The sequence below is a fragment of the Pseudohaemophilus paraphrohaemolyticus genome (assembly GCF_003253115.1).
Lineage (GTDB): Bacteria > Pseudomonadota > Gammaproteobacteria > Enterobacterales > Pasteurellaceae > Haemophilus_A > Haemophilus_A paraphrohaemolyticus_A.
The window spans coordinates 1-57671 of sequence record NZ_QEQF01000006.1; the positions used below are offsets into that span (position 1 = coordinate 1).

51 protein-coding genes, 5 tRNA genes and 3 pseudogenes (1 of these 59 running past the window's edge) are annotated in these 57671 nt (G+C 40.4%); 17 read left to right on the forward strand and 42 right to left on the reverse strand.

The window, feature by feature from the left end; genetic code table 11:
• Nucleotides 1-133: 133 nt before the first annotated feature.
• The 3 genes from DPV92_RS06500 to DPV92_RS06510 form a co-directional block, all read right to left on the reverse strand.
• A tRNA-Pro gene (locus DPV92_RS06500) sits at nucleotides 134-210 on the reverse strand.
• 25 nt (nucleotides 211-235) lie between these two features.
• Nucleotides 236-311: transfer RNA gene (locus DPV92_RS06505), tRNA-His, on the reverse strand.
• 29 nt (nucleotides 312-340) lie between these two features.
• Nucleotides 341-417, reverse strand: a tRNA-Arg gene (locus DPV92_RS06510).
• Nucleotides 418-690: 273 nt separating this feature from the next.
• Between DPV92_RS06510 and glnA the strand changes: the two genes are divergently transcribed.
• Nucleotides 691-2118 (forward strand): type I glutamate--ammonia ligase, encoded by a 1428-nt coding sequence (gene glnA, locus DPV92_RS06515; RefSeq protein ID WP_111354182.1) that lies wholly within the window; start codon nucleotides 691-693, stop codon nucleotides 2116-2118.
• 99 nt (nucleotides 2119-2217) lie between these two features.
• Here glnA and DPV92_RS06520 read toward each other — a convergent pair whose 3' ends face one another.
• Both DPV92_RS06520 and DPV92_RS06525 read right to left on the reverse strand, forming a co-directional pair.
• Nucleotides 2218-2613: a YbaN family protein gene (locus DPV92_RS06520; protein ID WP_111354270.1), complete on the reverse strand. Its 396-nt coding sequence runs from the start codon at nucleotides 2611-2613 to the stop codon at nucleotides 2218-2220.
• 115 nt (nucleotides 2614-2728) lie between these two features.
• Nucleotides 2729-3322, reverse strand: a pseudogene (locus DPV92_RS06525) (NAD(P)-dependent oxidoreductase); the annotation flags it as partial.
• A gap of 233 nt (nucleotides 3323-3555) precedes the next feature.
• Between DPV92_RS06525 and DPV92_RS06530 the strand changes: the two are divergent.
• On the forward strand, nucleotides 3556-4143 hold the full coding sequence (locus DPV92_RS06530; protein WP_111354183.1) for an FMN-dependent NADH-azoreductase: 588 nt from the start codon (nucleotides 3556-3558) through the stop codon (nucleotides 4141-4143).
• Nucleotides 4144-4253: 110 nt separating this feature from the next.
• Here the strand turns inward: DPV92_RS06530 and DPV92_RS06535 are convergent, their stop codons facing one another.
• The 11 genes from DPV92_RS06535 to mutY all read right to left on the reverse strand — a co-directional run bounded on the left by DPV92_RS06535 (nucleotide 4254) and on the right by mutY (nucleotide 26799).
• Entirely contained in the window at nucleotides 4254-16232 is an 11979-nt protein-coding gene (locus DPV92_RS06535) for a YadA-like family protein (protein ID WP_111354184.1), read from the reverse strand.
• A 683-nt stretch (nucleotides 16233-16915) separates the two neighbouring features.
• On the reverse strand, nucleotides 16916-18310 hold the full coding sequence (gene fumC / locus DPV92_RS06540; protein ID WP_111354185.1) for a class II fumarate hydratase: 1395 nt from the start codon (nucleotides 18308-18310) through the stop codon (nucleotides 16916-16918).
• 332 nt (nucleotides 18311-18642) lie between these two features.
• Nucleotides 18643-20643, reverse strand: coding sequence for an OPT family oligopeptide transporter (locus tag DPV92_RS06545; RefSeq protein ID WP_111354186.1), 2001 nt, complete (start codon nucleotides 20641-20643; stop codon nucleotides 18643-18645).
• Nucleotides 20644-20882: 239 nt separating this feature from the next.
• Nucleotides 20883-22130 carry a diaminopimelate decarboxylase gene (gene lysA / locus DPV92_RS06555; protein ID WP_111354188.1) on the reverse strand — a complete coding sequence of 416 codons (1248 nt, stop codon included), beginning with the start codon at nucleotides 22128-22130 and terminating at the stop codon, nucleotides 20883-20885.
• Nucleotides 22131-22177: 47 nt separating this feature from the next.
• Nucleotides 22178-22291, reverse strand: a complete 114-nt coding sequence (gene lptM / locus DPV92_RS06560; protein WP_111354189.1) for an LPS translocon maturation chaperone LptM — start codon at nucleotides 22289-22291, stop codon at nucleotides 22178-22180.
• Between the two features lie 16 nt (nucleotides 22292-22307).
• The gene (gene ffh, locus DPV92_RS06565; RefSeq protein WP_111354190.1) at nucleotides 22308-23696 is read right to left on the reverse strand and encodes a signal recognition particle protein; all 1389 of its coding nucleotides are present in this window, start codon (nucleotides 23694-23696) and stop codon (nucleotides 22308-22310) included.
• A 304-nt stretch (nucleotides 23697-24000) separates the two neighbouring features.
• Nucleotides 24001-24076: transfer RNA gene (locus DPV92_RS06570), tRNA-Asn, on the reverse strand.
• Nucleotides 24077-24081: 5 nt separating this feature from the next.
• A tRNA-Phe gene (locus DPV92_RS06575) sits at nucleotides 24082-24157 on the reverse strand.
• 125 nt (nucleotides 24158-24282) lie between these two features.
• Nucleotides 24283-25380 carry a membrane-bound lytic murein transglycosylase MltC gene (mltC, locus tag DPV92_RS06580; RefSeq protein ID WP_111354191.1) on the reverse strand — a complete coding sequence of 366 codons (1098 nt, stop codon included), beginning with the start codon at nucleotides 25378-25380 and terminating at the stop codon, nucleotides 24283-24285.
• A gap of 10 nt (nucleotides 25381-25390) precedes the next feature.
• Nucleotides 25391-25660: an oxidative damage protection protein gene (locus DPV92_RS06585; RefSeq protein ID WP_005706474.1), complete on the reverse strand. Its 270-nt coding sequence runs from the start codon at nucleotides 25658-25660 to the stop codon at nucleotides 25391-25393.
• A 2-nt stretch (nucleotides 25661-25662) separates the two neighbouring features.
• Nucleotides 25663-26799 carry an A/G-specific adenine glycosylase gene (gene mutY / locus DPV92_RS06590; RefSeq protein ID WP_111354192.1) on the reverse strand — a complete coding sequence of 379 codons (1137 nt, stop codon included), beginning with the start codon at nucleotides 26797-26799 and terminating at the stop codon, nucleotides 25663-25665.
• Between the two features lie 73 nt (nucleotides 26800-26872).
• Here mutY and gloA2 point away from each other — a divergent pair, with 73 nt between their 5' ends.
• The 4 genes and pseudogenes from gloA2 to DPV92_RS09930 all read left to right on the forward strand — a co-directional run.
• Nucleotides 26873-27277, forward strand: a complete 405-nt coding sequence (gene gloA2 / locus DPV92_RS06595; RefSeq protein WP_111354193.1) for an SMU1112c/YaeR family gloxylase I-like metalloprotein — start codon at nucleotides 26873-26875, stop codon at nucleotides 27275-27277.
• A gap of 110 nt (nucleotides 27278-27387) precedes the next feature.
• Complete coding sequence (hslV, locus tag DPV92_RS06600) at nucleotides 27388-27909, forward strand: ATP-dependent protease subunit HslV (RefSeq protein ID WP_005708936.1); 522 nt, start codon at nucleotides 27388-27390, stop codon at nucleotides 27907-27909.
• Between the two features lie 142 nt (nucleotides 27910-28051).
• The gene (gene hslU / locus DPV92_RS06605; RefSeq protein WP_192574187.1) at nucleotides 28052-29377 is read left to right on the forward strand and encodes an HslU--HslV peptidase ATPase subunit; all 1326 of its coding nucleotides are present in this window, start codon (nucleotides 28052-28054) and stop codon (nucleotides 29375-29377) included.
• Nucleotides 29378-29468: 91 nt separating this feature from the next.
• Nucleotides 29469-29552 (forward strand): annotated as a pseudogene (locus DPV92_RS09930) (transposase); the annotation flags it as partial.
• A gap of 24 nt (nucleotides 29553-29576) precedes the next feature.
• Here the strand turns inward: DPV92_RS09930 and DPV92_RS09935 are convergent.
• The 5 genes from DPV92_RS09935 to DPV92_RS06635 form a co-directional block, all read right to left on the reverse strand.
• Nucleotides 29577-29813, reverse strand: coding sequence for a hypothetical protein (locus tag DPV92_RS09935; RefSeq protein ID WP_225791971.1), 237 nt, complete (start codon nucleotides 29811-29813; stop codon nucleotides 29577-29579).
• A 325-nt stretch (nucleotides 29814-30138) separates the two neighbouring features.
• Nucleotides 30139-30660 carry a DUF1643 domain-containing protein gene (locus DPV92_RS06620; RefSeq protein ID WP_111354196.1) on the reverse strand — a complete coding sequence of 174 codons (522 nt, stop codon included), beginning with the start codon at nucleotides 30658-30660 and terminating at the stop codon, nucleotides 30139-30141.
• Between the two features lie 36 nt (nucleotides 30661-30696).
• Nucleotides 30697-31449 (reverse strand): PP2C family protein-serine/threonine phosphatase, encoded by a 753-nt coding sequence (locus DPV92_RS06625; protein ID WP_111354197.1) that lies wholly within the window; start codon nucleotides 31447-31449, stop codon nucleotides 30697-30699.
• Nucleotides 31449-32294: an SIR2 family NAD-dependent protein deacylase gene (locus DPV92_RS06630; protein ID WP_111354198.1), complete on the reverse strand. Its 846-nt coding sequence runs from the start codon at nucleotides 32292-32294 to the stop codon at nucleotides 31449-31451. The genes DPV92_RS06625 and DPV92_RS06630 overlap by 1 nt, the downstream gene beginning before the upstream one ends.
• Nucleotides 32291-32491, reverse strand: coding sequence for a DNA translocase FtsK (locus DPV92_RS06635; protein ID WP_005637831.1), 201 nt, complete (start codon nucleotides 32489-32491; stop codon nucleotides 32291-32293). Before DPV92_RS06635 ends, DPV92_RS06630 begins: the two co-directional genes overlap by 4 nt.
• A 212-nt stretch (nucleotides 32492-32703) precedes the next feature.
• On the opposite strand from DPV92_RS06635, the gene rhuM reads away from it, so the two are divergent.
• Nucleotides 32704-33696, forward strand: coding sequence for a RhuM family protein (gene rhuM, locus DPV92_RS06640; RefSeq protein ID WP_111354199.1), 993 nt, complete (start codon nucleotides 32704-32706; stop codon nucleotides 33694-33696).
• Between the two features lie 60 nt (nucleotides 33697-33756).
• On the opposite strand, the gene DPV92_RS06645 is transcribed toward rhuM, so the two are convergent.
• From DPV92_RS06645 to DPV92_RS06655, 3 genes are all read right to left on the reverse strand, one after another.
• The gene (locus DPV92_RS06645; protein ID WP_111354200.1) at nucleotides 33757-34467 is read right to left on the reverse strand and encodes an SIR2 family NAD-dependent protein deacylase; all 711 of its coding nucleotides are present in this window, start codon (nucleotides 34465-34467) and stop codon (nucleotides 33757-33759) included.
• A gap of 3 nt (nucleotides 34468-34470) precedes the next feature.
• The gene (locus tag DPV92_RS06650) at nucleotides 34471-35361 is read right to left on the reverse strand and encodes a 5' nucleotidase, NT5C type (RefSeq protein WP_111354201.1); all 891 of its coding nucleotides are present in this window, start codon (nucleotides 35359-35361) and stop codon (nucleotides 34471-34473) included.
• 161 nt (nucleotides 35362-35522) lie between these two features.
• Entirely contained in the window at nucleotides 35523-36821 is a 1299-nt protein-coding gene (locus DPV92_RS06655) for an L-cysteine desulfidase family protein (RefSeq protein ID WP_111354202.1), read from the reverse strand.
• Nucleotides 36822-36946: 125 nt separating this feature from the next.
• Here DPV92_RS06655 and DPV92_RS06660 point away from each other — a divergent pair, with 125 nt between their 5' ends.
• Nucleotides 36947-37489 (forward strand): ComEA family DNA-binding protein, encoded by a 543-nt coding sequence (locus tag DPV92_RS06660; RefSeq protein WP_111354203.1) that lies wholly within the window; start codon nucleotides 36947-36949, stop codon nucleotides 37487-37489.
• Between the two features lie 87 nt (nucleotides 37490-37576).
• On the opposite strand, the gene DPV92_RS06665 is transcribed toward DPV92_RS06660, so the two are convergent.
• Together DPV92_RS06665 and DPV92_RS06670 are read right to left on the reverse strand one after the other, a co-directional pair.
• Nucleotides 37577-41026 (reverse strand): acyl-[ACP]--phospholipid O-acyltransferase, encoded by a 3450-nt coding sequence (locus DPV92_RS06665; RefSeq protein WP_111354204.1) that lies wholly within the window; start codon nucleotides 41024-41026, stop codon nucleotides 37577-37579.
• Nucleotides 41023-41664, reverse strand: coding sequence for a MerR family transcriptional regulator (locus DPV92_RS06670; protein WP_111354205.1), 642 nt, complete (start codon nucleotides 41662-41664; stop codon nucleotides 41023-41025). The genes DPV92_RS06665 and DPV92_RS06670 overlap by 4 nt, the downstream gene beginning before the upstream one ends.
• Nucleotides 41665-41870: 206 nt before the next feature.
• Between DPV92_RS06670 and DPV92_RS06675 the strand changes: the two genes are divergently transcribed.
• Together DPV92_RS06675 and DPV92_RS06680 are read left to right on the forward strand one after the other, a co-directional pair.
• Nucleotides 41871-42500 carry an FKBP-type peptidyl-prolyl cis-trans isomerase gene (locus tag DPV92_RS06675; protein ID WP_111354206.1) on the forward strand — a complete coding sequence of 210 codons (630 nt, stop codon included), beginning with the start codon at nucleotides 41871-41873 and terminating at the stop codon, nucleotides 42498-42500.
• A 228-nt stretch (nucleotides 42501-42728) separates the two neighbouring features.
• A pseudogene (locus DPV92_RS06680) lies at nucleotides 42729-42962 on the forward strand (glutamine--fructose-6-phosphate transaminase (isomerizing)); the annotation flags it as partial.
• A gap of 133 nt (nucleotides 42963-43095) precedes the next feature.
• Here DPV92_RS06680 and DPV92_RS06685 read toward each other — a convergent pair.
• The 15 genes from DPV92_RS06685 to rpsJ form a co-directional block, all read right to left on the reverse strand.
• The gene (locus tag DPV92_RS06685; protein WP_111354207.1) at nucleotides 43096-44274 is read right to left on the reverse strand and encodes a hypothetical protein; all 1179 of its coding nucleotides are present in this window, start codon (nucleotides 44272-44274) and stop codon (nucleotides 43096-43098) included.
• Between the two features lie 63 nt (nucleotides 44275-44337).
• Entirely contained in the window at nucleotides 44338-45009 is a 672-nt protein-coding gene (locus DPV92_RS06690) for an NERD domain-containing protein (RefSeq protein ID WP_111354208.1), read from the reverse strand.
• A 118-nt stretch (nucleotides 45010-45127) separates the two neighbouring features.
• Nucleotides 45128-45292, reverse strand: coding sequence for a hypothetical protein (locus DPV92_RS09860; protein WP_192574186.1), 165 nt, complete (start codon nucleotides 45290-45292; stop codon nucleotides 45128-45130).
• Nucleotides 45293-45302: 10 nt separating this feature from the next.
• Nucleotides 45303-45587 (reverse strand): hypothetical protein, encoded by a 285-nt coding sequence (locus DPV92_RS06695; protein WP_111354209.1) that lies wholly within the window; start codon nucleotides 45585-45587, stop codon nucleotides 45303-45305.
• Between the two features lie 182 nt (nucleotides 45588-45769).
• The gene (gene rpsQ, locus DPV92_RS06700) at nucleotides 45770-46024 is read right to left on the reverse strand and encodes a 30S ribosomal protein S17 (RefSeq protein ID WP_005706413.1); all 255 of its coding nucleotides are present in this window, start codon (nucleotides 46022-46024) and stop codon (nucleotides 45770-45772) included.
• On the reverse strand, nucleotides 46024-46215 hold the full coding sequence (rpmC, locus tag DPV92_RS06705; protein ID WP_005706394.1) for a 50S ribosomal protein L29: 192 nt from the start codon (nucleotides 46213-46215) through the stop codon (nucleotides 46024-46026). Before rpmC ends, rpsQ begins: the two co-directional genes overlap by 1 nt.
• On the reverse strand, nucleotides 46215-46625 hold the full coding sequence (gene rplP / locus DPV92_RS06710; RefSeq protein WP_005706445.1) for a 50S ribosomal protein L16: 411 nt from the start codon (nucleotides 46623-46625) through the stop codon (nucleotides 46215-46217). The genes rpmC and rplP overlap by 1 nt, the downstream gene beginning before the upstream one ends.
• Before the next feature lie 13 nt (nucleotides 46626-46638).
• Complete coding sequence (rpsC, locus tag DPV92_RS06715) at nucleotides 46639-47346, reverse strand: 30S ribosomal protein S3 (RefSeq protein ID WP_005706400.1); 708 nt, start codon at nucleotides 47344-47346, stop codon at nucleotides 46639-46641.
• A gap of 17 nt (nucleotides 47347-47363) precedes the next feature.
• Complete coding sequence (gene rplV, locus DPV92_RS06720) at nucleotides 47364-47696, reverse strand: 50S ribosomal protein L22 (RefSeq protein WP_005706427.1); 333 nt, start codon at nucleotides 47694-47696, stop codon at nucleotides 47364-47366.
• Between the two features lie 10 nt (nucleotides 47697-47706).
• The gene (gene rpsS / locus DPV92_RS06725) at nucleotides 47707-47982 is read right to left on the reverse strand and encodes a 30S ribosomal protein S19 (protein ID WP_005539416.1); all 276 of its coding nucleotides are present in this window, start codon (nucleotides 47980-47982) and stop codon (nucleotides 47707-47709) included.
• A gap of 27 nt (nucleotides 47983-48009) precedes the next feature.
• Nucleotides 48010-48831 carry a 50S ribosomal protein L2 gene (rplB, locus tag DPV92_RS06730; protein WP_005706404.1) on the reverse strand — a complete coding sequence of 274 codons (822 nt, stop codon included), beginning with the start codon at nucleotides 48829-48831 and terminating at the stop codon, nucleotides 48010-48012.
• 19 nt (nucleotides 48832-48850) lie between these two features.
• A complete protein-coding gene (gene rplW, locus DPV92_RS06735; protein ID WP_111354210.1) occupies nucleotides 48851-49156 on the reverse strand; it encodes a 50S ribosomal protein L23 in 306 nt (101 codons plus the stop codon).
• Nucleotides 49153-49755: a 50S ribosomal protein L4 gene (gene rplD, locus DPV92_RS06740; RefSeq protein WP_005706452.1), complete on the reverse strand. Its 603-nt coding sequence runs from the start codon at nucleotides 49753-49755 to the stop codon at nucleotides 49153-49155. Before rplD ends, rplW begins: the two co-directional genes overlap by 4 nt.
• A 15-nt stretch (nucleotides 49756-49770) precedes the next feature.
• Nucleotides 49771-50397, reverse strand: coding sequence for a 50S ribosomal protein L3 (gene rplC, locus DPV92_RS06745; protein ID WP_005706393.1), 627 nt, complete (start codon nucleotides 50395-50397; stop codon nucleotides 49771-49773).
• 25 nt (nucleotides 50398-50422) lie between these two features.
• Nucleotides 50423-50734, reverse strand: a complete 312-nt coding sequence (gene rpsJ / locus DPV92_RS06750) for a 30S ribosomal protein S10 (RefSeq protein ID WP_001181005.1) — start codon at nucleotides 50732-50734, stop codon at nucleotides 50423-50425.
• Nucleotides 50735-51218: 484 nt separating this feature from the next.
• Here rpsJ and DPV92_RS06755 point away from each other — a divergent pair, with 484 nt between their 5' ends.
• From DPV92_RS06755 to frdD, 6 genes are all read left to right on the forward strand, one after another.
• Entirely contained in the window at nucleotides 51219-51869 is a 651-nt protein-coding gene (locus tag DPV92_RS06755; RefSeq protein WP_111354211.1) for a TfoX/Sxy family DNA transformation protein, read from the forward strand.
• 35 nt (nucleotides 51870-51904) lie between these two features.
• Nucleotides 51905-52147, forward strand: a complete 243-nt coding sequence (locus DPV92_RS06760; RefSeq protein ID WP_111354212.1) for a hypothetical protein — start codon at nucleotides 51905-51907, stop codon at nucleotides 52145-52147.
• 673 nt (nucleotides 52148-52820) lie between these two features.
• Entirely contained in the window at nucleotides 52821-54614 is a 1794-nt protein-coding gene (gene frdA / locus DPV92_RS06765) for a fumarate reductase (quinol) flavoprotein subunit (RefSeq protein WP_111354213.1), read from the forward strand.
• A gap of 9 nt (nucleotides 54615-54623) precedes the next feature.
• Entirely contained in the window at nucleotides 54624-55349 is a 726-nt protein-coding gene (locus tag DPV92_RS06770; RefSeq protein ID WP_111354214.1) for a succinate dehydrogenase/fumarate reductase iron-sulfur subunit, read from the forward strand.
• Nucleotides 55350-55357: 8 nt separating this feature from the next.
• Nucleotides 55358-55750, forward strand: a complete 393-nt coding sequence (gene frdC, locus DPV92_RS06775; RefSeq protein ID WP_111354215.1) for a fumarate reductase subunit FrdC — start codon at nucleotides 55358-55360, stop codon at nucleotides 55748-55750.
• Between the two features lie 9 nt (nucleotides 55751-55759).
• Entirely contained in the window at nucleotides 55760-56116 is a 357-nt protein-coding gene (gene frdD / locus DPV92_RS06780) for a fumarate reductase subunit FrdD (RefSeq protein ID WP_111354216.1), read from the forward strand.
• A 91-nt stretch (nucleotides 56117-56207) separates the two neighbouring features.
• Here frdD and fmt read toward each other — a convergent pair whose 3' ends face one another.
• Nucleotides 56208-57161 carry a methionyl-tRNA formyltransferase gene (gene fmt, locus DPV92_RS06785; RefSeq protein WP_111354217.1) on the reverse strand — a complete coding sequence of 318 codons (954 nt, stop codon included), beginning with the start codon at nucleotides 57159-57161 and terminating at the stop codon, nucleotides 56208-56210.
• A gap of 111 nt (nucleotides 57162-57272) precedes the next feature.
• Here fmt and DPV92_RS06790 point away from each other — a divergent pair, with 111 nt between their 5' ends.
• On the forward strand, nucleotides 57273-57671 hold the 5' portion of the coding sequence (locus DPV92_RS06790; protein ID WP_111354218.1) for a YigZ family protein. 210 nt of this gene lie beyond the right edge of the window; the window shows 399 of its 609 coding nt (coding positions 1-399); it begins with the start codon at nucleotides 57273-57275; the stop codon falls past the right edge of the window.

Sequence of the window (57671 nt, forward strand, 5' to 3'; positions counted from 1 at the left end):
ATTTAATTTAAAGGTAAAAATGAATTTCTAGTTAGCACTTTTATCAAGACTTCAAAATTAAAATATTTTAACTAAGTCAATCAACAAGTGCCCACACAGATTGTCTGATAAGTTGTTAAAGAACAAATAAAATTGGTCGGCGAGATAGGATTTGAACCTACGACCCACTGGTCCCAAACCAGTTGCGCTACCAAGCTGCGCTACTCGCCGTCTGATTCTCTTTCGAGATATTTAATGGGGTGGCTAATGGGATTCGAACCCACGACAACTGGAATCACAATCCAGGGCTCTACCAACTGAGCTATAGCCACCATAACTTCATTGGTTTTAGCATTTGACCTGGCGCGCTCGACAAGATTCGAACTTGCGACCTTTGGCTCCGGAGGCCAACGCTCTATCCAACTGAGCTACGAACGCGTTGTTTTGATTAGTGCGCCGCAACGGAAGGGTATATTATAGATTTCGCCTTCCCTTGTCTAGCACTTTTTGAAAAAATTTTAACATTTTCATTCATTTGTTTTTATTTCATACAAATTGCGTGATAATCATCTTTTTTTTGCATAAATTCTAACATTACTCATCTCATTAAAGGAAATTTTCTGCTTTTCTTAATGAAAATCTCACTATTTAGTGAAGAGAAATGTTATTATTCTGCTTTATTTCACGTTGTGTATTTAATGAGGAAGCCAAATGTCAAACACTAATGCAATCGCAAACGTTGCAAAAATAATTCGTGAAAACGAAATCAAGTTCGTTTTATTACGATTTACCGATATTAAGGGCAAGGAACACGGTGTTTCTTTACCTGTAAGCCTTGTTGCTGACGACCTTGAAGATCTTTTTGAAGAAGGAAAGATGTTCGACGGCTCATCGGTTGAAGGCTGGAAAGCCATTAACAAAGCAGATATGCTGTTAATGCCAATCCCTGAAACCGCTGTTGTTGACCCATTCGCTCAAATCCCAACCCTCTCTCTCCGCTGTAGCATCTACGACCCTAACACAATGCAAAGTTACGACCGCGACCCGCGTTCTATCGCAATTCGTGCAGAAAACTTCTTAAAATCAACAGGTATTGCAGATAATGTAATGTTCGGTCCAGAGCCAGAGTTCTTCTTATTTGATGATGTACGTTTCTCAACCGATCCGCAAAACGTTTCTTATCATATTGATGATGTAGAAGCGATGTGGAACACCAACCGCAAATATGAAAACGGCAACAACGCTTATCGTCCATTGAAAAAAGGCGGCTACTGTGCCGTTGCACCACTCGACACTGCACATGATATTCGTTCTGAAATGTGCTTAATTATGGAAGAGATGGGCTTAGTGATTGAAGCGCACCACCACGAAGTGGCAACCGCAGGTCAAAACGAAATCGCAACTAAATTCAATAGCTTAACCTTAAAAGCAGACGAAACCCAAATCTATAAATATGTGGTACAAAACGTAGCACTTGAACACGGCAAAACTGCGTGCTTTATGCCAAAACCATTCGCAGGCGACAATGGCTCAGGTATGCACTGTAATATGTCATTAAGCAAAGATGGCAAAAACGTGTTTATGGGCGACAAATACGCAGGCTTATCGGAAACTGCCCTTTACTACATCGGTGGTATCATCAAGCACGCCAAAGCGTTGAATGCGTTTACCAACCCATCGACCAACTCATACAAACGCTTAGTGCCAGGCTTTGAAGCTCCTGTGTTATTAGCTTACTCGGCAAGTAACCGCTCGGCATCTATCCGTATTCCTGCGGTAACTAGCCCGAAAGCGACTCGCGTAGAAGCACGTTTCCCAGATCCATTAGCAAACCCATACTTATGTTTCGCGGCATTATTAATGGCAGGTCTTGACGGTGTGATCAACAAAATCCACCCAGGCGATGCAATGGATAAAAACCTCTACGACTTACCGCCAGAAGAGTTAAAAGAAATTCCAGCAGTGGCAAGCTCATTAGGCGAAGCGTTAGATTCTTTAGCGGCCGATTTTGAATTCTTAACCCAAGGTGGCGTATTCACCAAAGAATTTATCGAAGCCTACATCGGCATCCGTCGTAAAGAAGTTGAGCGTTTAAATATGACCCCACACCCAGTGGAATTTGAGATGTACTACGCTTAATTCTTTACCAAACGACGAGCAAAATCAACCGCTTGTATAACGAAACGCCCGTTTATGTTCACACATAGACGGGCGTTCTTTTATTTATTTTTCAAGCGCTCAATTTTCTATACTTTCTTGCAAATTAGGCATATCTTCATCCAACGTCTTAATATAGAAAAAGAACACCAGATATTTCACCACCAACGCACATAGAATAATGGCCTTAATGACCCACGATGAGCTAATAAAAAACGTCACACCCATCACCGTCGTGCCGATCATCAGAATCCGCATCTTCGCCTTTTTAGTCAGCGCACGCTGCTCATTAAACTCTTTCAAATGATTCTGATAAATTTTGGTGCTGATAAACCAACTATGCAAACGCTCGGAACTACGCGTAAAGCAGAACAAAGCACTCAGCAAGAACACCGTACCAGGAAGGCCTGGCAAAATAATGCCAGCAATGCCGATGCCGAGAAAAATAAAACCCAAAAGTGCGTAAAGAATCTTCATAGAAAAAGTTAATAATGCGTTAAAAATAGGCACTATTATCTATAAATAAAAATGATTTGCAACAAATAGCTTGTTGCAAATCATCTTGAAAATACTATCGCTTGTATAGCTAAAATCAGGCTTTCACCGCATTCACACATTCGCCGTTATTGGCAATGTCTAGAATATTCGACAGTGTCACTTCCGAAATATTCACTAATGCCTCTTCGGTTAAAAACGCTTGATGTCCTGTAAACAACACATTATGGCAAGAAGAGAGACGACGGAACACATCATCGGTAATCACATCATTGGATTTATCTTCGAAGAACAACTCGCGTTCGTTTTCGTAAACATCCATACCCAACGCCCCAATTTTTTGGCGTTTTAAAGCTTCAATTGCGGCTTGGCTATCAATCAAACCACCACGACTTGTGTTGATAATCATCATACCATCTTTCATTTTATTAAATGCCGTCTCATTCAGCATATAGTGATTTTCTGCGGTCGCAGGACAATGCAAAGTAATCACATCGGAATGGGCATAAAGCTCGTCCAACGATACATATTTGCCGCCTAACTTGTCCACGATAGGATTATGGAATGGGTCGTAAGCCAGAATGTTCATCCCAAAACCTTTCAAAATTCGCATCGTCGCAATCCCGATTTTGCCCGTGCCAATCACACCCGCTGTTTTACCGTGCATATTAAAGCCCGTCAAACCTTCTAGGTGCTATACACAGCGACTTTCATTTTTCATCCTTAGGCATAAAAAATGCCGCACAATTTAGGAAATTCTGTGGCAATTTTAACCGCTTGTTGTATTTAGTTCAATCAACGAAAGAAATCACTCAAAAATTCTTTAGCCAGAATAAAGAGTCTCTTTACTTTTATCCTCTTTATTCCTGCCTTGATTTTACTTACACTAACAACGTTTTTTCAATGATTTATTTGGAGCTTCCAATGAAAAATGTTTTAGTCATCAAATCAAGCATCTTGGCAAATAACTCACAATCAAGCCAACTTGTCGACTACTTAAAATCTAAAATTACCGCGAACATCACTGAACACGATTTCGGTGCAAACCCACTCCCTTACTACAACTTAGATGCCGCAACAGGCACACGTGGTGAACCGACAACCGAAGCACAACAAAAAATGCTTGAACTTTCAAACCAGCTTATTGGCGAAGTAAACAATAGCGATGTGTTAGTTTTTGGTGTGCCGATGTATAACTTAGGCATCCCTGCTCAACTTAAAACCTATATTGATTATCTCAACCGTACGGGTGTAACTTTCCGTTATACGGCAAATGGTCCCGAAGGTTTAATCACAGGCAAAAAAGCGATTGTTATTTTAGCTCATGGCGGCATTTACAAAGATAGCCATGCAGATTTAGCAAAACTTTATATGCAAACGGTGTTAAATTTTATCGGCATTACTGAGGTAGAATTTGTCTATGCGGAAGGGATTGGTTACGGTCCTGAAGCGGTCGAAAAAGCACAACAATCTGCAAAAGCAGAGTTAGATCGCATTGCTGCGAGTTTCTAATCTCTAATAAATCTCATCTAGGGCGTATTCAATACGCCCTTTTTGATTGCCAAATAAAAAAGAAAAAGTCGGCATTTCTGCCGACTTTTCTATTCGCTACAAATTCACAATTACCATTGGTAACCCACGCTTGCAGCAGCACCTTTATCACCGCGAGTATTACTATTCACACTGAATTTAACACCGATTTTACCGTTGTCAGAAATTCGAGAATAACCTACCGCGACAGCATTTTGGCCTTTATAAGTACCAGCCCCCGCTGAAATCATTGATTTACCTGGTTGAGCTGCTTGATATAAGCCACCTGTTGCTAAAGCACCTGCAATACCTGCACGTAAGTTACGATCTACGTTATCGATCTTATTATCTAAGCGTGCAATATTGTGAGCATTATTGATAACCGCTTGGTTCGTTCTACGTAATTGGCTTACGCTTACTGCATCTGTATTCTCTTTACCTTCTGCAATATTAGTTACGCGTCGACCACCATTATTTAGACCTTCTTCGGTTAATTTAACTACGGTTTTTTTGTCTAAACCAATAGTTACGCCATTCTCGTTAATCACAGTTTTGCCTGTTTTCACAGAACCTTTATCACCAAGATCAACGTCTTTCGCCAATTTCACGTTGAGCGTATCATTGCCATCTGCAACAACAGCGATGTTATGTTCGGTTAGCTCACCTTTCGCACCACCTTTCACATTCAATTGAGAATTCAATTTACGTGAAACAGTTGTACCTTTGTCACCACCGAACTTCATACCATCTTCTGTAGTCGCTACTTCGTGAGTTTTATTGTTTTCAGTATAAACGATACGTGTTGTACCATCTTTACCATCCACACCCACTTTACCATCAGCACCTTTAATGGTAACGCCATTTTTACCATCTTTACCATTCAAGCCGATAGAGCCGTCTTTGCCGTTAATCACAACTGCACTGCCGTCTTTACCATTTACACCGATAGAGCCATCGACACCCTCTTTACCGTCTTTCGCTTTCTCACCAATGTTCAAGTTATTGCCTAATTTAACCACTAACTTGTTATCAGTTGAAACCACAGTAGTAATGCCATTTTCGCCCACAACATCAAGCGTATCGCCTAATTTTTTGGTTACTGATGAATTGTCTTGAGCTTTGAAAGTTAAGCCTTTGTTCGTCACATCTTTCACTTCATTGTGAACGACTTTCAACTGATCTTCCGTCGCTGCTTGACCACTTGTGATCTGATTAGGATTCCAAGTTTTATTGGTTAATCCACCGACATTACCCGTAGTACCGTTGATAGTCACTTTATTACTATCTCCAATAGTCACTACAGGTTTAAGATCAACTTTGTAAGTTTTTTGTCCTGTATCTTTGTCTTCTTTAGATACACTTACGCTTACACTATCACTGCCTTCCACAATAGTACCTAACTTAGTAATCTCTTTCTTACCTTCGTTAGTAATATTGGTTAGGTTATTATTTGCGGCATTATCGATCTTATCTTTAATATCTTTGGTTAAACCAACGGCAACTTTGTTACCTTCTGCTTTCGTTTCGATATATTTATTATCGCCAACTACGCTGAAGTTAATACCATTTTTTTGATCAAGACGTTGCTCGTCTGTAGAGCCTTTATCACCACTTAATTTGATTGTGTTGCTTGCAACAACATTCACTTTATCGCTTACCGATTTCAATTGATCTTCAGTTGCCGCACGTCCGCTTACCGCTTCCGTTTTACCAACAACCCATTCACGGTTAGCTAGGCCAGTAATATGACCGCTTGCACCATCAATTGAAACGTGATTTGTGCCATTACCTACACGAATTAATGCTTTAGATCCATCAACAATCACAACATTATTACCAGAACCTGCAGTAATCGTGCCTGCTGTACCATCCAGAATCACTTGTTTTGTTGTATCAGTGCCTAATGTCACTTTATTCGCAAGTTTCACATCATAGTTAGTGTGACCATCCGTAGCCTTGCTTTCGGCTAAGACAAGATTTTTGTTCGCATCTTTATCTTCACCATTCACAGAAACGGTTGTTTTCGCAGCTGTAGCTTTCGCATTTAATTGCGATACGTTTACCACATCAGTGTCTTTCTCGCCCGCTTTCACATTGGTAATCGTATTACCACCATTGTTCAAACCATTGCCTGTTAAGGTTACAACTGTTGCTTCAGCTTTATCGCCTGCAGGACGTTTAATTTCAACACCATTGTTATTCACAACCGTATTGCCCACATTCACAGAACCTTTATCGGTTAAGTTCACATTTTTAGCCATACGAATAACAACTTTGTTATTTTCACTAAAGGTTCTAATGTTCGCACCAGTGTAATCTTCAGCTTTTGCCTCTGCTTCTGCATCGCCACCAACAATCTCTAAGGTCTCACCTAGTTTTCTGTTGATAACCACATTCGCAGTTTGTGTCGCAAAATTCAATCCACCGTTAATCACAGTATCAAGCGCTTTTAACTGATCTTCTGTTGCAGCACGGCCTTTCACAGCTTCTGTTTTACCAATTTCCCAAGTACGGTTAGACAAGTTAGTTACAGTGCCTTCTGTACCATTGATGGTCACAGCTTTTTCAGCATTACCACCCACAACAATAGAACCATTTTCACCATTCACAACCACTTTATTATTATCCTTGCCTAAAGTTACCTTATCAGCAAGTTTAATATCGTAGTTTGTGTGACCATCTTCTCTCGTTGTTTCAGTTAAAGCGAGATTTTTATTCTCATCTTTACCCTCATTGTTCACAGAAACAGTTGTTTTCGCTTTATCAGAAAGTGCTTTTAATTGCTCTTCTGTCGCCGCACGGTTTGATGCACCAAAGCCAGCTACATCTAGGGTCGTGTTGGTTAAGCCCGTAATTACCCCTGTTTTACCATCAAGTGAAATTGACTTATCGCCTTCTACATTCACCACTCCGTTCTCTGCAAAGCTCACTTTGCCTGAACCTGTGTTGTTTGTAATAGAAGTAATACCACTTAAGTCACCTGCAACATTTACATGGAATGCATTAGTAATGCCATCACCAGTTACTGTTGTATTCACTCCCGCTTCTAGTTTCGTTTTATCCACCGATACTTTGAACTTCGTATTCGCTTTATCCGTAGTATCTGTATCAACGTGTACGTTGTTACCCTCGCCTTCTACACTATATTTGTGCGCTAATGTCGCTTTCGCTTTATCTGATAAATCAATGGTTACTGCTGAACCATTTGCGATTGTTTTGATACTATCTCCACCTTTCACTGCAAACTCAATTCCACCCTCTTTATCAAGGCGTTGCTCTGCTGTTGCACCTTCATTACCCGTCAATTTGATAGTATTTGTTGACACAACATTGACTTTATCGCTAACAGACTTCAACTGGTCTTCCGTTGCTGCACGACCACTTTCATAAGTCGTTTGACCAACCGTCCACTCTTTATTTTGTAAGCCTGTTACATAGCCTTGTTTTCCATCCAATGTAATCGCTTTATCTCCATCGATAAGCACCTTACCTGCATCTGCAATGGTTAATTTGCCTGAACCTTGCGTATTAGTAATTGATGTAATTTCATCCAACGCGCCTTTTACATTCACAGCATAAGTTCTGGTTTTACCATCTTTATCTATGCCTGAAGTTACCGTTGTATTTTTACCTTCAATCACTTTCACTGCATCTTTCGCAATATTATGAACTACCGTTTTACCATCATCCGTAATATTTTTCAGATCAGACTTCGCAATACCATTGATCACTACGCTAGTTGCATTTTTGCCTTCACCATCTTGAACAGTTAAGCTGACTTCACCAGCATCATTGACAGAGTATTTTCCATCAGAATCTTTCGCTTGGTTTTGCACTAAGCGTAAGTCCTTCGCAGTAACAACTTCCTTCGCAATATCAGCCACTTTCGCTTTCGATACGCCCACGCCATAACGTGCATTCGCCGATTTATCTGCGCCCTCTACCATCGTCACTGTCGCGATGTTTTCATCATCTTGTGCCGCGGTTGAGGTTGTCACTGATTCCACTTGGTCTGCACCTTTCACCGTGTAAGTCTTCACGCCGTCTTTCTCTTCAGAGGAAACAGAAATGTTTTTACCATCTCCTACCACATTCGTTAAGCTCTGAATCGTAGTTTTTGCTACCTCTGTGATATTTGACAAGTCTGTATTCGCCACACCTTTAATCACAGCAAATTCATTCTCAATCACTTTGCCTGTGCCATCCGCATAGTTCATCACAACTTCATCAGATTTAGCATCTGCTTTAATTGTTTTTGAACCCACTTCATATTCACCCGCTCTGATGTGTTTTTCTTTGCTTACAGACTCACTACGAACTAACGCTAGTTGCTCTTCTGTTGCAGCACGCATTGATTTACCAAAACCAGCTACATCTAGAGTCGTATTGGTTAAGCCCGTAATTTGATGTGCTACGCCATCAATATTAATCGGACTACCAGTATCGCCCGCACCCACAAGAACACTACCAACTGTACCATCAATAATAACTTTCTTATTATTTTCAGTACCTAACGTCACTTTATTCGCAAGTTTCACATCATAGTTAGTGTGACCGTCTGCAAACTTGTTATTTGTTGTAAGAACAAGATTTCCATCAGTATTACCATCATTTACCGAAACTGTAGTAGTTGCTTTCGCTGCGGCTTTATTTAACTGACCGACATTCACTGCATGATTAGTCTCTGTACCTTCTGCAACATTGGTAATTTGATTACCACCGTTATTTAAGCCCGCTTTGGTTAACGATACTGTCGCATTACCGTTCGCACCATTCTTAATCGTGATGCCACCTGTCTCCACTCTCGTATCGCCTGTCTCTAAGCTGGTCGCCGTTAAGTTCGGGTTAGTGCCAATAGTGATTTCTTTACCTGTATTCGTGACCGCAATGTTTGTGCCGTTCACGAATTTAACTGTATCACCACCTTCCACTTTCTCTGCATTACCTGCATTCACTTGAAGATTCCAAGCTGAAGCCTTTTTCGCAATATCAGCCACTGTCGCTTTCGATACGCCTAACGTATAAGTCGCATTCGCTTGACCTGCATTCGGTGCTTCATACTCAAGGATATTGTCATCCCCAGCTTTCTTCACCACTTTCTCAACTTGCTCTGCCGCGCTGACTTTATAGACTTTCTTGCCTGTCTCTTTATCCGATTTTGAATCATCCAACGTAATGCGATCGCCTGCTTCTAACACCGTACCCAAGGCAGTAATCACTTTCTTACCGTCAGTTGTAATATTGGCTAAGTTTGTATTCGCTTTGTTATTAATCGTTGTTTTCATCTCATCCGATAAATCAACCGTCACATTGCCGTCTGTACCCGTTGCTTTCGTTACGATGTTCTTACCGTTCTCTGCACCTACAACATTAAATTGGATTCCACCCGCTTGTGACAAGGTTTGTTCTTTTGTCACACCAGTGTTACCGCCCAATTTCACCGTGTTGTTCAGTTGCGTCGATACCGCATTCAATTGCGCTACGTTTACCGCATCATTGTCTTGCGTACCTTTCGCGATACCTTTAATTTGTTTATTGCCATCGCCAAGGTTCAAGCCTTCTGATGTCCAACTTACCGTTGTGCCATTACCCGCAATCGAGGTAATGCCTGTTAACGCGTTCGCTAAAGTCACGGTTACGTTATTACCCGCACCCGCTGTCGTAATGTTCGAACTACCTAATACATTAAACTTAATGCCACCTGCTTGACGTAATGTTTGCGTTTGCGTTGCAGTATTTCTATCCGCACCCAATGAGATAACATTGTTGCCAATCTCATCTAACTGACCTTTATTGACCGCATCACTGCTTTCTGTACCTCTCTCAACGTTAGTAATTTTGTTACCACCGTTGTTTAAGCCCGCTTTGGTTAACGATACTGTCGCATTACCGTTCGCACCATTCTTAATCGTGATGCCACCTGTCTCCACTCTCGTATCGCCTGTCTCTAAGCTAGATGCGGTTAAATTATCAGCCGTTTTTACCGTGAAGACTTTGTTCTCATTGGTAATTTCAATGTTTTGACCATTTTTGAATTTAACCGTATCGCCACCAGCAACTGTTTGTTCTGCCGCATCATTGGCTTGGATTTTCCACGCAGCAAGATTCTTAACTTTGCTTTCGCCTGTGGTCGTAATATTGCTCAAATCATTTTTCGCAATACCACCGATCACAACGTTAGATTTATTGCCACCCTTGCCATCTTGAACCGTTAAGGTCACTTCGCCTGTGTCGCTTACTGCGTATTTACCATTTGAGCCTTCCGCTTGATTTTGTACCAAACGTAAGTCATTTTTCGCCGCATCAGCTGCATTGAACTTGCTTGAAATGGTCACTGTGCCATCTTTTGATGTAATCGAAATGTTATCCCCTTGAACAAGATTCACTTTCTTATTATTCGGTGTAACATCTGCGCCATTTGCTTGTAATGACCAAATATCGCTCGCTTTCGCAACGCCTGTGATTTTCGCTTCGCCTGCAACATCACCCGCTGCGTTCGCGTATTTCAATACCACTTCATTGTCGCCATTCACTGCGTAAGTGCCTTTCTTGATAAAAGTATCGTTCGCTTGAGAAATACGCGTTACATCACTGATATTTGCCGCATTATTTGGAACATCACCACCTGATTTCACATTAGTTATCTGTGCACCGCCTACATTGATGCCTTCATTTTCAAACTTAATGGTTTGACTATTGCCACCAATTGAGTTGATGTTGGTTAAGGTGTTTGCTAAACCTACACTAATCTCATTATCTGTACGTTTTACTGCCACATTTGCATCTGCGTTCTTAATTACGACCGCTTGACCACCAGAAATCGTTTTGCCTGCGCTTGCTGTGTCATTACCATCTTTTAAGATCCACGCTGCAGCATTTTGCACCGCTTGTTTCGATACGCCAACCGCATAAGTCGCATTAGCTTCACCTTTCTTACCTGATTTTACTGTGACTTCTACAAGGTTTTCATCATTTGCTTTATGTTCTGCTGCTTCAACTGCTTCAACTTGTTTGTCAGCGCTGATGCGATAGTGGCGTTTGCCATTTGCATCTGTGGTTGAACCATCTAAACTAATACGATCGCCTGCGGTGATCTCAGTACCTAAACCTGTGATCACTTTCTCGCCTTCTGGAGTAATGTTATTTAAGGTGTTATTCGCTTTGTTGTTAATGGTTTTTTTCATCGCATTTGATAAATCAACGCTGATGTTATTACCATCTTGGCTCGCTGTAGTGACAATATTTTCGCTATTATTCGCGCCCACAACATTAAAACGAATACCTTTTTCTTCAGTTAAGTTTTGAGCTTTCGTAAAATGGGTGCCATCGCCTAACGCAATTGTGTTGTCAGTGATAGCATTATCAATTTTATCTGCCGTTGCTTGATTCAAATCGAATTTCACCACGCCACCATTTTCAACACTTGCCACCGTGCGTGTACCGTTCGTGAATTTCAACCCTTGCTCTAATGTTACCGTTTTCGCCGTTTCATTATTCGCTGCATAGCTCAATGGAATAGATTTTGCCGCTTCTGCACCATCAAATGTCACACTATAGTTTGTGTTATGTGTGGTATCGTTCTGTGTCGCCGTTACCTTAATCGGGCCTGTAGAATTTTGGGTTAATGTGACCGCTTGACGTGCCACATCCTTCACGTCTTCTGTTTTCACAGAAACGCTATATTCTGCATTTGATGCGCCTTCTGAGCCTTTTGAAACACGAACAGCAGCTAAGTTATTCGCAACGTTAGCATCTTTCTTCACTGTTTCAGTTGAACCATTTGCCGCAATTATATTTTTCAACTGCCCAAAGTTCACCGCATCATGCTCATCCGTACCATTCGCTACGCCAGTGATTTTCTTCGGTGCATTATCGCCACCTAAACCGATGCCGTTCTGATTAAATGTAATGGTTGTGCCGTTACCACCCACTTGGGTAATGCCTTCTAGCTTGCTGTTTAACGCAAAGGTAAATTTAGCAGGACCCGTGCTAGGCTGAACTACAGTTAAGTTTTTACCCGCCTCGAAAGTAACAGTATTTCCTGGCTTGATAAGGTTTCTATAGGCAAGCCCTGGCGTACCGTCATTATTAAGGTTTACATTTCCCGCACCAATTGCAACCCAACCAGATTTTTGAATTGCATTAACCACCGTGCTTGCAGTCACTAAGCCATCGACACCTAAACTTGGTATTCCTGAATATTCAGCAGAATCTGGAATAATTGAGCCTTGTGTAGTCTCAATCGTAATTTCTTGATTACCTGCAGACGTGCGAATAAAGCTATTCTCCGCACCTTTTACGGTTAATGATTGATCTGATAATGAAACAAGTCCAACACCAGCTGAGTTACCTTTGGTATGAAGTTTTGCGGTAGAATTGATGGTAATCTCGCCGTCTTGGGTTTTTACAAGACTAATATCATTACCTTGTCTTAACGCAACTTTACCGTTAACCGGTGGAACATCCGTTCTCGAACCATTATCAATTTGCAAGCCCCATTGGTTAGCTCCCACAATACGGTTTACATCGCCAATATTGGCAGCATTAGTAACAACATTTCCACCCGATGCCAAGTTAGTAATATTCTTACTACCCACATCTAAACCTGCATTGGTAAAGGTAATCGTTGAGCCATTGCCACCAATCGATGTCATATCTGTTAAAGCTTTTGATAAGCCAACAGTAATCGCATTTAAGTGACGAGAAACCAAAATGTTGTTATCGTTATCTGCATTTTTAAACACCGCAGACTCGCCACCCGCAATCGCATGGCCATCGTCAGTGTCTTTACCATCTTTCAAGTTCCAAGCAGCCGCAGATCTCACCGCACTTTTCGATACATTTAATTTATAAGTTGCATTTGCCTTGCCAGTATTAGTTGATGTTACTGTAATCAAGTTGTCTGTGTTACTATCGCCACCGTCTTTTTCAACTTTCTCAACTTGGTCATCCGCATTGATAGTAATTTGACCTGGTGCGGCATCAAGCGTAACGTTCTTACCTTGTTTAAGAGCAACCTTTTTGTTTTGTGCATTCACATCGGTTTTCGTGCCGTTTTTATCCACTTGTAACGACCACAAATCATCTGCACGTGCAATGCCCGTAATTTTGGTGGTTTTATTTGCAACAGGTTGATTATTACCATTCTCATAAGCCAAGCTTACCGAACCATCTGTGTCAACAGCATAGGTGTTAGGTTTGATATGAAGCTCATTCGTTTTTGAAATATTTTGCACATCACCAATATTGGCAGCATTATTAACTGTTGTACCGCCTGATTTTAAATTGGTAATATTTTGACCGCCAACATCAACCCCCTGAGCAGTCAAACTCACTTTATTGCCCGCCCCTTGAATAGAATTGATATTGGTTAAATCGCTCGCCAAGCCATATTCAATGGTTGTGCCTGTGCGTTTTGCGGTTAAGTTATTTGCCGCTTGGAAAGAAACATCCGTTCCCGCAGACACCTTCGCCTTGCCAGTTTGGTTACCTGTGCCAAGGTTTGAGCCTGAAGTTTGAATGTTCCAACCTGCTTTGTTGATGGTGTTGATGATGTCCGCTGCGGTAACTAAGCCGTTGGTTGGATTATTATTCGAGCTGTTAACACTCGCAACGCCATTGCCATCTACGGTTGTTCTCGCTTGCGTGGTCGAAATGTTAATTTGATTGTCAACTGCATTTGTTGTAATAAATGAATTATTCGTACCTTGTACTTTTAAGGTATTTGACACTAAACGAACATCCGCACCTGCAGAATCAGTCGTATTACCTTCAACTTTTAAGTTAACGGCTTTTAATTGAGCAACGTTCACTGCATCGGTATCAACCGTACCGCCAGCCACGTTATTAATTTGACGAGATTGTGTTGAACTGCCTACGGAAACGCCAGCCATGGTTGAACGTGCCGCACGACCAGTGTTTCTCGCTTCTTCAAAATAATTGCGACGACCGTTTGCAGGATCGAACGCTTGTGCATTTCTTAGTCCTGTTGTTACAGAAGATGAACCTAAAGCAACACCCTGTTCAATCGTTGCTTGAGCATCTTTACCCATTGCAATGGTGCTGCTTTGTTCCGCTCTTGCATTAGAACCCACTGCAATAGAGTGTGCACCACTTGCTGTGGTTGGACTATTACCATTTTGGTCTCCAGAACCTAATGCCACCGCATTTTCGCCCGTGCTACGACTTGAACGACCAATAGAAATACTACGTGCCGCATCTGCATATGCCGCATCACCAATAGCCACCGCACTGGTAAAGAGAGTTTGGGACTTATAACCTAATGTTACGGTACGATTTTGACGAGTTAATGCACTATCACCAATCACCACTGAACTTAATGCGTTATTACTATATTTTGTCCCATTTAGATCGTATTGATCGCCACCAGATAATGCTTGTGCATTATGACCGATTGCAACAGAGTTTCCCCCTTGGGCTTTCGCACTCACACCAAAGGCAGATGCATTAGTTGCGGTTGCATAAGTGAGCACACCCACAGCAGTTGCATTATCGCCTTCTGCTTCGGTTCTCGCACCCACTGCGGTTGATGCTTTACCATTACCGTTTGCTTTCACATTACCTTTTGCACCATTACCGATTGCAACAGATTCTGTCATACCAACAGCAGCACTCGTACCCATCGCAATACTGTCGGTATAGCTTGCGTCTGCACCTTCACCAATTGCGATCGCATTTGCGCCTGTTTTATAACTCTTATCCGCACGAATACTTTTCGCACCATTACCAATCACAATAGAATTTTTCGATGTTGCAGTCGCACCTGTACCAATCGCCACAGAGTTGGTTACTAAGTTAGATTCAACCGCATCTGCATCGCCCGTGCCCTTAGAAGCATCAACGCCCGCGTTTTTACCAATCGCGATGTTGCCTGAGCCTTGGGTTTTGGCGTTAAAGCCCATTGAAACAGATTCTGTTGCTGCTTCAGATTTATGACCCACCGCAATTGAGCGCTCGCCATTTGCGTTAGATTGAATACCAACCGCTACTGCACGCGTATGTGCTAAAGACGATGCCCCCACCGCAACCGCACCTTCGCCTGTCGTGCGAGCTGCTTTTTTTGCCTTACCCGCATCATCTACAGACGCATTATTATCAATAGTATTATCATAAGATGGGCCGCCAATGGCAACAGAGCCATGACCTTCTGCTTCCGCATAAACACCTAATGCAGTTGAAGCTACACCTTTCGCATTTGCACGTTTACCAAATGCCGAACCAAAATCAGCATTCACTTCTGTCGCATGACCAATTGCAGTGGCATAAGCACCATAAGCTCTTGTTGCCACACCCACTGCAATTTGACCCGCATTTGCATCTAATCCTTTTTTACCTGCATGAGCATCCGTACCAATTGCAACCGCAAATGAACCAAACGTAATCGCTTTCGTACCCACCGCAACTGCTGCTGCTGTTTCCGCACTTGAATCATTACCAATCGCTACCGCAGATTGTTCAGCAGTTAAATTAACTGTTTTAGTTGTTTTCGTAGCTTCATCATAAACATCAGTTGAAACCACCCCCGCTTTGGCATTTGCCCCCATAGCAGTACTGCTTAGGCCTTTGGAATGAGCATTCACACCAACAGAAATAGCATTATTATTCTCTGATTTAGCATTATTACCCATAGCAACGGCAAATTCATGAGTCGCACGTGATTTCTCACCTACTGCAACGGTGTATCTTGCTGTTGCTTGAGCAGCCCACTCACGACGACTCGCACCACCGATGGCTAATGCTGCTACACCATTTGCGTAAGTATTTTCACCAATTGCAGTTGCCCCCTCAACGTTAGCCTCAGAACCAGCACCAACTGCTGTTGTACCACCACCAGTAGTTTGACCGCCATTAAGAGTGGTTGCTGCATTCGCAGAAAGAGATGAGCCTAATAAGGCTGCAACAAGGGAGAGTTTAAAGGTTTGACTAATTGCATCCACAAAGGATTGAGTAGAAGAATGGCTTGATTTCTTTTTGTGTGCTTTCGCTAATTCAGAAACCACCACCCAAGATTGAGTCGCATGACTCCAAACGACGTTATAAATCTTATTCATAAGAAAATCCTTATTTTAAGTAAAACTGTGTTCAATGAAGATACATATTAAAAATATGCAAAAAATACATAAAACTTTGTGAAATTATATAAAAAATAAACAAAAAATACATTTCACGTTAAAAACTTTACAAAATCTTTACAAAAAATGGAGGAGTTTTATGATTATAATAAAAATTTAATCCATTATTTCAGTCTATAAAATAATCCCAAAGCAAGGTTATCTTACACTTTTTTACATTTTAAAAGCGAAATTCGACCGCTTATTGTTTTGTAAATTCTCTCAATTTTCCCATTTACATTGGCTGTTTTTACCTCAAAAATGGAGTGAATTCTACTCAAAAAATAATGAACCTATTTACCCTCCAAAATAGATTTGTAAAGATCTTTATCTCTCTCCGAAAACGGATCAAAAAATAGATCTGATTAGATTTTTTGTTAATTTTCTCTGATTTATAGTTTCAGCCTATACATAGCCATACAATAATTATTAAATAGTTATCCACAGGTTTTACCTCTCTCTCCGTTTTCTCCTCTCTCTACTCGCCGTCGCTGAACGCGACGTCAAGCTATCTCTCTCCCACAAGGAGAGAAGAGTGAAATGAGGGTAAGCAGTCATTTTTAACCACTCTTTTACAAAAAAACCACCCATTTGGGTGGTTTCATTTATCTAAACAAGGCGGGTTATTTTAAGCTGCCCACCATATCCTCTGGACGAACCCAAGCATCAAATTGTTCAGCGGTTAATAAGCCTAAGTTAATCGCTTCTTCTTTCAATGTTGTGCCGTTTTTATGCGCCGTTTTTGCGATTTTCGCCGCATTTTCGTAACCGATGTGGGTATTTAACGCAGTCACCAACATTAAAGATTGCTCTAATTGTTGTTTGATGCGTGGATAGTTCGGCTCAATGCCCGCTGCACAGTGTTCGTCAAATGATACGCACGCATCTGCTAATAATTGTGCAGATTGTAAGAAGTTTGCAATCATCACTGGGTTGTACACGTTCAATTGGAAGTGCCCTTGTGAACCCACGAATGAAATGGTGGTATCATTTCCTAACACTTGTGCGCATACCATGGTCATCGCTTCGCATTGGGTTGGGTTTACTTTACCCGGCATAATAGATGAGCCTGGTTCGTTTTCTGGAATTAAAATTTCACCGATACCAGAACGCGGACCTGATGCTAACAAGCGAATGTCGTTAGCGATTTTGAATAAACTCACGGCTAACTGTTTTAATGCACCATGAGTTTCCACGATTGCATCGTGTGCCGCTAACGCTTCGAATTTATTTTCTGCCGTTTCGAATGGTAAAGCGGTGAATTTTGCGATGTAATCTGCAACTAACACATCATAACCTTTTGGTGTGTTCAAACCTGTGCCTACCGCTGTGCCACCTAATGCTAATTGGCGTAAATGTGGCAGGGTGTTTTTCAGTGCGATTAAACCGAAGTGTAATTGTGCGGCATAAGCCGAGAACTCTTGACCTAATGTTAATGGGGTTGCATCCATTAAGTGAGTACGACCAATTTTCACTACATCTTTGAATGCTTCAGATTTTGCTGCTAATGTTTTTTGTAAGCGTTCTACTGCAGGAATGGTGGTTTCTACCACTTTTTTGTATGCTGCAATATGCATTGCCGTTGGGAAGGTATCGTTTGAAGATTGTGATTTGTTCACATCGTCATTTGGGTGAATGATTGATTTTTCGCCCAATTTACCACCGTGTAAAACGTGTGCACGGTTTGCTACCACTTCGTTCACGTTCATATTCGATTGCGTACCTGAACCTGTTTGCCAGATAACGAGCGGGAATTGGTCGTCGAGTTTATTTGCTAGAATTTCATCACAGGCTTGTGCGATTAAATCGCGCTTTTCCGCAGACAACACGCCTAAATCGTGGTTAGCGAATGCCGCCGCTTTTTTCAAATAACCAAAGGCTTCAATGATTTCGTGTGGCATTGAGGCTTCCGGCCCGATTTTGAAGTTATTGCGTGAACGTTCGGTTTGCGCCGCCCAGTATTTTTCTGCTGGTACTTGCACTTCGCCCATAGTGTCTTTTTCAATACGAAATTCCATAAAATACTCCGTGAGTTGTGAAAAGGATTAAATAATAAATTTGGGTTATATAGTACCGATTTCGTGCGGATTGGGCTATGGTTTTGTGTTGGTTTTATGATGTAGATCACATTTTTGACGAGTGATAGAAGGCAACACCCGCGGCATAATAAAAAACCGCCAGTAAAGGCGGTTCTATGTTAAATCTCGTGCTATCGGCGACCTGAGCAATGTTGTTGCTTGACAGTAGCACATTGCCTGATTGTCTTAATACAATCGGGAAGGGGTTAGTTGGTAGCTAATCCCGGCCTCCCAATATTGAATGCCTTACCCCATTCAATTTCAATCCTAACTTACTTCGCTCTCTTCGCACGCAACACGCGGCTAGCAAATAAGAATAAACCGAAGAGGAAGATCGCTAATCCGAGCACTTCTGCCATGCCTTCCCAGTTTTCAAGGTTTAAGGCAAGTGGTGCTTCAGAGCCACCTGAAGTAACGGAAGCAGCGATCACAAACGCTAACACCACCCCCATCAAACTTTCGCCTACAATTAAGCCTGCAGAGAAAAGTGTACCAAAACGTTCTGCTTTAACAGCCACTTCTTTCCTACCCGTGCGTTTTGCATAGTTTGCGATATGGCGGGTAATAAACCAAGCTAAAAATGCCCCAATAATTACAGGCATATTGATTGATGGTGGTAAGTAGATACCGATACCCACAGCGATCACTGGCAAACCGATTTTCTTATCGCTGATTTTTTTCAAGAAAGCATCAATCACAATCAACACTGCGCCTAAACCCACACCGCTTAAAATATAAGTCCATTCCAATTTATTCGAGAAAATCCCTTGTGAAATGGTGGTCATAATAGTTGCTTGTGGCGCAGATAACGCTTGTGATGGATCCATATCTGGACGAGGCAATGCACCGCTGAAGCCGTAAGCATGGTAGAGAATCTCTAACACTGGCGCAATTACCAACGCACCGACGAAGCAGCCGATAATCAAGGCAACTTGTTGTCTCCACGGTGTCGCGTGAACAAGCAAGCCTGTTTTCAAATCTTGCAAGTTATCGTTTGAAATGGTCGCAGTGGTTAAAACGATAGATGCCGTAAAAAGCGTTAAAGCGGTCAAAAATTTCTGACCGTCTGCCGTTTCAAATAAGCCTGCAGAGTTTCCGATGGTCACTAACACTAACGAAATCACGATCACCGAAATAATCCCGATACCTGAAATTGGGCTTGAAGATGAGCCCACTAAGCCTGCCATATAACCTGAAGCAGCCGCTACGAAGAAGCCAATAAAGACTGCTAAGAAAGTACAAACCACCACTAATAACACCGCTAACTCTGGTGAAATCGGTGCAGCAGCGATGAAGTGATAGAGTGAAATCACAATCAAGGCAACAGTGGCGATTAAGATATAAATCATCGTTTTTGGTGAAAGGTCGATATCGATGCGTTCCACCGCTTCGCCCGCATTACCTTTTAGCATACGGAACGAATGCATCATCCCTTCAATCATTGGTTTCATCAAAATTAATAAAGTCCAAATTGCTGCAATCCCGATAGTTCCCACGCCGATAAAGCGCACTTTGGTTTTCCATGCGGTCATTGCCACATCCACCATATTCGCATCAGCTGCCACATCTGCGTGTGCGGTAAAATATGGTACGGCAACGCCCCAAGTGAGGATCACACCGAGCAACATTGCCAAACCGCCTACGATACCGATTAAGTAACCCGCACCGACCAACGCCAACGAGAAACCCATCGGCAGTTGGAACATGGCTTTACCACTGCTTACCCACGCACTTGCGCCATCAGCGACCACGCGTAAACCATTAGTAAAAAAGGCAACCGTTGCTGCAAAAATCCCGCCGTAAGCAATATCTTTCACGCCACTATCACCCTCTTCGTGGTTGCCCGCTTTAAGAATTTCCGCCGCAGCCACGCCTTCAGGGTAAGGCAAGTCGCTATTCACTACCATCGCACGACGAAGCGGAATGGTAAACAACACGCCCAATGTACCACCCGCAGCACAAATCAACATCGTTTGCCAGAATGGAAAATCTTGCCAATAGCCCATCATCAACAAACCTGGCAATACAAAAATCACGGACGAAAGCGTTCCCGCAGACGAAGCCTGCGTTTGCACCATATTGTTTTCCAAAATGCTGGAATCTTTAAAGAATTTCAGCACCGCCATAGAAATCACCGCAGCAGGAATGGAAGACGCAAAGGTCATCCCCACTTTCAGCCCCAAATAGACGTTTGATGCGGTAAACAGCACCGTTATCAACGCCCCCAACACCATCCCCCGTAGGGTCAGCTCTTTTAAATTATCATTATGCATAATGTTTTCCTTGAAGATAAAGATAAAAACGGCTGTACCATCGCAGAAAATGCAGGCTTTTTCAAGCCTTGTTTAAAGAAAATATCCAAAATTTTAGTAATAAAAAGATTTTGTGCGGAGAAATGGAGGAAAAGCAGAGGAAAGTTGTTTCATTATAGCTTAACAAAGAAACAGCCCCAAAGGGGCTGAATTATGCGTCACCGAGGGTAACTTGTTACCCTCGGAGCTTGATAGGGTAGTTAGATGAGTTTCTCCAATCGCCACAAGTCCGCAAAGTCGGCTCTGGCTTTAATCAAATAGGCTTTTGCACCGTCCACCAAAATTTCGACCGCTTGTGGGCGAGAATTGTAGGTGGAAGACATGGTTGCCCCATATGCACCTGCCGAACGCATAGCGATGAGATCGCCTTCGGCAATCGCTAATTCTCTGCCTTTGCCTAAGAAATCTGACGTTTCACAGATAGGTCCCACCACATCATAAGTTGCTTTTTCGCGATCAAGCGATTGATTTACTTCGGTAATTTGCATATAGGCTTCGTAAAGGGCTGGGCGGATCATATCGTTCATACCCGTATCCACAATCGCAAAATTACGGTCTTCATTTGATTTCAGATATTCCACTTTGGTCACTAAAATCCCCGCGTTCGCACTGATCGCACGCCCTGGTTCTAAAATGATTTCCAAGTTCGGGTAATTTTTCAATTTCGCCAACAAAGCCTCCGTGTATTCCGTTGGATGCGGCGGTTCTTCGCCGTTGTAAGGCACGCCCAAGCCACCGCCTAAGTCTAAGTGGTGCAGTTCGATGCCATCTTCTTTGAGCTGCTCGATCAACACGATTAAACGGTCGGTCGCATCTAAGAACGGCTGTAATTCGGTCAGTTGTGAGCCAATGTGGCAGTCCATTCCCGTAATTTTCACATTCGGCAACGTTTTCGCCAAACGATACACTTCATGTGCTTGTTGAACGCTCACGCCGAATTTATTTTTTTTCAATCCTGTGGAAATATAAGGGTGGGTTTTGGCGTCCACGTCTGGATTAACACGCAGAGAAATCGGTGCTATTCTGCCCATTTTGCCTGCCACTTCATTAATGCGGTGCAATTCAGGAATCGACTCCACGTTGAAGCAACGAATACCCACCTCCAATGCACGTTCAATTTCACTGTGCGATTTTGCCACCCCCGAAAAAACCACTTTTGAGGCTTCGCCACCCGCAGCCAACACGCGCTCTAATTCACCTTGCGACACGATATCAAAGCCCGAACCGAGTTTTGCCATTACGTTTAACAGAGCGATATTCGAGTTCGATTTCACTGCAAAGCAGATTAAGTGCGGGTGTGTGCCGAAAGCGTTATCAAAAGCGTGCCAGTGGCGTTCAAGTGTTGCACGAGAATAGATATAAGCAGGTGTGCCATGTTCGCTAATGATGTCGGCAATAGCAACATCTTCTGCGAAAAGTTGTTGGTTTTTATATTCAAAATGGTTCATTGGAATTCCGTTGTGTTTGTAAAAAAATGTTGAAAATTGACCGCTTGTTATTGATTTTGGCCTTGTTGTGCAGGTGCATTTTCAGGGAAATAAAGCGGACCTTTTACCCCGCAAGCGGTTAAAAAACTTGCTAACATTGCAAGAAGAAGAAATTTTTTCATAAATATGCCCTAAAAATTAACGCTTAAACATTCCACCAAGTGCACCTAGACCGCCTAAGCCGCCGCCCATCATTCCTTTCATACCACGCATCATTTTCGCCATGCCGCCTTTACGCATTTTTTTCATCATACGTTGCATTTCATCGAACTGCTTGAGCAATTTGTTCACATCTTGCACCTGCGTACCTGAACCTAATGCAATACGGCGACGGCGAGAGCCTTTGATGATGTCTGGATTTGCACGCTCTTTCAGCGTCATTGAATTGATGATCGCTTCCATTTTGATGAACATTTTGTCGTCTACTTGATTTTTTACGTGATCAGGCAAATTTTTCGCCCCAGGTAATTTTTCCAGCATCGACATCATTCCACCCATTTTTTTCATTTCAACAAGCTGATCGCGGAAGTCATCAAGGGTAAATTCATCGCCTTTTTTGAATTTTTGGGCGATTTTTTCCGCTTTTTCTTGGTCTACGCTGCGTTGTAAATCTTCGATTAACGAGAGAACATCACCCATCCCTAAGATACGTGATGCTACGCGATCTGGATGGAATGGCTCAAGGGCATCGGTTTTCTCACCCACACCTAAGAATTTGATCGGTTTACCTGTAATTTGGCGAATCGATAACGCCGCACCACCACGAGCATCACCATCCACTTTGGTTAAAATAACGCCTGTTAATGGCAATGCTTCGTTGAACGCTTTTGCGGTATTTGCGGCATCTTGACCTGTCATCGCATCCACAGTGAAGAGCGTTTCAATTGGGTTGAGAGCTGCATGAATTTGCTTAATCTCTTCCATCATCTCGCCATCAACGTGTAAGCGACCTGCGGTATCGACAATCAACACATCAAAGAAATTCAGTTTTGCGTATTTTAATGCCGCTTCTGCAATTTCAACAGGCTTTTGCGTGGTTTCAGTTGGGAAGAAATCTACTTTTAACGCTTCCGCCAAAGTTTGAAGCTGTTTGATCGCCGCAGGGCGGTAAACGTCGGCAGAAACCACGAGCACTTTTTTCTTCTCACGCTCTTTAAGGAATTTTGCTAATTTGCCTACCGAGGTGGTTTTACCCGCACCTTGCAAACCTGCCATTAAGATGACCGCTGGCGGTTGAGTGGCAAGATTCAGCCCTTCATTTGCTTCGCCCATTGCTTGCTCAAGCTCAGCACGCACGATTTTAAGGAACTCTTGCCCTGGCGTGAGGCTTTTGTTTACTTCCTCACCGATTGCACGCTCTTTTACTTTATTGATGAATTCACGTACAACAGGCAAAGCAACATCGGCTTCAAGCAATGCCATACGCACTTCGCGGAGGGTATCTTTGATGTTATCTTCGGTTAAACGCCCTTTGCCAGTAATGTTTTTGAGCGTTTTGGAAAGTCTATCAGACAGGTTTTCAAACATTTTTGTTCTCTTTTATTTTTTGTTTGCAAACTAATCCCCTTTTTAGAAAAGAGGGGTTAGAGGAGATTTGATTACGATGTTGATTTCTCGTATGAGCTTCGTTTTATCTTCTGCCAAAATCTCCCCCTGCCCCTCTTTGCTAAAGAGGGGAGTCAATTCTTTGCAAAATATGAATTAAACGAAAAAAATAGATTGGTGCATTATACAAAAAATCCCCTCACTTGGGGAATTTCACGTTAAATATAAATGGTAGGATACTAGAAAAGTGAAAGCCCTGATGATTTCTCATCAGGGCTTCTTAATATGGCTCCTCCTGCGGGACTCGAACCTGCGACATATGGATTAACAGTCCACCGTTCTACCGACTGAACTAAGGAGGAAAAGATGGTGCCTCGAGGCGGAATCGAACCACCGACACGGGGATTTTCAATCCCCTGCTCTACCGACTGAGCTATCGAGGCATCTCGTCGTTTACGGGGTGCATTATGCAGTTTTTTTCAGACACCGTCAAACGTTTTTTTACAAAAAATTAAAAATTCCGTTTATTCGATCTTTTTTTGTGCTAATTGTATTTTTTAGCATCAAATTAACGAACAGAACGATATTTTTCACGGGCTTTAGATACTTTCTTCAAGTAATTTCTTGCCTGTGCTGATGGGTGAGCAGTGGTTAAAATACGATAAACAGCATCTGGCGAAAGCTCGTTAATGCGATCAATCGCTGCATATTTATCATAATCAAACACTTTTAATACCGCGCCCGCTCCGCTGTTATAGGCAGAAATCATCGCATAACTCATTGAAAGCGAGTTCGTAATCCCGTCCAAATACTCATCATGCAAAATGGTAAGGTACATCGTGCCCGCATCAATATTTTGCTCTGGGTTATATAAATAAGCACGATCTGGCTGCCCATCAAATCCTTTGCGAGCAAAAATATCACGCCCAGCCGTTTTTGGCACAACCTGCATCAAACCAATTGCATTCGCATAACTCACCGCATATGGGTTAAATGCTGATTCCACTTCCATAATCCCCAAAATCAAACTTGGCTCAATACCGTAGCGTTTTGCCATCTTGCGAACAAGCGGTAAATATTGACGAGCACGAATTTCAATATGCCCTTCCACCATCTTAATTTGCACTACCGCCACATTTCGCCCATTTTTCAAACGACGTGTTGTAGCATTTTGCACCAAATAATTAGCAAAATCATTAGCAATCACCGCATTAGTCACAAAACGCCCATATTGGTCTTTTACCTGACCTGCAAGGAACGGATTCGCACTAATTGGCGTATCACCAGAGGCAAAAAGGTCAATCCCTTTCGGGTCTCCGCCCATCAATAGCGTGTGCACAATCGCATTTTTCAAGTGAGCCTGATCCGCCAACGTCTCAATCGTAATTATCCCGTCTTCAAACGAAATATGGCTACGGGTGTAATATTGGTCCGTATATTTTACGTAATCTTTTTTGGTCGCCACCAACAATTCTTGGCTGCCCCAAATATCGTCGATATTATGAGAAAACTGTCCCGTTAAAATATCCAAACCATTGGTATCTTTAAAATCATAGTTATGATATTTGCTACCATGTCGTTTCGTCTGTTTTTTCGGGCTACTTCCACACGAAATCAAAAATGGAATCAACGCCAGCAACGGCAAATATTTCGTATATTTTTTCATCTCAATTGCCTTATTCAACTGGTTTGTAACCGTCGATGACCACTTCTTTGCCTTCAAACAAGAAGTTTACCATCTCGGTTTCAAGCAATTTACGATGCTCAGGATTCATCATACTCAATTTTTTTTCATTCACTAACATCGTCTGTTTTTTGATCCACTCGCTCCACGCTTGCTTGCTAATTGAATCAAAAATACGTTTACCTAACTCGCCAGGGTAAAGTTGAAAATCTAATCCTTCTGCTTCTTGTTTTAAATATTCACAAAATACTGTGCGTGCCATAATCAATCCTTATTCTCTTGAGATAATTCATCTAAAATCCGCTTCACGGGCGTTGCTAAGCCTATTTCATTCGGTTGAACCAGATCATACCAATAATTCGCCTTTGAAGATACAAAATAGCGGGAATTTCCCTCATTTTCTGCAACACCAAGCGGCTGATTTTCTCTATTTTTTGGCACATCTAGTTCTACTAAAACAGGAGTGATATCTAAGTGAAAATGACTAAACGTGTGGCGAAACGCGTGTAAATGGCGGCTAATTTGCAGATTTTTATCAGAAATAAACCGCTTGAAACTTGCCTCATCCTCAAACTGCGGGAAAACATACAACCCGCCCCACAAACCTTTCGCCTCCCTCTGTTCCAACAAAATACGAGTGCTTTGCTTTAAGACCAGAAAATACGCCTGTCGTTCGGGCAAAATTTTCTTCGGTTTTTTCGCAGGAAATTTATCCCACGCCGCCAACTGATTCGCTTGGCAAGCCTCTGCCAACGGACAAAGTGAACATTTTGGTTTGGTTCGGGTGCAAATCATCGCCCCTAAATCCATCATTGCCTGATTAAAATCTGTCACTTGCTCGGTCGGTGTAACTTGAGCAGTTAAATGCCAAAGCTGATTTTCCACTGTCTTTTCACCGCTCCAGCCTTCAACTGCGAAATAACGCGATAATACCCGTTTCACATTGCCATCCAAAATCGGATAAGGTGCATTTAATACTGAAGAAAGCACTGCCCCCGCCGTGCTTCTGCCTACGCCAGACAACGCCAATACATCTTCAAATTGGGTAGGAAATTCACCCCCGAATTGATCGCGAATCGTTTGTGCTGCCTTGTGTAAATTACGTGCCCGAGCGTAATAGCCCAAACCTGTCCAGAGATGTAACACCTCATCAATATGGGCATTAGCCAAATCCACCACCGTAGGGAAACGCTCAACAAACCGCTCAAAATAAGGAATGACGGTTGCTACCTGAGTTTGTTGCAACATCACTTCCGACAGCCAAACCTTATAAAGTGTCTTATTTTGCTGCCACGGCAGATGTTTTCGCCCATACACCGCAAACCACGCTAACACCTTGCGGGCAAAAGGAGCATTAGGGTTCGATTGAGCAGTAAAAGCGGAATTTGATGAATTATTCATGAAAATAGGAACTTGAAAAATAGAAAGGGAAAGATGATACTGCAAGCGGTTAAATTTCTCAAAAGGTTTACAAATGACAACACCGATTTTAGGCTTCCACCATGTTGCCATCATTGCCAGCGATTACGCAAAATCTAAACATTTTTACACGGAAATTTTAGGAGCAGAAATCATTGAAGAAACCTACCGAGCTGAACGCCAAAGCTACAAACTCGATTTAAAATTTGCCGATGGGTCGCAGATTGAGCTGTTCAGCTTTCCCAATCCACCCGCTCGCCCTACCACGCCTGAAGCCTGTGGCTTACGCCACTTGGCATTTCGGGTAAAAAACGTAGAACAAGCGGTTGCATTCTTGGCAAGTTTTGCAACTGAATGTGAACCAATTCGAGTCGATGAGCTTACAGGCAAACGCTTTACGTTTTTCAGAGATCCCGATGGATTGCCGTTGGAGTTTTATGAGATAGAAGAAATTGACTAAGTCGCAAGTTTTCCGCAAAACGCCATGAAAATCTCACCGCTTGCTATTGAAAAGCGAGCAATCCTCCCCAATCTAATTGGCAGTTTTTTACTAAAAATAAAGGATCAACAATGACAACGATTGTATGTGTTCGTAAAGATGGCAAAGTGGCGATCGGTGGTGATGGTCAGGCAACATTAGGCAACTGTGTAGAAAAAGGCACTGTACGTAAAGTTCGCCGTTTATACAAAGATAAAGTCGTCACGGGCTTTGCAGGTTCAACCGCTGATGCATTTATTTTGCGTGATTTGTTTGAGAAAAAATTAGAACTGCACCAAGGGCATTTAGTGAAATCTGCCGTTGAATTGGCAAAAGAGTGGCGCACTGAACGTTCTCTTCGCAAATTAGAAGCGATGATGATTGTGGCAAATGAAAGTGAATTTTTGCTCGTGTCAGGCTCTGGTGATGTGATTGAGCCAGAATTTGATGTATTAGCTATCGGTTCTGGCGGTAACTATGCCAAATCGGCAGCATTAGCCTTATTAAGAACAGAAAATAATCTGACTGCGAAAGAAATTGTGGCAGAAGCACTGAAAATTGCGGGCGATATTGATATTTACTCAAATCACAATCACGTTATCGAAGAAGTGTAAAAAAGTCCCCCTCTTTAGAAAAGAGGGGTTAGAGGAGATTTGAAACGATCTTCCCTTTACAAATATTAGCGAAAAAATCACCGCTTGTAACAAATCTTCCCCAGCCCCTCATAAGTAAATAGGGGCGTTTTTCAAGGAATAAATTATGTCAATGACCCCTCGTGAAATCGTCTCTGAATTAGACGCACATATCATCGGACAAACAGAAGCTAAACGTGCAGTGGCAATCGCATTGCGTAATCGCTGGCGCCGTATGCAGTTGCCAGAAGAGCTTCGCCAAGAAGTGACCCCCAAAAATATTTTAATGATTGGCCCAACTGGCGTGGGTAAAACCGAAATTGCTCGCCGTTTAGCAAAATTAGCCAATGCCCCATTTATCAAAGTTGAAGCCACAAAATTCACAGAAGTTGGCTATGTGGGTAAAGAAGTGGAGTCGATTATTAAAGACTTAACTGATGTGGCGGTCAAATTAGTGAAATCGCAAGCAGTAGAGAAAAACCGTATGCGTGCGCAAGATGCGGCAGAAGATCGCATTTTAGACGTGCTGTTACCGCCAGCGAAAGATCAGTGGGGTAACGTGCAAGAATCTGATAACACTTCAACTCGCCAAATTTTCCGTAAAAAATTACGTGAAGGTCAGCTTGATGATAAAGAGATCGAAATTGATGTAGCGGCCCAAGTGAGCGTAGAAATCATGACGCCGCCGGGCATGGAAGATATGACTTCTCAGCTGCAATCTCTATTTGAAGGGATGTCGCCAAACAAAACAAAAAAACGCAAAATGAAAATTAAAGATGCGTTAAAAGTGATGTTAGATGAAGAAGCGGCAAAATTAGTTAATCCTGAAGAGTTGAAACAACAAGCGATTGAAGCAGTTGAGCAACATGGTATCGTATTTATTGATGAGATCGATAAAATCTGTAAAAAAGGCGAACATTCAGGTGGTGATGTCTCTCGTGAAGGGGTTCAACGCGATTTACTGCCAATTATCGAAGGCTCAACAGTAAATACCAAGCACGGCATGGTGAAAACCGACCATATTCTCTTTATCTGCTCAGGCGCATTCCAAGTGGCTCGCCCATCAGATTTATTGCCAGAATTACAAGGTCGTCTACCAATTCGTGTAGAACTCAAATCGCTTACTAAAGATGACTTTGAGCGCATTTTAACTGAGCCAAATGCTTCACTGACTCTCCAATATCGCGAGCTAATGAAAACCGAAGGGGTAGAAGTGGAATTTACCCAAGATGGCATTAGCAAAATTGCTGAATCCGCTTTCCGTGTGAATGAAAAAACCGAAAATATCGGTGCCCGCCGTTTACACACGGTATTAGAACGCTTAATGGACGGTATTTCATTTGATGCAAATGAACGCTCAGGTGAGAAAATTGTGATTGATGAAAATTATGTTTCCGAAGCGTTGAATGACGTGGTGGAAAATGAGGATTTGAGTCGGTTTATTCTCTAATAATATAGGGAAAGCCACTATGGGTTATAAAGCCCATAGTGGCTTTTCTTTTTTGGAAATTCATATGAAATTATTTTTAATTAGCCTAATCCCGAAAATAGTGAAGCCAAAGATGAAAAAGAAAGGCATTAAAATCCCAGAAACCACAGATTTTTCACCTGAAGCGTTTAAAAAGAATAGAAAACGAGATGGTTATCTTTTAAAGCAAATGTCCGTTAAATAAATTTGATAATACTCCACTTAATTTTTTCAACGGCTCATCTAAACGCAGCTGAACCGATAAACGGAAAATCGTCTGCTCAGCAGCATTCAATGATAATAATTGGGTCAGCGTATCAATATTTTGTTGAATAATTGGATTCTCGTTTACGCAGAGAGCGGTCAATTTGGGCAACGTTTTATTTCGCGCTTGTAATAATTTTTTACTTTCGCACAAAAATCATCGCTATTCTCCATTTCACTCGGTAAACCTAAGGCTTCCGCAATATTGTCATATCGCCAATTATTCTCACGAAAAACCTCTGAAAATCCTCGATATTCCAATAAAAGTTGCAACATTAATTTTTTCGGTATACGGGGAAACTGATGGGGGGTTAAGTTTGAATTTAGATATAATCATCACTCCAATAAAAAATGCTCAAACCTAATAGGCTTGAGCATAGTTTAAGAAGTAGAGCGACAGATTGTGTCGTCTAGATTAAATGTAACGTTTTAACTTTGCCTTCATTGTCTTATTCTTCAATAATAATCAAAGAAGACATCTATAACGTTTTTAGATAATCATCCATATCTATTGGTGTAAATGCTTGATATGAGACATATAATGGATGTCTAGGCTGACCTCTTTTAGTTAATGTCCCCACTTGAAACCAATTAGGATTACAACTCTCCAGTTTTTTATAAATCATTTTAATACTGTCTAGTAAATAAGCACGAGAAAAAATATTATTTCCCCATGCCAATAAGATATTAGCCTTCTTTTCTTTTTTTATTAACTCATAAATAATAGAAAGATTTTCCTCCAGTATTTTTTTATCAGCCTCATCAGGTAAATCATCTGGATACGTATCTCGTTTAGGATATAAATTTAGCATAATAAAGCTAGTGTAGCCGTTATACTCAGCTAATCCCATTACCTTTCTAATTGTATTATCAGGTGTTTTATCACATGCAGTACTTGGATTTAACCCAATTACAAAAAGTGTTTTTTCTGACTGAGAACCTAACGCATAACGATAATTATTTTCTGCATCAGTAAGATAAACATCAATAAGATATTCCATAACATACTCCATTAATTAACTTATTTTGATTAATAATTATACTCTACAAATCATCACCGACAAATCATCATAAACCTCTTTTTTTGCAACTAATTTACGACACACCGTCAATCTTGATTTATCATTATCATATTGTTTCCAAATTTTTTCTCTTACTTCAGCAGAAAGTCCATCTGTTAATCCATCAGAACACAGTAATAAACTTTCCCCTTGTTGAATTTCAATTTCTTGATAAAAAATTTTATCTTGAAATTCGGAATAATCGGCGACTAAACAAGAAGAAACACCACCATAAATCGTGGCAAAATCTTCTTCTTTTTTATCGGGGAAATCAGCCAATAATTCAGAAAGAATAGAATGATCTTGGGTAATTTGCTGCCATTTACCTTGGGCATCAATTAAATAAGCTCGGCTATCCCCTACGCTGAGAATTTTGGCTTTACAGGTTATTTGGTCAATCTCAGCAGCCACAAACGTGGTCGCCGAACCAAAATAATCCTCTGCCAATTCTGCTGATAAACTGGATTGTAAATCGTAGATCGTTTGACGATTTATGCTTTCCATTTTGCTTAATAATTGCATTGCCAATTTGCTCGCTTTTTCCGAACGATTGCTATTGGAAATACCGTCTGCCACGCCCACAATAAAGTGAGGTCGGTTTTCAAGGCGTTTTTCAGCCGTTTTGAGTTTATATTGAAACACCGCCTCGCCATTAAAAAGGGCATCTTGGTTGTGTCGCTTGTTGCTGCCAATTTGTTGGCAGAAGGTAATTTCGCAAAAATTTTCCATTATTCAACCGCTTGTTGAGAAGTATTTAGAAGGCTATCAATCGCTTTTAACGCATCTAACGCTTTCATTTCGAGACTTAAAAAGTGCATTTTCGGCACGCCTGCATCTTGTGGGTTAATACGAATAAATCCACCTTTTTTTGCTTTCGCCGTACGTTCAGAAAATCGACGCACAGTTGGAATGGCTTTCCCGGCTCCCAGTTCGATGACGACGAGATTTTGCACTTCTTTTAACCACGATTCTAACCGCACTTTTTTAAAATCCTGATATTGGCTTGCATAACTCCAATCATTAAACATTAATACATTTTGACGAGCAAAGCCCCCACAATAAGGACAATGTGGTTTTTCACTGGTTAAACATAAGTTTTCATTATCCACTACAGGTTGAAAACTTGATGCAGACCAACTTAATCCTCGACAATTATTGATACACTGAAGACGCTCCAAAGTACCGTGTACTTCATAAACATGGCTATCATCAAAACCAGCCTTTTGAAAATGCCCATCAACATTACTGGTAAAAACAAAATATCCATGAGATTTATCTCCTGCCCAGCGTTTTAAAATCTGATACCCTTCGTGAGGAATAGTATTTCGGTATTGAACTAATCGATGTCCATAAAACCAATAGGCAAGTTCCTGATTATGCTTATAAGCTAGTGGTGTCGCGATGTCTTCAAAAGATATATTATGTTCTTTAAACATAGGATAAGCATTCCAAAATCCGCCAACACTGCGGAAATCGGGAAGCCCAGAATCTACGCTCATACCCGCACCAGCTGTAATTAAAATGCCATCCGCTTTGCGGATAAGCTCCACTGCATAATTCAAATCATTTTTCATAATACTTTTCTCTGTCCATTTTTCATTGATGAAATAATACCCGCTTGTTCCAACTGTTCTAAAATTTGCCCAGCTCGATTAAAACCTAACATAAATCTACGTTGAATCATCGAGCAAGATGCAACTTTTTGTTGTTGCACAAATTTTTTTACATCCTCAAAAAGTGGATCTCTTGCCATAATTACTTTCATTGCCATTATTTGCTCCTTTTTCTTAATTAAAGGCTTTATAAATATGTAAGAAGTAAAGAATTTCTCTTTATGGAGAGATTATATGAAAGGAAGCGACAACTTGTGTCGTTTGCGAATGTTGAAAGCGGTTATTTTTAGAAGATTTTTTGCAAATAAGGTTATCTGTATTGCAATATTCATATTTATCTGTTTATATATAACTTATTAAGGAAAATAATATGAATAACCAAAACCCGATTGAAATTTACCAAGCTCAAGATGGCACAACGCAAGTAGAAGTAAGATTTGAAAATGACACCGTTTGGCTAAGTTTACAGCAAATGGCTGATTTATTTGGGCGAGATAAGTCAGTTATTTCACGTCACTTACGCAATATCTATACTGATGGTGAGTTAAATAGAGAAGCAACTGTTGCAAAAAATGCAACAGTTCAAATTGAAGGCAAAAGACAAATTAATCGAACAATCGAATACTATAATCTTGATGTAATTATATCTGTCGGTTATAGAGTTAATTCTATTTTAGGTACTAAATTTAGAATTTGGGCAACTGCACGTTTAAAAAAATATCTGACTCAAGGCTATGCCATTAACCAAAAACGTTTACAGCAAAATGCTCACGGATTAGAACAAGCACTTGCGCTTATTCAAAAAACGGCAAATTCAGCGGAATTAACACTAGAAAGTGGTCGTGGATTAGTGGATATTGTCAGCCGTTATACGCATACGTTTTTATGGCTACAACAATATGATGAAGGTTTACTTGCCGAACCACAAACACAGCAAGGCGGTACATTACCGACTTATACTGAGGCTTGTTCTGCACTAGCAGAGTTAAAATCACAGCTGATGGCAAAAGGTGAAGCAAGTGATCTATTTGGACGTGAACGAGATAACGGCTTATCTGCGATTTTAGGCAATTTAGATCAAAGTGTATTTGGTGAACCTGCTTATCCAAGCATTGAAGCAAAAGCAGCGCATTTACTTTATTTTGTCGTCAAGAATCATCCTTTTTCAGATGGTAATAAACGTAGCGGTGCATTTTTATTTGTGGATTTCTTACATAGAAATGGACGTTTGTTTGATCATAATGGGCATCCGGTTATCAATGATACTGGGCTTGCAGCACTCACTTTATTAGTTGCAGAATCTGATCCGAAACAAAAAGAAACGCTTATTAGGCTTATTATGCATATGCTTAAACATAAGTAAGATAAGTAATGATAAATAGCGACCAAAGTCGCTATTTGTTTAAAAAGTGCGGTTGTTTTTCTATGGTTTTTTAATTTTCTCCAATAACTCAGCTACTACTTTCGGAACACCCTCACCCGCTTTTTCTTTTATTGCAATCACTTTCTTGCGAACAAATCCTGTATTAGGATTAGGATCGATCAAATAGAGAAGTGAACCATATGGAGCAAGATTTACCAATCCATTAGCTGGATAAACCTGTAATGACGTGCCAATAACAATCACAATATCTGCCTTTTTCACTAACTTTTCTGCTTTAGGAAACATGGGTACATTTTCCCCAAAAAAGACTATATGTGGGCGCATTGGATGACCGTGATTATCCTTATCCTCTAACAGTTGATCACCCAAACATGGAACAATGTAATCGGTATTAAAACTACTGCGAGCTTTGTTCAGTTCACCATGTAAATGGAGTACGTTAGTACTTCCCGCTCGCTCATGTAAATCATCCACATTTTGAGTGATTATATGAACTTCATAAAACGTTTCCAATTCAACTAAAGCCAAGTGTGCTGCATTAGGCTCTGCAGCTTGAGCATTACGACGTCGTTCATTATAAAACGCCAATACTTTTGCTCGGTTTTTCTTTAAGGCTTCAGGCGTGCAGACTTCTTCTACTTTATGCCCTGCCCACAAGCCATCTTCCGCTCTAAAAGTTGGAATACCACTTTCGGCACTTATGCCAGCACCCGTTAATACCACGCAAATTGGTTTCTTTTTCGCCGTCATTTTTCACGCTCTTTTTTCTTCTAAAATTTCATCAATCTGTCTATCTCTCGCCATCATGCCAAATATATTCCCCGCTTTATAAAGGGGTTGATAACTATAGCTTTCAATGTGCAAAAATGGCTTATCTGAAAGGCATTGGAAATATTGTTTTAGCTGTGATTTTGAGCGTAATAACACGTCATATTCTGCTTGAATATGAGCACACATAGCTTCAATACGCATTTTAAACTCATCACTGAGATAAGGGCTGATAATTAAATAGACCGTTTTCTGTTCGGTTGCTGTTTCATCCGCATAAACACATGCCAAATTAAACACTTGCCATTTATATCGATCTGCAAAAGCACCAATGACTCGGCTTTGCTCCTCACTTTCAACTTGCACAAGAGCGGCTGGCTTTTTCAAGCAATCTTGCAAAATATCACTTGGCGTAAAAGGTCCGCAGCCTAAGTAAGATAATACACAATTCCAATTAGCAAACTGTTCTGTACCAAAATGAACATGTTCGCCTTGAAATTTGTCAGCACCATTTTTAGTGCGATCATCAATTAAATAATCACCTTGGTTGAGATTTTTATGATGGGATAAAATCAATCGTTTGTATAAGGCTGAACCTTTTTCTTCACCGAAATAATGTTGAATCCATTTTACTTTATCGCTCCAAGCGGATGGATTATGCCAAGGAGCGGTAGAAAGTGCATAAATATGATATTTCTTCATCAATTTATGGACAGCAGAAATCGCGTTTGACATGGGTTCCATTAAGCTAAAAATGCCCTCGACTTCATCATATCGCCCCTCATACTCTAGTTTCGTTTTCTCATCTAATTTTGCAATACCAGACAGAAAATCAACCATCACATTATCCATATCAATATAAACAATTTTCTTCATTTTAATGCCCTCTCTGTTGATGGCTTAATGATAAAAGATGAAGCGACAATTCATGTCGTTAGGTATTTTTGTCTAAATAAGTACGGTCAATTTCTTGATAATCTTTACCAATTCAGTTGTGCTTCTTGGCAGCAAGAGCACCGATTTGACCGCTTGTATTTTTAGCTTTTCGGCTTACTCACCATTATTTCAATCACTTGTCTATCCGTATACTGCATACTTCGGCTGGCAATCGCACAGAGGTTGTTGATTGAACGGTCGATTTGGTGTTCGACAATCCCTTCATTGCCTGTGACTTGCGTATTATCTAATGCCATTAAAATCGATTTATAGCTAGAAGTTACACTGGTAGAAACCTTCATCGCACAGCTGTTAGCTGCACCATCGCAAATGATGCCGCTGATATCGCCGATCATACTGCTGATAGCCATACTAATCGCATCGAAACTCTCGGTCAGCAACCATGCAACACCTGCACAACTGCCCATAGCTGCAGTGGTTACCGCACACAATGCAGAGAGTTTAGGTAGTTTACTGTGAATATAAATCGCCATTAAATGCGAAAGGAATAAGGCGCGAATGAGCTGTTCTTCACTGGCGTTCATATGGCGAGCGACCACTACCACTGGCATCGTGGCGGTAATGCCTTGGTTGCCTGAGCCTGAGTTACTCATCGCTGGTAAATTTGCCCCGCCCATTCTAGCATCGCTCGCTGCAGTGGTTTCAATCACAATGCGGTTAAGCAAATCATCACTAATCAACCCTCTCCCAATTTGCTTTTGCAAGGTTCGTCCAATATGTAAGCCGTAATCGACTCGCAAGCCTTCTTGCGAAAGGGCAGAATTCAGTTCTGCAGCACGTTGGATAAAACGAATTTTCTCTAAATCAACCCACAGTGAGAAATCATACATATCTTTGGCTGTGAGTTCTGAAAACACAGAAGGCGCATTACCGTTATCGACTAAGCAAGGCACGGAAAACAGAACTTCTCCGTTTTTCTCAATATAAATAACGTTGGTGTGATGAGCGGCGATACGAACCGTTACGCTATCATTGGCTGCAAATAGCGTTGCTTCAGAATATAAAATATGTTCAGTATTAGAAATAGTAACGTTAACCAGATTTTGGTTGAGCATCGCTTTTGCCAGCGCAACTTGTTCTGCTGAGATCGCTTTTAATACCTCTAAACCTGCCTGATGATCGCCTCCAATGGCGCCTATTGCTGCCGCCATTGGGAGCCCCACCATACCCGTATTGGGCACCATAACGCCCATTCCGTTTTTCATTAAGTTAGGGGACACTTTCGCCTCAATACGTTCAGGCAATTTGCCTAAATAATGGCAAGCGGTTGCAGAGGCAAGCGCTAAAGAAATGGGTTCAGTACAACCCAATGCGGGTACAACTTCTTCTTGTACAATGCGTAAAATATTTTGTTCAATGGTCTGGTCAAAGGTTCTCATCGTTTTCTCTTGCTTATAAAACACACAACTAAAAATTTTAAATGAACTTCATTTAGCTAAACAGGTCTTATTGTACAGTTTTTTTCATTATGATTAACCCTCATTTCCCCATTTAAGGACAAAAAATGAAACCATTAAAAGCACTATTAGCCTTTGCCGTTGCAATGACTGCAACCTCTTCTTTTGCTGAAACAGCAAACCCACTAGCCACCTTTAAACAAGAGGCAAAAACAGCGATTAACAACGAACTTTCTTCAGAGAAAAAAGCGGTTACCCAAACTGAAACTTCAGCAGCAACCGATATGAGCAAAATGAAAAATGCGGTTGTAGAAAAAGCAAAATCGGAAGTAAAAGCGGTCAAAAATGATGCAAAAACAGCACGTGAAACGTTAAATTCAGTAAAAACGGAAGCAACAGAAAAAGTAGATGCTGCTAAATCTGCAACGAAAAATGCCGTAGCAAAAGCAGAAAAAGCAGCAAAAATTAATATCAACAAAGCAGATGCCGCAACGTTACAAAAATTAAGCGGTATTGGTGAAGCAAAAGCCAAAGCAATTGTTGAATATCGTAACAAAGTAGGCAAAATCAAAAATGCTGCGGAATTAAGCAAAATCTCAGGCATTGGTGATTCAACCATTGAGAAAATCAGCCCATATTTAACGTTCTAACCTTATTCCAAATACGATAAAGACCTCACAAGCGGTACATTTTTTGCAAAGCTTTGCAAAATTTATACCGCTTTTTTCATAGGTTGATTATCTAGTAAGCATTACTGCCAACGCTTTTGCCCCTTTGAAATCAACTTTACCAGATCCCAACAATGGAATTTCATCAACCAACAGAACTCGGCTTGGCAACATAATTGGTAGCACGTTGAGTGATTTAATTCGCGCATTGATTTCCTCTAAACTTAGTGCCGATTTCACCAACAAGACAATGTTCTCGCCTTTTTTATCATCTTCCACCTCAACTGCGACAAATTGATTTTCATCATTTAGCACTTGAGCGATATTTTCTTCAACCGAGCCAAGGCTAATCATTTCACCACCTATTTTGGCAAAGCGGGAATAGCGGTCGACAATGGTCACAAAGCCATTTTCATCAATATGCCCTTTATCGCCCGTTTTGTAGTAACGCACGCCATCCAGCTCGGCAATCACTTCTGTCGTTTTTTCTGGATCATTCAAGTAACCTTTCATTACCTGACCGCCACCAATCAGAATTAAGCCATCTTCACCCACAGGCAATTCTTCCAGCGTATTTAGATCGACAATTTTTATGATCGTACCTGGTAATGGCATACCCACAGAGCCCACCTTATTGAAGCTAAACTCTTTTAACGTATCTGGGTCAAGAATATTTGGCATATTCACGCTTGCCACTGGGGTGGTTTCGGTTGCACCATACCCTTCGTAGATCTCTAAACCAAATTTCAAGCGGAATGCTTCTTTCACATCTGGTTTGAGTTTTTCCGCTCCTGCAATCACCATTCGCACACTTTGCAACATCAACGGATGAAGTTTTTTGTTACGCGTATATAAGCGGAAGAAAGTTGATGTGCCAAACAGGATGCTGACGTTATGTCTTGCACACATTTTACCCACTTCTGCCCCATCGGTCGGGTCAGCAACGCTTACCATTTTAATCCCTTCGCAAAGTGGCAATAAGGTTGTAACCGTTAAGCCGAAAGAGTGGAAAATTGGCAATGAATTTAAAATCACATCCTCTTTGTGGAAATTGAGCAATTCACTTACTTGTTTGATGTTGGTGAGTAAATTTTTATGGCTAATTTCAATGCCTTTCGGGTCGCCTTCACTGCCACTACTAAATAAGATTACTGCGGTATCACTTAATCGAATTTCTGCAAAGTACATCAATTTAATCCACCACGCTGGCGCAAGTAATGCCGTGAGCATCGCTTTCATTTTTTCACCTTTGGTAAATTGTTTTGCAATTTCGTCCGCTTGTAATAACTTGCCTGCCAACACTTCATCGAAACAGGAGCCTTTTGCATTTAGTTTGTTGAGGAATTTCTCGGCTGAAATCACATGCTCAATTTCAGCTTTGGCAAGTGCTTTTGCCATCACTTCAGGGCTTAGCGTATAGTTTAGGTTTACAGACACCTTGCCGATAATCATCAATGCCATATTCACAATTGCTCCAATCGCGGAGCTTGGTAACAACACGCCCACGTTTTTCGCATCACCAAGTTGTGTTTTCAACGCCTTACTCATCAATAACACTGCGGTAATGAATTTCAAGTTGTTGAGTTTAATACCTTGACTATCCACCACGCACTCTTTAAACAAATTCGCTTTTGCGTTATTAAGCCAGTGATGCGTAAGCGGTTTGCGTTTCTGCATCACTTTTTCCCACACAGAATAAGAGAGCTCCAGCACTTTTTGTTTCATCGCAGTTGCATCAATAAAGCCGTGAATTGGCTTACCGAATGCCACCAAGATTTCACGTTTGCCTTGGCGTTTGGTTAAGTTTTTATAGAAGCTATTCGCACGTGAGAAACTACTGCCCCATAAGCCACGTAAATAAAATGGCACGGTGGTCACATTTTCTAAATTTTTTAACACGTGCTCAAAACCTTTTTTGAACTCATTGATTTGACCGTTATAGCTAATATGACCTTCAGGGAACAACGCTACTACTTCACCGTTTTGAAGATATTTACGAATAGTTTCAATTGACTCACGGCTTGAGCCAGCCCCAATTGGAATGACTTTAAAAATGCGTAAGAACCAAGTGAGATACCATTTGTTGTAAATCGGACGGAACATCACAAATTTAATTGCACGTGGGCTTGCGGCTTGTAACACGAGCCAGTCGATCCAGCTGATATGGTTTCCTAGCAACAACACGCCACCACTTTGCGGTAAGTTTTTCAACCCTTCCACGTGGAAACGGTAGTTTGTTTTCAACAATGGTAATAACAACAAGCGGGTGAATAAGTGCGGAAGTTGCCACATTGCATAAAAACTGCCTAGCAAGCAAACCACTGATACGGTTAAGAATAAACCTGTGGTTGAAACGCTAAACTTTACAAATAGAATGCTAAGCAGCAAGAAGCCAACCATAAAGACATTTTGCACAAAGTTGTTGCCCGCCATAATTTTGCCGCTGATTTTTTCAGGGGCAAAATATTGGATGGTTGCATTTAACGGCACGATAAATAATCCACCGAAGAAACCAAATCCAAAAGAGCAAAGCATTAACATTGCGTTGTTTTGCACAAGCGTTAAGCAAAAAAGCGAAATGAAAATCCCTAATGCTCCAACGGGTACAATCCCAAGTTCAATGTGTAATTTTGATGCTTTGCCCGCAAGGTATGATCCCACGATTAAACCTAAACCGCTTACCGCAAGGATGGCTTGGATGATAACCGCATTATCTGCGTTAAACTGCGCTTTATAGTGTGCCGGGAAAGCCGCCACAATTACTTGCGATACGCCCCAGAACAGGCTTAACCCAATCACACTTAACCAGATATTTTTATCTGAACGCAAGGTGCGGATATTATCGCGTAAGTAGCCTAGCGAAAGGTATTTCGACATTGCAAATTTTTCTTCATTTTCGACCGCTTGTTGGCTGAAGAAAGGAATTTTGAAAGCAAAGAATGCTTCTAATGCACTAAATGCAACTAAAGCAACACCAATCCACCACACACTTTGCAGCACAGTATTCGGCTCACTTGAAGCAACATAATGGCTTTCAAATAAAATCGAGAATGCAAAAGAGCTAAACAAAATTGCCACAATGGTCAACGCTTGAATAACCCCATTTGCAAAACCAATGTTTTCCGTGCCTACAATCGATTTAATAATGCTGTATTTTGCAGGCGAATAAACCGCACTTTGTGCTGCAAGCACAAGGGTTAACGCAAAAGCAAGATAAAACTGCCCGATAAGATAACTCACTAAAATAGCCCCGCTAATACCAACGGCTGCAAGGCTACTCCAACGAATCACTTTAGTTCGGCAGAATTTATCGTTAATAAAGGCAGATGGAGAGAAAAGGAAGATAAACGGCAATAAAATCATTGCGTTGATTAGTGCGGTTAACACCACCAAAGTGTTACCCTCAAAACTTTTGAGTAGCACATTTTGGATAGTGATTTTATGGGCAAGATCAACACTTGCATTTAAAAAGGCAATGGCTAAATAGGGCAAAAAGCCGGCGTGTTTTAAGAGTTTCATAATTGAATCTCCTGTTGATAAACCGCTAAGGTTTTCATATTAAGAAGGTAAGGTTTTACCACCAGCAATAAATCAAAAAGGTGTTTTAATCTTTCATCTTTTTGCTCATTTTCTTTAATGGCAGAAAGTGTGAGATCAACTTCTTGCAGAGCTAATGTTTTTGCTGCTTGCAGGTAGCTATTTAACATCGCACGTTCCGCTTCATTACAACGGCAAATAATCGCTAAAATTTCTCGCTCTTTGCCCGTAAAAATACCATTACGAGGGTTTAACAAGCCTTCATCTACCATTTGGTTTAAAGCCTGTTCAGAAATCTCAAACTCTTGGCAAAGTGATTCAGGCGAGAAGGTTTCGTTTTCTGCACCCATAATAATGCCAATCAATGAAATCAAGCTCTCATAAGGGTTTTGCCAATCAAATTCAGAATGGGCAAACAAATCTTTGATTTGTGAAATAGAAGCATTAAAGTTAGTTTGCAGATATTTGATAAATGCCAACAATGACACACATCGTTCATCATAAAGATGAAAGTTCGGCTTATCTTTTACAGGTTCAGGCAACAACCCCTCTTTAACATAATAAAGAATGGTGGATTTCGGCGTTTGGCTGAACTTCACCAAATCATTCATTTTGAGCATAAAAACTCCTTTTCATAAAATCGTATTGATTAAATTGGCTGCTATTTTAATCTCTTTAAAATAAAAGTAAAGAGTAACACTTTACACATTTAGTAAAATTTGTAAATTTATTTTGAAATTAAACCGCTTTTTTCTTGCTTTGCCTTGTATTCACCAAATTCAGCCCCATAACTGACAAATCTTAAATTAAATAGAAGGAACAAAAAATGGCATTAGATTTCAACTCAGTGAAATTCGACAGCGTAGAAGCAAAAGGTGGCTACGGTATTGGTTTACAAATTGGTCAGCAACTTTTAGGTAGCGGAATGGATGTGGATGCAGAAACGGTCGCACGAGGTATCTATGATGTGTTAAACCAAAACCCACCAGCATTAGATTTAAACGAAGTGACACAAGCACTTCAAACATTAAGCCAACGTGCAGAAGAAGCCCAAATGGCAGCATTCAAAGCGTTAGATGAAGAGAACAAAGCATTCTTAGAAGAAAACAAAAAAGCAGCAAGCGTGAAAACAACTGAAAGCGGTTTACAATACGAAGTATTAAGCGAAGGCACTGGCGAAACACCAAAAGCAGACAGCACCGTTCGTGTTCACTACACAGGTTCTTTAATTGATGGTACGGTTTTCGACAGTTCAGTAAAACGTGGCACACCAGCTGAATTCCCAGTAAATGGCGTTATCAAAGGTTGGACTGAAGCATTACAAATGATGCCAGTTGGCTCAAAATGGCGTTTAACCATCCCGCACGAATTAGCTTACGGCGAACGCGGTGCGGGTGCATCAATTCCTCCATTTGCAACATTAGTATTTGAAGTAGAATTGTTGGATATTATTTAATTTCTCCATAATTCATAAATAAAGGCGAACATCGTGTTCGCCTTATTTTTTACTTCCTTGACCCTAAATAAATCACCAATAGTGTTAAGCCTACCCCGCACCATTGCCATAAATCAATCTGCTTATCTTAATAGAAATAGTCGATTAACAATGCCGCCATGAGTTCGGAAAGCAGCAACAAGCCCGTTAAGCCAAACGACAACAACGAAATTGCATAGGCAATCGGGAAAAGTGAAATCTAACATTGAAGAAGTGAAAGCACGCGGCGGTCAATTATTTATCTTCGCCGACCACGATGCAGGCTTAGGCTACAAAAGCTTGGTGTTCCCGAAAGTTGATGAAGTAACTGTTCCAATTTTCTACACCGCACCACTGCAACTACTCTCATACCACGTTGCGTTAATTAAAGGGACTGATGTGGATCAGCCACGTAACCTCGCGAAATCGGTGACGGTTGAGTAATTTGAAAGAATAAAACAAGCGGTCATTTTCCTGATGCGATTTGCAAATTAATGTGGAGAAATGTTCGCCTGTTTCCAGTTTCTATAAACACAGGAATAGTAGACAAAATAGTTACAAATCTACTTAAAAATTTTTATATATTCTTATTTCTCCTTATATATTTATACGCAAATTTCTCTCCATGAAAATCAAGAAAAATTAGACTAACATCTATTAGAATAGTCAACCACATAGAAACAAATATTGACATGCCTAGGCTTAATATAAGCAAACCAGAAAATCTTAATATATGAATTCCCCATTCAAATTTCTGCATAATAATTTTTGTAACTAAACATAACACCACACAACATACAATCAACAAACCCCAAGTCAATATAGAAGCATTATTCACTAGATGATATATCGTGGGAACAAACAAAAAAATAGCGAGAATAGTATAAAACATAGGAATACTTTCTCTCAAGAAAGATATTGTTACCTCTTTTTGATTATCTTCAATCATATTACGAACTTCATTAGAGAAAGAATTGAGTTTTATTAGATACTCATTCCCCCATTTATATATCTCCTGCTCTAAAAAATCAATATAAAAAGAATCAAATTCTTTGGATTCTTGAATTAAATTAGGAAACTCAGAATTAAAATCTCTAGACAACAACATAAGCTCTTTTTGAATATTTTCATCTTGTATTACTTTATTTTCAAATTTGTTATTTAATAAACATAATCTATCATTAAAAATATCTTTCTTAGATAAAACATTCTCTTTCCTTACTTTCTTTTCCTGTTCTTTATTTTCTCGCTCTAATCGTTTTCTTTCATTTTCTAATAGAATTTTTTTATTTTGAGAATGCTTTTCCTCTTCTAATTTACATTCTATATTATTAATAATCTCATTCAACTCACCATTAATACTATTAAACCAACTTGGGTTCTTATAAATTGATCTTAAAAATTTAAATCTTTTATCACTTTCAATCAGACTAATATCTTCTTCAAATTCTAAGATTAATTTCTCTATATGCTCCCTAGCATATTCAGTATAACCACCATATTCAGTATAACCACCATATTCAGACACTACATCAAATTTATATTGCATCGTTCTAATTGAATAATTAATGCTATCTATAAGGTTAGGAATGATATCTTTAACAACCCTATTATAATTATCCTTTATATCATCTAAAATATACTCTTCAATATCCTTTTTATTATAACTTCTTAATTTAGAAATTGACTCTTTTAATTCTGTGTTTTTTTCATAATCAACCCTAACATCATTAATTAAGGAAGAATAGTCATTCAATTGTTTTTGTCTAACCTTTAACTTTGATAATAAATTATATATCTCTTCTTTTAATTCAGAGTTTTATTCTTTATTTTTCAATTTTATATTATTATTGATAATTACATACGGTTCTAAATTTAAATAAAGTGATAATAATTCAATATCTCTACCTGAAAGATCGGAATTATTATGGAAACTATCAATAGTATCATGAAAATGAACCATATCAGAAACTTTAAAACTTTTTCTAATACTTAAATCTAGCATAGTTTCATTAATATAATCCAATTGCATTATTGGCTGTGTAAATAAAACACAACCAAATATTTTTGTGAAAGCAAAGTTTATGTTTTTAATATTACCAATTTTTCTATCCATTAATAGATTCACCAACCCAATTTTGTTCCTAAGGATTTGTTTATATGGATTCTTTTGGCTTCCTCCCTTTCCTTTACGTTGCTCTTTATCATCAGCGAATGCCCACTCATCATCTTTTCCACATTTTATCAATGCACCGCCATAGCCCTTTACATCAACGACAGTGAGTGTTCCATTTATATAAATAAGAATATCAATATTATAAAGCTCATCTCTTCCTTTTTTAGCATTATATGCACTAAAATCCACCCCTCCGAGAACATAGACTTCATCTTTTTTATTATGATAAATACCATGTAATTGTTTACATATTTTTATAAATGTATCATTTTCTGAAGTATGAATTGCTTTAGAACGATATGCACAAAATGCCATTATTTTATTCCTTATATAAAAATAGGTGTTATAAATAACACCTATTATTTTTACTTAGCTTACTTTATTATCCTATTAAATAATAAAATTTCATCTAATATGATCTCAAATTAAATTTTTATTTAGTGCGTTTTTGATCACCAGCTTTTTGCGCCGGTGTTCTATCAGCTCCCTTATTTGTTCGATGATCATGACTACCATCTTTTTTAGAACCACCATAAGCAACCATCCCTACAGTATCCTTAACTGGCGGATGGCTACTGAAAAAATCGAAAATTCCCATTTACATTCTCCTATTTTTTCTCATCTTTCCCGAATAAAGCGAACAAAGTTACACCTAATGTAGCCACTGAGGCAACTCTGCCATCAAGAGAATTTGTGCAGCTTGGGCAAAGTTCATCGTCCCAAATTTCTCCACCCTTTGCATAATTATTACATCCAGGCATTCTACAAATATAAATAAAATTCTTACATTCTGGACACTTACATTTATCCCGACGCAAATAATTAGTTTCTATTGTGCTTGCTTTAATAAATTCATTACAAAATGGACATAATCCTTTTGCTTTAATTGCCATAAATAATCTCACTTAAATGATTTAGATTAAATTTCTTGACATTCAAAAATATATTTCTAGCCATTCTAGCCTCTAGCCTCTAGCCTCTAGCCTCTAGCCTGTCAATAGGCTATCTCAAACATATTAAAAGCAATAAAAAAGCCCTCCAGCATTGCTGCTAGAGGGCTTAATTTATTTGCTGATTAAGCTACTGCTTTCTCAACAACACGAACTAAAGTGTGTGCTTTTGTTTTTGAAACAGGACGACATTCCTTGATTTCAACTACATCACCTAATTTAGCTTCGTTGTTTTCATCATGTACGTGTAATTTAGTTGTACGACGGATAAATTTACCGTATAACGGGTGTTTTACCGTACGTTCAATTGCAACAACAAATGATTTGTCCATTTTGTCGCTTACTACTTTACCTTGTACTGTGCGAATTTTATCAGTCATTACTCACCCGCCTTCTCGGTTAATACAGTTTTAACTTGTGCAATACTACGACGCACTTGTTTTAACTGGTGGGTTTGTTGAAGCTGACCGGTGGCTGCTTGCATACGCAATTTGAATTGTTCACCTAAAAGGTTTACTAACTCAGCATTCAGCTCTTCAACATTTTTGTTACGTAGTTCTTGAGCTTTCATTACATCACCGTCTTAGTTACAAATGTGGTTTTCATTGGTAATTTCGCTGCCGCTAATGCAAATGCTTGACGCGCGATTTCTTCAGAAACACCATCCATTTCATATAATACTTTACCCGGTTGGATTAAAGCTACCCAGTACTCAACGTTACCTTTACCTTTACCCATACGGACTTCTAATGGTTTTTCAGTAATTGGTTTATCTGGGAACACACGGATCCAGATTTTACCTTGACGTTTAACTGCACGAGTCATCGCTCGACGCGCTGCTTCGATTTGACGTGCTGTTAAACGACCACGACCAACTGCTTTTAAACCGAATGTACCGAAGCTCACTTCAGTACCGCCCGCGATACCACGGTTACGGCCTTTGTGTACTTTACGGAATTTTGTGCGTTTTGGTTGTAACATTCAGTGATTCTCCTTATTTACGACCTTTGCCACGTGGCGCCTTTTTAGGCTGTGCCGCTGGTTCTTTTTCAGATTCGATCACTGCCGCCATACCACCAAGAATTTCACCTTTGAAGATCCAAACTTTAACGCCGATTACGCCGTAAGTTGTGTGAGCTTCTGCAGTGTTATAATCGATGTCTGCACGAAGAGTATGTAGAGGTACACGACCTTCACGATACCATTCTGAGCGAGCAATTTCTGCACCACCTAAACGACCGCTAACTTCAACTTTGATACCTTTAGCACCTAATTTCATTGCGTTTTGTACTGCACGTTTCATTGCACGGCGGAACATAACACGACGCTCAAGTTGAGAAGCGATGCTATCTGCTACTAATTTCGCATCTAGCTCTGGTTTTTTCACTTCAGCGATGTTGATTTGTGCTGGAACGCCTGCGATTTTCGCTACTGCGTTACGTAATTTTTCAACATCTTCGCCTTTTTTACCGATAACGATACCAGGACGAGCTGTGTGGATAGTTACACGAATGCTTTTCGCAGGACGTTCAATAGTGATACGTGATACTGAAGCGTTCGCTAACTCTTTGTTTAAGAATTTACGTACTTTGAAGTCGCCGTCTAAGTTATCAGCGAAATCTTGTGTATTCGCGAACCAAGTAGAGTTCCAAGGTTTAACAATACCAAGGCGAATACCATTAGGATGTACTTTCTGACCCATTGTTATTCTCCTACTGATTAACGATCTGATACAACCACAGTGATGTGGCTAGTACGTTTTAAAATACGATCTGCACGACCTTTTGCACGTGGCATAACACGTTTCATGCTTGGACCTTCATCAACGAAAATCTTAGCAACTTTAAGATCATCTACATCTGCACCGTCATTGTGCTCTGCGTTTGCGATAGCTGATTCTAATACTTTCTTAACTAAAGCCGCTGCTTTTTTGTTAGTAAAAGTTAAGATTTCTAATGCTGCAGAAACTTTTTTACCGCGAATTAAATCAGCAACTAAGCGAGCTTTTTGGGCAGAAGTACGAGCGTAACGATGTTTAGCAATAGTTTCCATCTTTTACCTCTTATTTCTTAGCTTTCTTATCTGCGGCGTGACCGCGGTATGTACGAGTCGGTGCAAATTCACCAAGTTTATGACCGATCATTTCGTCTGATACATAAACTGGAACGTGCTGACGACCATTATGGACTGCGATGGTCAAACCAATCATTGATGGAATGATCATTGAACGACGGGACCAAGTTTTAATTGGTTTTTTATCCCCGCTTTCCACCGCCTTCTCTACCTTCTTCAACAAGTGTAGGTCAAGGAAAGGACCTTTCTTGAGAGAACGTGGCATGGGTTATCCTCTTTTTAATGAATAAAATTATTTGCCACGACGACGTACGATGTATTTATCAGTACGTTTGTTGTGACGAGTTTTCTTACCTTTGGTTTGAACGCCCCAAGGTGTAACTGGATGTTTACCAAAGTTACGGCCTTCACCACCACCGTGTGGGTGGTCTACTGGGTTCATTGCAGTACCACGAACTGTTGGGCGAACGCCTCTCCAGCGGTTAGCACCTGCTTTACCAAGAACGCGAAGCATATGTTCAGAGTTACCTACTTCACCGATTGTTGCGAAACAATCAGCTAATACTTTACGCATTTCGCCTGAACGAAGACGTAAAGTTACATAGTTACCTTCACGTGCGATAATTTGTACGCTAGCACCCGCAGAACGTGCAATTTGACCACCTTTACCAGGTTTTAATTCCACGTTGTGTACAGTTGTACCAACTGGGATGTTACGCATAGGTAATGCGTTACCTACTTTAATCGGAGCTGAAGCACCTGCTTGAATCGTATCACCAGCAGATAAACCTTTTGGTGCTAAGATATAACGGCGTTCACCATCTTTATAAAGAACTAACGCAATGTTAGCAGAACGGTTTGGATCGTATTCTAAACGCTCAACTACCGCTGGGATTTCTAACTTGTTACGTTTGAAATCAACTAAACGATAATGTTGTTTGTGACCACCACCGATGTGGCGGGTCGTGATACGACCTAAGTTGTTACGACCACCAGTCTTAGATTTAGTATCTAAAAGTGCAGCGAAAGGTTTCCCTTTGTGAAGTTCTGCATTAACAACTTTAACTACATGACGACGACCAGCGGAGGTCGGCTTACATTTAACGATAGCCATAGTTTTCTATTCCTCCGAATTACTCTGCCGCACCTTCAACGAAGTCAAGTGATTGACCTTCTTGAAGAGTTACATAAGCTTTTTTCCAGTCACTACGACGACCTGATTTTGCACCGTGACGTTTAGTTTTACCTTTAACAACCACTGTACGTACAGAATCAACTTTAACTTCGAAAAGTGCTTCAACCGCATTTGCAATTTCTACTTTATTAGCATCTAATGCAACTTTAAATACAATTGTGTTACCTTTTTCAGCGTTGCTTGTCGCTTTCTCAGAGATATGAGGTGCTTTAAGCACTTTTAGCAAACGTTCTTGTTGAATCATGCTAGCATCTCCTCAATTTGTTTTACTGCATCAACAGTTACAACCACTTTATCAAAAGCGATTAAGCTAACTGGGTCGATTGCTTGAACATCACGAACGTCTACTTTATATAAGTTGCGTGCTGCTAAGAATAGATTTTCATCTAAGTTTGCAGTAATGATTAAAGCGTCAGTTAACGCCATCTCTTTTAATTTTTGTGCTAAAACTTTAGTTTTAGGTGCATCGATTTCGAATTTCTCAACAACCACTAAACGATCTTGACGAACTAATTCAGAAAGAATGCTTTTGATTGCACCACGGTACATTTTTTTGTTCACTTTTTGACTGTGATCTTGTGGTTTCGCTGCGAAAGTGATACCACCAGAACGCCAGATTGGTGATTTGATGTCACCAGAACGTGCACGACCTGTACCTTTTTGACGCCAAGGTTTTTTGCCTGAACCAGACACTTCAGCACGAGTTTTTTGTGCACGCGAACCTTGACGAGCACCTGCTGCGTAAGCAACAACTACTTGGTGGATTAACGCTTCGTTAAACTCACGTCCGAAGGTAGTTTCAGAAACAGTGAGTGCGTTTGCACCAACAACTTGTAATTCCATCTCTATCTCCTAGACTTATGCTTTAACTGCTGGTTTAACAATAACATCACTATTAGTTGCGCCTGGAACAGCACCTTTAACTAATAATAATTTACGCTCAGCATCTACACGAACAACTTCAAGTGATTGAACAGTTACACGCTCAGCACCTAAGTGTCCAGCCATTTTTTTGCCTTTAAACACACGACCTGGAGTTTGGTTTTGACCAATAGAACCAAGTACACGGTGTGATAAAGAGTTACCATGTGTAGCATCTTGAGTACGGAAGTTCCAACGTTTAACACCACCTTGGAAACCTTTACCTTTAGATGTACCAGTAACATCGACTTTCTTAACATCAGTGAAGATGTCAACATTGATTTCTTGACCTAAAGTGAATTCTTCACCTTCAGTACGAAATTCCCATAAACCGCGACCAGCTTCAACACCTGCTTTCACGAAATGGCCTGCTTCTGGCTTAGTTACACGACTAGCTTTTTTAGTACCAGTAGTAACTTGAATTGCAGAATAGCCATCGTTTTCAAGGGTTTTAACTTGAGTAACACGGTTGGCTTCGATTTCGATAACGGTAACTGGAATAGACACGCCGTCTTCAGTGAAAACGCGGGTCATACCAACTTTACGACCGATTAAACCAATCATTGTAATAACCTCTTAAAATTCCCAATTAACCTAGACTAATCTGAACATCAACGCCAGCAGCTAGATCTAAACGCATTAATGCATCAACAGTTTTTTCTGTTGGTTCAACAATATCAACTAAACGTTTGTGAGTACGGATTTCATATTGGTCACGCGCATCTTTGTTAACGTGTGGAGAAATCAATACCGTGAAACGTTCTTTACGAGTTGGTAAAGGAATTGGACCACGAACTTGTGCACCAGTACGTTTAGCTGTTTCTACGATCTCCGCTGTTGATTGATCAATTAAACGATGATCAAACGCCTTTAAGCGGATACGGATTCTTTGGTTCTGCATTAGACCAGAGCTCCATTAAAATTTAGCTAATAAAAAAACCAAACTACCACTTATCTAAAAAGAATAAGGGAGCTCAGTTACACCAATTATAGTTCCAAAATCAGGAACATTATTGTGCTACCTAATTGGCAACACCATTTGATAAATGATTACATCAAACGACTTAACTATACACCTTCTCGCGAAGATGCACGAGAAAAGTGGCTGTATAATACAGGCAAAAACCTATTTTAGCAACTCTTTTTTCTGCAAATTTGATAATTTTTTGAACCACTTTTTAGGCAAAAAAATTTTAGCATCTCTTATCACAAACTAGACTATTTTGAAACATCTCAAATTTCTATGTTATTTAAAAATATTTTTCTTAAATTTTCGAGCGAGTTCACATTTTTGAAAAAATGTAGTTGAAACGATCATACATACTCAGGTATTTATTAAAAATATTTTTTATTTAACAAAATTATTGATATTTTCAGGAGAACAAATGCAACCTATTCAAGCTGTTGAGCAACCCATTTCTACTCTTTTTGAACCTATCGTAGGGAAAGTTAAAATTAAAACTTACTTTTCTTATTATGCCGTTTTTGCCAATGGATTTATGTTGGCTTTATATAAAAATAATATGGTCTTTTTACGTGCATCTACAAACTCAAAAGCAGAAATTCAGCAACTTGAAGGAACTTATCCACTTCAAGATCATGATGTTGGTATAAATACTAAAAATTTTTATGCAATGTCTTATAAATTTGCTTTAGAAACGCCAAATTTTTCTATTTGGCTGACCTCTATTTTAGATGAGCTTACAAACCAACAACGACTTGAAGAGGAAAAACGTAAAACGCAAGTGCGTTCATTAGCTAATATGAACATAAAAATGGAGCGAATATTAAAGCGTATTAATATCAAAAATGTGGAGCAATTTAGACAGAAAGGCTATATGAACACTTTTATTGAGCTTATCAAACAAGGCTCTGATCGCTCAGATGTGATGCTATTTAGACTACATGGTGCTATTCATCAAAAATCAATCTACCATATTACCCATAAAGAAAGGTTAGAACTGCTAAAAGAAGCTAATCAGGCTCTTTACAATGCAGGATTGCGTCATAGATTTGATATTGCAGATGAAGATTAACATTATAAAGGAAAGAAATGAATTAAAAATAAACCGTGGGAGTCAATTCCCACGGTTATTCAAGCATCCAATCTAAAAACATTTTCCACCAAATTAAACCAACACCGAAAAGGATTGGGCCGCAGGCGTGGGTCTATTGGGTAAGTGGGCAAGATAAACGACTGCTAGCAGCCATTGAAAGAGCGAGCTGTGCCAGTGATACGTTTAAGCTTAAGCCTACGCCGAGTGATACGCTGCAAAGTGCTGCGATTTATGCGTTACCAGCACAATCCAGTTGATATTGTCTAAGAATACGCTGATTTGTTGTCCCATTAACTCACCGAACCATTTAGTAAAACATAAGGTTTGGAGTTAAATTGCCTCATTAAGAGTGCTGCGAACCGTATTAAGGTATCCCACGCACCTTTTTCTTTTTGATGTCGTTCATATTCCCGATACAGCTTACTAAGAATGTCCCCACTTTAGAGTGATAATCCCGAGTAAGCCGATTTCGCCCACTTTGCAAATAATGGCAACGATGGTTGCACGAAAATAATTACAGTATGCCACCTAGAAACAGATAAGCCTTCAGGTGGAGCAAGTTGCCATAGACCAATACTAATTGCGGTAATAATCAGTAATGGAATCTATTTAATATCTGATTTCATAAAATAATATTCCAAAAGCAAATAATTTAATCAGTGAAATAAAAGTTGTTGCAGTTTATAACAACTATGTAATTTTTTGGGGGGGATAGATCAAAAATTTACCTCTTTTGAGATGAATTCAAAAAAATAACGTAAATCAATACATTGATAATTAAGTATTATTCTCACTATTGTTCATTTTTTGAGTTAGATCATAAAAGAGGTTAGTTTCTGTTAAAAAATTGTAAAATGACTTCCTCTTGTACCTCTAAAGTGGCAGAATAAGCTTACTTTTTATGTTTTTACCTATTATTTTGGAGTGAATATGCAAAGTGTTAATTTTGATGTCGCGATTGTAGGTGCTGGTGGCGGTGGCTTACGTGCAGCAATTGCAGCAGCAGAAGCAAATCCGAACTTAAAAATCGCTTTAATTTCAAAAGTTTACCCAATGCGTAGCCATACAGTAGCAGCAGAAGGCGGTTCAGCAGCGGTAATTAAAGATAACGACTCATTCGATAACCACTTTAACGATACCGTAGGCGGTGGCGACTGGTTATGTGAACAAGACATTGTGGAATACTTTGTAGAGCATTCTCCAATTGAAATGACCCAATTAGAACGTTGGGGCTGCCCTTGGAGCCGTCGTGAAGATGGTGAAGTGAACGTGCGTCGTTTCGGTGGGATGAAAATTGAGCGTACTTGGTTCGCAGCCGATAAAACAGGTTTCCACATTTTGCATACGCTTTTCCAAACTTCAATGAAATACCCTAACATCGTGCGTTTCGATGAGCACTTTGTATTAGATATTTTAACCGACAACGGAGAAGCTCGCGGTTGTGTGGCGATGAATATGATGGAAGGCACATTAGTGCAAATCAACGCATCTGCGGTGGTTATCGCAACAGGTGGGGGTTGCCGCACTTATCGTTTCAATACCAACGGTGGTATCGTAACGGGTGATGGATTATCTATGGCGTATCGTCACGGTGTGGCATTGCGTGATATGGAATTCGTTCAATATCACCCAACAGGCTTACCGAATACAGGTATTTTGATGACCGAAGGTTGTCGTGGTGAAGGTGGTATCTTGGTCAATAAAGATGGCTACCGTTATCTTCAAGATTACGGCTTAGGACCAGAAACCCCAATCGGCAAACCAGAAAACAAATATATGGAATTAGGCCCTCGCGACCGTGTTTCTCAAGCATTCTGGCAAGAATGGAAAAAAGGTAACACCTTAAAAACTGCAAAAGGTGTGGATGTGGTTCACTTAGACTTACGTCACTTAGGTGAAAAACACTTAACCGAACGTTTACCGTTCATCTGCGAATTAGCTCGTGCTTATGAAGGTGTGGATCCAGTAACTCAACCAATCCCAGTGCGCCCAGTGGTTCACTACACTATGGGTGGTATTGAAGTGGATATGCATGCTGAAACCTCAATCAAAGGTTTATATGCAGTGGGTGAGTGTGCTTCTTCGGGCTTACACGGTGCAAACCGCTTAGGTTCTAACTCATTAGCTGAGCTTGTGGTATTCGGTAAAGTGGCGGGTGAAAATGCGGCACACCGTGCGTTAGAAGCAGGTCCTGCAAACCAAGCACAAATCGATGCACAAGCAAAAGATGTAGTTGCACGCTTAACCAATCTTGCGAACCAAGAAGGTAACGAATCTTACTCAGACATTCGTAACCAAATGGGCGATGCAATGGAAGAAGGTTGTGGTATCTATCGTACACAAGAAGGTATGGAAGGTGCGGTTAACAAAATCGAAGAGCTTAAAGAACGTTATAAACGCATCAGCGTGAAAGATAAATCAAGCGTATTTAATACTGACTTACTCTACAAAATCGAACTTGGCTTTATCTTAGACGTAGCACAATCTATTGCGTGTTCAGCGGTTGAACGTAAAGAATCACGTGGTGCACACCAACGTTTAGACTTTACTGAACGTGATGATGTGAACTACTTAAAACACACCCAAGCATTCTACAATGCAGATGGCAAACCAACCATCAAATACAGTGATGTGAAAATTACCAAATCTCAACCTGCAAAACGTGTGTACGGTGCAGAAGGTGCGGCTCAAGAAGCAGCGAAAAAAGCGGCACAACAAAAATAGGGGATAGCTATGGAAAAAATGACGATTGAAGTGCTTCGCTACAATCCAGAAGTGGATAGTGAACCACATTTAGAAAAATATGAAGTGCCGTATGATGGTCAAACTTCACTCTTAGATGCGTTAAACTTCATCAAAGATGAGTTACAACCAGAGTTATCTTACCGTTGGTCTTGCCGTATGGCGATCTGTGGTTCTTGCGGTATGATGGTCAACGGCAAACCAAAATTGGCGTGTAAAACCTTCTTACGTGACTACAGTGGTTATATGCGAATTGAACCCCTACAAAACTTCCCAATTGAACGTGACTTAGTGGTAGATTTAAGTCACTTCATCGACAGTATTGAAGCGATTCAGCCATACATCATTGACAACAAAGCACCAGTAGGTCAGCGTACTAAACAAACTCCAGCACAGCTTGAGAAATATCGTCAATTCTCAATGTGTATCAACTGTGGTTTATGCTACGCTGCTTGTCCTCAATTTGGTTTAAACCCAGAGTTTATCGGTCCTGCTGCCTTAACCTTGGCTCACCGTTATAACTTAGATAACCGTGATAACGGTCGTGAACAACGTATGAAGCTCTTAAGCTCACAAAATGGCGTATGGAGCTGTACTTTTGTTGGTTACTGCTCAGAAGTATGTCCAAAACACGTCGGTCCTGCTTCAGCAATTAACCAAGGCAAACTTGAAAGTGCGAAAGACTACGTGATCTCAATGTTAAAACCAAAAGGCTAGGGGGAATTATGACAACAGCAACAAAACGCAAAGCCTATGTGCGTGAAGTAAAAGCTAATTGGTGGACAAAACTTGGCTTCTACAAATTCTATATGGTGCGTGAAGCAACAGCGATCCCAACCGTTTGGTTCTGCCTAATTTTACTTTATGGTGTGATCGCTTTAGGTAATGGCACATTTGATACTAGCTTCGTGGATTTCTTAAAAAATCCAGTTGTAATCATCTTAAACCTTGTGAGCTTAGCCGCAATGTTATTACACGCAGCAACTCTCTTCGTTATGACCCCACAAGTGTTGGGCATTATGGTAAAAGGTGAAAAATTACCTGTGGCAACGGGTGCGAAAATTATGTGGGGTATCACCGCGGTAATTAGCATCATCGTATTAGCCCTTGCGTTATAGGAGTGAAATATGAGCAAACAAGACGTTATTAACAAAGCGGTAAAATCAAACGAACCGCCCGCATGGTTACTCTTTAGTGCAGGCGGCTCAGTCAGTGCGTTCTTCTTCCCTGTGGTGATTTTAATCTTCGCATTATTGTTACCATTTGGTATCGTTGATGCACAAACCATCGTCGCATTCGCACACACTTGGATTGGTAAATTAGCAATTTTAGTGTTAACCATCTTCCCAATGTGGGCAGGTATGCACCGTGTTCACCACGGCTTACACGACTTAAAAGTACACCTCCCAGCAGGCGGCGTGATTTTCTACGGATTATCTGCACTTTACACGGTCGTTGTAGCGTACTTAACATTAAGCCTGTAATTCTACAAGCGGTCTAAAAAACATAAAACCCTGCAAATTTACAGGGTTTTGTTCTATCCATAAAAATGGTCGTATCGAACGACCACTTTCTTTAATTTAATACTTCTCCCACCTTAAACCAATCTGATCGTCCGTTTAAGAAATCTTGCACCGACATCGGTTTTTTGCCTTGTGGTTGAAGTTGCGTAATGTTTAATACACCATCTTGAGTGGCAATTTTCAAGCCTGTTTTATCAAAGGCAATCACAGTGCCAAGTACTTTTTCTTGGTGTGGTAACACATTGGCTTGATAAACTTTTATTCGTTCTTCATTGCCATTCACGTTCACGGTTAAGAAGGCAATTGGGGCAGGATTGAAGGCTCGGATATTGCGTTCCAACTGACAAGCAAGCAAATTCCAGTCTAATTTTGCTTCTTCTTTGGTGAGTTTTTCGGCGTAATTGGCTAAATCATCATCTTGTTTTTCAGGTTTGAATTGCTGATTTTCTAACCCGTTTAACACCTCTAATAATGCTGGCGGAGCAAGCTCGGCAAGTTTTTGATAAAGAGAAGCAGAGGTTTCAGTCGGTAAAATATCGGTATAAACCTTGTACAACATATCACCTGTGTCCAAGCCAATATCCATCTGCATAATCGTCACGCCAGTTTGGCTATCGCCTGCCCAAATCGCACGCTGAATTGGTGCAGCACCACGCCAGCGTGGCAGAATCGAACCGTGCACGTTTAAGCAGCCATATTTGGGTGCTTTCAACACAGATTCAGGCAGAATCAAACCATAAGCCACTACCACCATTACATCAGCATTCAAGGCTTTAAGTTCTACTTGAACCTCTTCTTTGCGTAAGGATTTTGGCTGATAAACGGGAATGTTGTGTGCTTCGGCAAGCTGTTTGACAGGGCTAGCTTGCAGTTTTTTGCCTCGACCTGAAGGTTTATCGGGTTGAGTGTAAACGGCGATGACGTTGTGTTCTGAATCAAGCAAGGCTTGTAGGTGTTGAGCAGCGAAATCAGGCGTGCCCGCAAAAATAATATTGAGTTTTGACATAATCGAATAAAGTTAATGAATAATGGGGGGAATTTTAGCAGAAAACTCGTTTTTTCTCATCGCTCATTTTTTTGCTAAAATATGCCAAATTTGTTGCAATAAGAGAATAGGATGGAATTTTTTATCCCGAAATCGGAGGCTATTTTTGAGGAAGAGATCAAAAAAAGCCGATTTATTACCTACCTTCGCCACACAGAGGGAATGGAGCAATCCAAGGCGTTTTTAGCTGAAATGAAGGCACTGCATTCGTCCGCTCGCCATTGGTGTTGGGCGACAGTGGCGGGCACGCCAAACGATTCGCAACAATATGGTTTTTCGGACGATGGCGAACCTTCAGGCACGGCAGGAAAGCCAATGTTGAATTATTTGCTCGGTTCTGGCTTGGGCGAAATCACTGCCGTGGTGGTACGTTATTATGGCGGTATTCAACTTGGCACGGGCGGACTGGTCAAGGCTTATGGTAACGGAGTGCAACAGGCGTTGTTAAGCCTTGAGACGGTTCGCAAAGTA

Bases quoted from the DNA above. Each gene is read 5' to 3' on its own strand.
- glnA (WP_111354182.1), top strand. From the start codon at position 691: ATGTCAAACACTAATGCAATCGCAAACGTTGCAAAAATAATTCGTGAA.
- DPV92_RS06520 (WP_111354270.1), bottom strand. From the start codon at position 2,613: ATGAAGATTCTTTACGCACTTTTGGGTTTTATTTTTCTCGGCATCGGC.
- DPV92_RS06530 (WP_111354183.1), top strand. From the start codon at position 3,556: ATGAAAAATGTTTTAGTCATCAAATCAAGCATCTTGGCAAATAACTCA.
- DPV92_RS06535 (WP_111354184.1), bottom strand. From the start codon at position 16,232: ATGAATAAGATTTATAACGTCGTTTGGAGTCATGCGACTCAATCTTGG.
- fumC (WP_111354185.1), bottom strand. From the start codon at position 18,310: ATGGAATTTCGTATTGAAAAAGACACTATGGGCGAAGTGCAAGTACCA.
- DPV92_RS06545 (WP_111354186.1), bottom strand. From the start codon at position 20,643: ATGCATAATGATAATTTAAAAGAGCTGACCCTACGGGGGATGGTGTTG.
- lysA (WP_111354188.1), bottom strand. From the start codon at position 22,130: ATGAACCATTTTGAATATAAAAACCAACAACTTTTCGCAGAAGATGTT.
- lptM (WP_111354189.1), bottom strand. From the start codon at position 22,291: ATGAAAAAATTTCTTCTTCTTGCAATGTTAGCAAGTTTTTTAACCGCT.
- ffh (WP_111354190.1), bottom strand. From the start codon at position 23,696: ATGTTTGAAAACCTGTCTGATAGACTTTCCAAAACGCTCAAAAACATT.
- mltC (WP_111354191.1), bottom strand. From the start codon at position 25,380: ATGAAAAAATATACGAAATATTTGCCGTTGCTGGCGTTGATTCCATTT.
- DPV92_RS06585 (WP_005706474.1), bottom strand. From the start codon at position 25,660: ATGGCACGCACAGTATTTTGTGAATATTTAAAACAAGAAGCAGAAGGA.
- mutY (WP_111354192.1), bottom strand. From the start codon at position 26,799: ATGAATAATTCATCAAATTCCGCTTTTACTGCTCAATCGAACCCTAAT.
- gloA2 (WP_111354193.1), top strand. From the start codon at position 26,873: ATGACAACACCGATTTTAGGCTTCCACCATGTTGCCATCATTGCCAGC.
- hslV (WP_005708936.1), top strand. From the start codon at position 27,388: ATGACAACGATTGTATGTGTTCGTAAAGATGGCAAAGTGGCGATCGGT.
- DPV92_RS06620 (WP_111354196.1), bottom strand. From the start codon at position 30,660: ATGGAATATCTTATTGATGTTTATCTTACTGATGCAGAAAATAATTAT.
- DPV92_RS06625 (WP_111354197.1), bottom strand. From the start codon at position 31,449: ATGGAAAATTTTTGCGAAATTACCTTCTGCCAACAAATTGGCAGCAAC.
- DPV92_RS06630 (WP_111354198.1), bottom strand. From the start codon at position 32,294: ATGAAAAATGATTTGAATTATGCAGTGGAGCTTATCCGCAAAGCGGAT.
- DPV92_RS06635 (WP_005637831.1), bottom strand. From the start codon at position 32,491: ATGGCAATGAAAGTAATTATGGCAAGAGATCCACTTTTTGAGGATGTA.
- rhuM (WP_111354199.1), top strand. From the start codon at position 32,704: ATGAATAACCAAAACCCGATTGAAATTTACCAAGCTCAAGATGGCACA.
- DPV92_RS06645 (WP_111354200.1), bottom strand. From the start codon at position 34,467: ATGACGGCGAAAAAGAAACCAATTTGCGTGGTATTAACGGGTGCTGGC.
- DPV92_RS06650 (WP_111354201.1), bottom strand. From the start codon at position 35,361: ATGAAGAAAATTGTTTATATTGATATGGATAATGTGATGGTTGATTTT.
- DPV92_RS06655 (WP_111354202.1), bottom strand. From the start codon at position 36,821: ATGAGAACCTTTGACCAGACCATTGAACAAAATATTTTACGCATTGTA.
- DPV92_RS06660 (WP_111354203.1), top strand. From the start codon at position 36,947: ATGAAACCATTAAAAGCACTATTAGCCTTTGCCGTTGCAATGACTGCA.
- DPV92_RS06665 (WP_111354204.1), bottom strand. From the start codon at position 41,026: ATGAAACTCTTAAAACACGCCGGCTTTTTGCCCTATTTAGCCATTGCC.
- DPV92_RS06670 (WP_111354205.1), bottom strand. From the start codon at position 41,664: ATGCTCAAAATGAATGATTTGGTGAAGTTCAGCCAAACGCCGAAATCC.
- DPV92_RS06675 (WP_111354206.1), top strand. From the start codon at position 41,871: ATGGCATTAGATTTCAACTCAGTGAAATTCGACAGCGTAGAAGCAAAA.
- DPV92_RS06690 (WP_111354208.1), bottom strand. From the start codon at position 45,009: ATGGCATTTTGTGCATATCGTTCTAAAGCAATTCATACTTCAGAAAAT.
- DPV92_RS09860 (WP_192574186.1), bottom strand. From the start codon at position 45,292: ATGGGAATTTTCGATTTTTTCAGTAGCCATCCGCCAGTTAAGGATACT.
- DPV92_RS06695 (WP_111354209.1), bottom strand. From the start codon at position 45,587: ATGGCAATTAAAGCAAAAGGATTATGTCCATTTTGTAATGAATTTATT.
- rpsQ (WP_005706413.1), bottom strand. From the start codon at position 46,024: ATGACTGATAAAATTCGCACAGTACAAGGTAAAGTAGTAAGCGACAAA.
- rpmC (WP_005706394.1), bottom strand. From the start codon at position 46,215: ATGAAAGCTCAAGAACTACGTAACAAAAATGTTGAAGAGCTGAATGCT.
- rplP (WP_005706445.1), bottom strand. From the start codon at position 46,625: ATGTTACAACCAAAACGCACAAAATTCCGTAAAGTACACAAAGGCCGT.
- rpsC (WP_005706400.1), bottom strand. From the start codon at position 47,346: ATGGGTCAGAAAGTACATCCTAATGGTATTCGCCTTGGTATTGTTAAA.
- rplV (WP_005706427.1), bottom strand. From the start codon at position 47,696: ATGGAAACTATTGCTAAACATCGTTACGCTCGTACTTCTGCCCAAAAA.
- rpsS (WP_005539416.1), bottom strand. From the start codon at position 47,982: ATGCCACGTTCTCTCAAGAAAGGTCCTTTCCTTGACCTACACTTGTTG.
- rplB (WP_005706404.1), bottom strand. From the start codon at position 48,831: ATGGCTATCGTTAAATGTAAGCCGACCTCCGCTGGTCGTCGTCATGTA.
- rplW (WP_111354210.1), bottom strand. From the start codon at position 49,156: ATGATTCAACAAGAACGTTTGCTAAAAGTGCTTAAAGCACCTCATATC.
- rplD (WP_005706452.1), bottom strand. From the start codon at position 49,755: ATGGAATTACAAGTTGTTGGTGCAAACGCACTCACTGTTTCTGAAACT.
- rplC (WP_005706393.1), bottom strand. From the start codon at position 50,397: ATGATTGGTTTAATCGGTCGTAAAGTTGGTATGACCCGCGTTTTCACT.
- rpsJ (WP_001181005.1), bottom strand. From the start codon at position 50,734: ATGCAGAACCAAAGAATCCGTATCCGCTTAAAGGCGTTTGATCATCGT.
- DPV92_RS06755 (WP_111354211.1), top strand. From the start codon at position 51,219: ATGCAACCTATTCAAGCTGTTGAGCAACCCATTTCTACTCTTTTTGAA.
- frdA (WP_111354213.1), top strand. From the start codon at position 52,821: ATGCAAAGTGTTAATTTTGATGTCGCGATTGTAGGTGCTGGTGGCGGT.
- DPV92_RS06770 (WP_111354214.1), top strand. From the start codon at position 54,624: ATGGAAAAAATGACGATTGAAGTGCTTCGCTACAATCCAGAAGTGGAT.
- frdC (WP_111354215.1), top strand. From the start codon at position 55,358: ATGACAACAGCAACAAAACGCAAAGCCTATGTGCGTGAAGTAAAAGCT.
- frdD (WP_111354216.1), top strand. From the start codon at position 55,760: ATGAGCAAACAAGACGTTATTAACAAAGCGGTAAAATCAAACGAACCG.
- fmt (WP_111354217.1), bottom strand. From the start codon at position 57,161: ATGTCAAAACTCAATATTATTTTTGCGGGCACGCCTGATTTCGCTGCT.